This is a genomic window from Lysinibacillus sp. COL-1, from assembly GCF_059814265.1.
Window position 1 is genome coordinate 978,287 of sequence record NZ_JCAWSJ010000004.1, and the last position, 57,671, is coordinate 1,035,957.

Annotated in this window: 62 protein-coding genes and 1 riboswitch (2 of these 63 running past the window's edge); of the genes, 45 read left to right on the forward strand and 17 right to left on the reverse strand. The window is 38.3% G+C overall.

Annotated elements, in window-relative coordinates:
* Together AC6BKE_RS12935 and cobT are read left to right on the forward strand one after the other, a co-directional pair.
* Positions 1-455 carry the 3' portion of a DMT family transporter gene (locus tag AC6BKE_RS12935; RefSeq protein ID WP_499856892.1) on the forward strand. 400 nt of this gene lie to the left of the window's left edge, so only the last 455 of its 855 coding nucleotides appear in the window; its start codon lies off the left edge, out of view; the stop codon is at positions 453-455.
* 72 nt (positions 456-527) lie between these two features.
* Positions 528-703: riboswitch (cobalamin riboswitch) on the forward strand.
* Between the two features lie 94 nt (positions 704-797).
* Positions 798-1,853, forward strand: a complete 1,056-nt coding sequence (gene cobT, locus AC6BKE_RS12940; RefSeq protein ID WP_499856893.1) for a nicotinate-nucleotide--dimethylbenzimidazole phosphoribosyltransferase — start codon at positions 798-800, stop codon at positions 1,851-1,853.
* A gap of 74 nt (positions 1,854-1,927) precedes the next feature.
* Here cobT and AC6BKE_RS12945 read toward each other — a convergent pair whose 3' ends face one another.
* Complete coding sequence (locus AC6BKE_RS12945) at positions 1,928-2,533, reverse strand: trimeric intracellular cation channel family protein (RefSeq protein WP_036128179.1); 606 nt, start codon at positions 2,531-2,533, stop codon at positions 1,928-1,930.
* Between the two features lie 349 nt (positions 2,534-2,882).
* On the opposite strand from AC6BKE_RS12945, the gene AC6BKE_RS12950 reads away from it, so the two are divergent.
* The 3 genes from AC6BKE_RS12950 (at position 2,883) to glnA (ending at position 6,055) form a co-directional block, all read left to right on the forward strand.
* Positions 2,883-4,136: a methionine gamma-lyase family protein gene (locus tag AC6BKE_RS12950; protein WP_340812728.1), complete on the forward strand. Its 1,254-nt coding sequence runs from the start codon at positions 2,883-2,885 to the stop codon at positions 4,134-4,136.
* 154 nt (positions 4,137-4,290) lie between these two features.
* Positions 4,291-4,665, forward strand: a complete 375-nt coding sequence (locus AC6BKE_RS12955) for a MerR family transcriptional regulator (RefSeq protein ID WP_036128174.1) — start codon at positions 4,291-4,293, stop codon at positions 4,663-4,665.
* A gap of 55 nt (positions 4,666-4,720) precedes the next feature.
* Entirely contained in the window at positions 4,721-6,055 is a 1,335-nt protein-coding gene (gene glnA, locus AC6BKE_RS12960; RefSeq protein WP_036128172.1) for a type I glutamate--ammonia ligase, read from the forward strand.
* 107 nt (positions 6,056-6,162) lie between these two features.
* Here the strand turns inward: glnA and AC6BKE_RS12965 are convergent, their stop codons facing one another.
* Positions 6,163-6,471: a CotD family spore coat protein gene (locus AC6BKE_RS12965; protein ID WP_036128170.1), complete on the reverse strand. Its 309-nt coding sequence runs from the start codon at positions 6,469-6,471 to the stop codon at positions 6,163-6,165.
* Between the two features lie 467 nt (positions 6,472-6,938).
* Between AC6BKE_RS12965 and AC6BKE_RS12970 the strand changes: the two genes are divergently transcribed.
* The 6 genes from AC6BKE_RS12970 to AC6BKE_RS12995 all read left to right on the forward strand — a co-directional run bounded on the left by AC6BKE_RS12970 (position 6,939) and on the right by AC6BKE_RS12995 (position 14,047).
* Positions 6,939-7,946, forward strand: a complete 1,008-nt coding sequence (locus AC6BKE_RS12970) for an ABC transporter substrate-binding protein (RefSeq protein WP_036128169.1) — start codon at positions 6,939-6,941, stop codon at positions 7,944-7,946.
* A gap of 133 nt (positions 7,947-8,079) precedes the next feature.
* Positions 8,080-9,096, forward strand: coding sequence for a FecCD family ABC transporter permease (locus AC6BKE_RS12975; protein ID WP_036128167.1), 1,017 nt, complete (start codon positions 8,080-8,082; stop codon positions 9,094-9,096).
* Positions 9,089-10,129 (forward strand): FecCD family ABC transporter permease, encoded by a 1,041-nt coding sequence (locus tag AC6BKE_RS12980; protein WP_271912550.1) that lies wholly within the window; start codon positions 9,089-9,091, stop codon positions 10,127-10,129. The genes AC6BKE_RS12975 and AC6BKE_RS12980 overlap by 8 nt, the downstream gene beginning before the upstream one ends.
* Before the next feature lie 48 nt (positions 10,130-10,177).
* Positions 10,178-11,023, forward strand: a complete 846-nt coding sequence (locus AC6BKE_RS12985; RefSeq protein WP_058843946.1) for an ABC transporter ATP-binding protein — start codon at positions 10,178-10,180, stop codon at positions 11,021-11,023.
* A complete protein-coding gene (locus AC6BKE_RS12990; RefSeq protein ID WP_058843947.1) occupies positions 11,001-11,771 on the forward strand; it encodes an IucA/IucC family C-terminal-domain containing protein in 771 nt (256 codons plus the stop codon). The genes AC6BKE_RS12985 and AC6BKE_RS12990 overlap by 23 nt, the downstream gene beginning before the upstream one ends.
* A gap of 920 nt (positions 11,772-12,691) precedes the next feature.
* Positions 12,692-14,047 (forward strand): YjiH family protein, encoded by a 1,356-nt coding sequence (locus AC6BKE_RS12995; protein ID WP_499856894.1) that lies wholly within the window; start codon positions 12,692-12,694, stop codon positions 14,045-14,047.
* A 247-nt stretch (positions 14,048-14,294) separates the two neighbouring features.
* Here AC6BKE_RS12995 and AC6BKE_RS13000 read toward each other — a convergent pair whose 3' ends face one another.
* Positions 14,295-15,284: an acyltransferase family protein gene (locus AC6BKE_RS13000; RefSeq protein WP_499856895.1), complete on the reverse strand. Its 990-nt coding sequence runs from the start codon at positions 15,282-15,284 to the stop codon at positions 14,295-14,297.
* A 237-nt stretch (positions 15,285-15,521) separates the two neighbouring features.
* On the opposite strand from AC6BKE_RS13000, the gene AC6BKE_RS13005 reads away from it, so the two are divergent.
* Together AC6BKE_RS13005 and AC6BKE_RS13010 are read left to right on the forward strand one after the other, a co-directional pair.
* Positions 15,522-15,773: a phage holin gene (locus AC6BKE_RS13005; protein WP_016991985.1), complete on the forward strand. Its 252-nt coding sequence runs from the start codon at positions 15,522-15,524 to the stop codon at positions 15,771-15,773.
* Positions 15,774-15,854: 81 nt separating this feature from the next.
* Positions 15,855-17,936: a DUF2339 domain-containing protein gene (locus AC6BKE_RS13010; protein ID WP_499856896.1), complete on the forward strand. Its 2,082-nt coding sequence runs from the start codon at positions 15,855-15,857 to the stop codon at positions 17,934-17,936.
* Positions 17,937-17,974: 38 nt separating this feature from the next.
* Here AC6BKE_RS13010 and AC6BKE_RS13015 read toward each other — a convergent pair whose 3' ends face one another.
* The 3 genes from AC6BKE_RS13015 to AC6BKE_RS13025 are packed head-to-tail and all read right to left on the reverse strand — an operon-like array spanning position 17,975 to position 20,394.
* Positions 17,975-19,507 (reverse strand): DUF7305 domain-containing protein, encoded by a 1,533-nt coding sequence (locus AC6BKE_RS13015; RefSeq protein ID WP_419185198.1) that lies wholly within the window; start codon positions 19,505-19,507, stop codon positions 17,975-17,977.
* Positions 19,485-19,943, reverse strand: a complete 459-nt coding sequence (locus AC6BKE_RS13020; RefSeq protein WP_499856897.1) for a PulJ/GspJ family protein — start codon at positions 19,941-19,943, stop codon at positions 19,485-19,487. Before AC6BKE_RS13020 ends, AC6BKE_RS13015 begins: the two co-directional genes overlap by 23 nt.
* A gap of 4 nt (positions 19,944-19,947) precedes the next feature.
* Positions 19,948-20,394 (reverse strand): prepilin-type N-terminal cleavage/methylation domain-containing protein, encoded by a 447-nt coding sequence (locus AC6BKE_RS13025; RefSeq protein ID WP_058843953.1) that lies wholly within the window; start codon positions 20,392-20,394, stop codon positions 19,948-19,950.
* 311 nt (positions 20,395-20,705) lie between these two features.
* Between AC6BKE_RS13025 and AC6BKE_RS13030 the strand changes: the two genes are divergently transcribed.
* From AC6BKE_RS13030 to AC6BKE_RS13075, 10 genes are all read left to right on the forward strand, one after another.
* Positions 20,706-22,037: a G5 domain-containing protein gene (locus AC6BKE_RS13030; RefSeq protein ID WP_499856898.1), complete on the forward strand. Its 1,332-nt coding sequence runs from the start codon at positions 20,706-20,708 to the stop codon at positions 22,035-22,037.
* A 17-nt stretch (positions 22,038-22,054) separates the two neighbouring features.
* Positions 22,055-23,725 carry a GspE/PulE family protein gene (locus tag AC6BKE_RS13035; RefSeq protein ID WP_244504801.1) on the forward strand — a complete coding sequence of 557 codons (1,671 nt, stop codon included), beginning with the start codon at positions 22,055-22,057 and terminating at the stop codon, positions 23,723-23,725.
* Between the two features lie 11 nt (positions 23,726-23,736).
* Entirely contained in the window at positions 23,737-24,783 is a 1,047-nt protein-coding gene (locus tag AC6BKE_RS13040) for a type IV pilus twitching motility protein PilT (protein WP_089932048.1), read from the forward strand.
* Positions 24,780-25,985, forward strand: a complete 1,206-nt coding sequence (locus tag AC6BKE_RS13045) for a type II secretion system F family protein (protein ID WP_089932049.1) — start codon at positions 24,780-24,782, stop codon at positions 25,983-25,985. Before AC6BKE_RS13040 ends, AC6BKE_RS13045 begins: the two co-directional genes overlap by 4 nt.
* Positions 25,986-26,072: 87 nt before the next feature.
* Entirely contained in the window at positions 26,073-26,555 is a 483-nt protein-coding gene (locus tag AC6BKE_RS13050) for a prepilin-type N-terminal cleavage/methylation domain-containing protein (RefSeq protein ID WP_499856899.1), read from the forward strand.
* Positions 26,556-26,667: 112 nt separating this feature from the next.
* Complete coding sequence (pilM, locus tag AC6BKE_RS13055; RefSeq protein ID WP_499856900.1) at positions 26,668-27,642, forward strand: type IV pilus biogenesis protein PilM; 975 nt, start codon at positions 26,668-26,670, stop codon at positions 27,640-27,642.
* Positions 27,642-28,235, forward strand: a complete 594-nt coding sequence (locus AC6BKE_RS13060) for a PilN domain-containing protein (protein WP_089932053.1) — start codon at positions 27,642-27,644, stop codon at positions 28,233-28,235. Before pilM ends, AC6BKE_RS13060 begins: the two co-directional genes overlap by 1 nt.
* The gene (locus tag AC6BKE_RS13065) at positions 28,232-28,921 is read left to right on the forward strand and encodes a hypothetical protein (protein ID WP_089932054.1); all 690 of its coding nucleotides are present in this window, start codon (positions 28,232-28,234) and stop codon (positions 28,919-28,921) included. The genes AC6BKE_RS13060 and AC6BKE_RS13065 overlap by 4 nt, the downstream gene beginning before the upstream one ends.
* Before the next feature lie 67 nt (positions 28,922-28,988).
* Positions 28,989-29,741 (forward strand): prepilin peptidase, encoded by a 753-nt coding sequence (locus AC6BKE_RS13070; protein WP_036128085.1) that lies wholly within the window; start codon positions 28,989-28,991, stop codon positions 29,739-29,741.
* Between the two features lie 33 nt (positions 29,742-29,774).
* The gene (locus AC6BKE_RS13075) at positions 29,775-30,497 is read left to right on the forward strand and encodes a gamma-glutamyl-gamma-aminobutyrate hydrolase family protein (RefSeq protein ID WP_036128080.1); all 723 of its coding nucleotides are present in this window, start codon (positions 29,775-29,777) and stop codon (positions 30,495-30,497) included.
* 110 nt (positions 30,498-30,607) lie between these two features.
* Here AC6BKE_RS13075 and lexA read toward each other — a convergent pair whose 3' ends face one another.
* Positions 30,608-31,225 carry a transcriptional repressor LexA gene (lexA, locus tag AC6BKE_RS13080; RefSeq protein WP_004232118.1) on the reverse strand — a complete coding sequence of 206 codons (618 nt, stop codon included), beginning with the start codon at positions 31,223-31,225 and terminating at the stop codon, positions 30,608-30,610.
* Positions 31,226-31,391: 166 nt separating this feature from the next.
* Here lexA and yneA point away from each other — a divergent pair, with 166 nt between their 5' ends.
* Both yneA and AC6BKE_RS13090 read left to right on the forward strand, forming a co-directional pair.
* Entirely contained in the window at positions 31,392-31,706 is a 315-nt protein-coding gene (gene yneA / locus AC6BKE_RS13085; protein ID WP_036128077.1) for a cell division suppressor protein YneA, read from the forward strand.
* A complete protein-coding gene (locus tag AC6BKE_RS13090) occupies positions 31,703-32,368 on the forward strand; it encodes a YneB family resolvase-like protein (protein WP_342504041.1) in 666 nt (221 codons plus the stop codon). The genes yneA and AC6BKE_RS13090 overlap by 4 nt, the downstream gene beginning before the upstream one ends.
* A gap of 39 nt (positions 32,369-32,407) precedes the next feature.
* Here the strand turns inward: AC6BKE_RS13090 and def are convergent, their stop codons facing one another.
* Positions 32,408-32,983 carry a peptide deformylase gene (gene def / locus AC6BKE_RS13095; RefSeq protein ID WP_271912563.1) on the reverse strand — a complete coding sequence of 192 codons (576 nt, stop codon included), beginning with the start codon at positions 32,981-32,983 and terminating at the stop codon, positions 32,408-32,410.
* A gap of 268 nt (positions 32,984-33,251) precedes the next feature.
* Positions 33,252-33,773: a GNAT family N-acetyltransferase gene (locus tag AC6BKE_RS13100; protein ID WP_036128064.1), complete on the reverse strand. Its 522-nt coding sequence runs from the start codon at positions 33,771-33,773 to the stop codon at positions 33,252-33,254.
* A 186-nt stretch (positions 33,774-33,959) separates the two neighbouring features.
* Here AC6BKE_RS13100 and AC6BKE_RS13105 point away from each other — a divergent pair, with 186 nt between their 5' ends.
* The 3 genes from AC6BKE_RS13105 to AC6BKE_RS13115 all read left to right on the forward strand — a co-directional run bounded on the left by AC6BKE_RS13105 (position 33,960) and on the right by AC6BKE_RS13115 (position 36,565).
* Positions 33,960-34,193, forward strand: coding sequence for a DUF896 domain-containing protein (locus AC6BKE_RS13105; protein WP_036128062.1), 234 nt, complete (start codon positions 33,960-33,962; stop codon positions 34,191-34,193).
* 124 nt (positions 34,194-34,317) lie between these two features.
* The gene (tkt, locus tag AC6BKE_RS13110) at positions 34,318-36,312 is read left to right on the forward strand and encodes a transketolase (RefSeq protein ID WP_036128060.1); all 1,995 of its coding nucleotides are present in this window, start codon (positions 34,318-34,320) and stop codon (positions 36,310-36,312) included.
* 94 nt (positions 36,313-36,406) lie between these two features.
* Positions 36,407-36,565, forward strand: a complete 159-nt coding sequence (locus AC6BKE_RS13115) for a hypothetical protein (RefSeq protein ID WP_499856901.1) — start codon at positions 36,407-36,409, stop codon at positions 36,563-36,565.
* A gap of 39 nt (positions 36,566-36,604) precedes the next feature.
* On the opposite strand, the gene AC6BKE_RS13120 is transcribed toward AC6BKE_RS13115, so the two are convergent.
* The 5 genes from AC6BKE_RS13120 to AC6BKE_RS13140 all read right to left on the reverse strand — a co-directional run bounded on the left by AC6BKE_RS13120 (position 36,605) and on the right by AC6BKE_RS13140 (position 40,056).
* Entirely contained in the window at positions 36,605-37,237 is a 633-nt protein-coding gene (locus AC6BKE_RS13120) for a response regulator transcription factor (RefSeq protein ID WP_036128056.1), read from the reverse strand.
* Entirely contained in the window at positions 37,212-38,252 is a 1,041-nt protein-coding gene (locus tag AC6BKE_RS13125; RefSeq protein WP_036128054.1) for a sensor histidine kinase, read from the reverse strand. Before AC6BKE_RS13125 ends, AC6BKE_RS13120 begins: the two co-directional genes overlap by 26 nt.
* Positions 38,249-38,932 carry a cell wall-active antibiotics response protein LiaF gene (liaF, locus tag AC6BKE_RS13130; RefSeq protein WP_036128050.1) on the reverse strand — a complete coding sequence of 228 codons (684 nt, stop codon included), beginning with the start codon at positions 38,930-38,932 and terminating at the stop codon, positions 38,249-38,251. Before liaF ends, AC6BKE_RS13125 begins: the two co-directional genes overlap by 4 nt.
* Positions 38,933-39,044: 112 nt before the next feature.
* Positions 39,045-39,683, reverse strand: a complete 639-nt coding sequence (locus AC6BKE_RS13135; RefSeq protein ID WP_036128047.1) for a PspA/IM30 family protein — start codon at positions 39,681-39,683, stop codon at positions 39,045-39,047.
* Between the two features lie 16 nt (positions 39,684-39,699).
* Positions 39,700-40,056, reverse strand: a complete 357-nt coding sequence (locus AC6BKE_RS13140) for a lmo0954 family membrane protein (RefSeq protein ID WP_036128044.1) — start codon at positions 40,054-40,056, stop codon at positions 39,700-39,702.
* Positions 40,057-40,362: 306 nt separating this feature from the next.
* Between AC6BKE_RS13140 and sirA the strand changes: the two genes are divergently transcribed.
* The 3 genes from sirA (at position 40,363) to AC6BKE_RS13155 (ending at position 41,754) form a co-directional block, all read left to right on the forward strand.
* Positions 40,363-40,821: a sporulation inhibitor of replication protein SirA gene (gene sirA, locus AC6BKE_RS13145; protein ID WP_170829784.1), complete on the forward strand. Its 459-nt coding sequence runs from the start codon at positions 40,363-40,365 to the stop codon at positions 40,819-40,821.
* A 98-nt stretch (positions 40,822-40,919) separates the two neighbouring features.
* Complete coding sequence (locus AC6BKE_RS13150; protein WP_004232154.1) at positions 40,920-41,138, forward strand: YneF family protein; 219 nt, start codon at positions 40,920-40,922, stop codon at positions 41,136-41,138.
* Between the two features lie 145 nt (positions 41,139-41,283).
* Complete coding sequence (locus AC6BKE_RS13155) at positions 41,284-41,754, forward strand: S-ribosylhomocysteine lyase (protein WP_036128043.1); 471 nt, start codon at positions 41,284-41,286, stop codon at positions 41,752-41,754.
* Positions 41,755-42,337: 583 nt separating this feature from the next.
* Here the strand turns inward: AC6BKE_RS13155 and AC6BKE_RS13160 are convergent.
* Positions 42,338-43,309, reverse strand: coding sequence for an alpha/beta hydrolase (locus AC6BKE_RS13160; protein ID WP_036127977.1), 972 nt, complete (start codon positions 43,307-43,309; stop codon positions 42,338-42,340).
* A gap of 207 nt (positions 43,310-43,516) precedes the next feature.
* On the opposite strand from AC6BKE_RS13160, the gene AC6BKE_RS13165 reads away from it, so the two are divergent.
* The 3 genes from AC6BKE_RS13165 to AC6BKE_RS13175 all read left to right on the forward strand — a co-directional run bounded on the left by AC6BKE_RS13165 (position 43,517) and on the right by AC6BKE_RS13175 (position 45,676).
* A complete protein-coding gene (locus AC6BKE_RS13165; RefSeq protein ID WP_499856902.1) occupies positions 43,517-44,701 on the forward strand; it encodes an acetyl-CoA C-acetyltransferase in 1,185 nt (394 codons plus the stop codon).
* Between the two features lie 22 nt (positions 44,702-44,723).
* Positions 44,724-44,990: a YqkE family protein gene (locus AC6BKE_RS13170; RefSeq protein WP_036127968.1), complete on the forward strand. Its 267-nt coding sequence runs from the start codon at positions 44,724-44,726 to the stop codon at positions 44,988-44,990.
* A gap of 179 nt (positions 44,991-45,169) precedes the next feature.
* Entirely contained in the window at positions 45,170-45,676 is a 507-nt protein-coding gene (locus AC6BKE_RS13175; protein ID WP_141903549.1) for a GNAT family N-acetyltransferase, read from the forward strand.
* A 421-nt stretch (positions 45,677-46,097) separates the two neighbouring features.
* Here the strand turns inward: AC6BKE_RS13175 and AC6BKE_RS13180 are convergent, their stop codons facing one another.
* Positions 46,098-46,577, reverse strand: a complete 480-nt coding sequence (locus AC6BKE_RS13180) for a VanZ family protein (RefSeq protein ID WP_036127962.1) — start codon at positions 46,575-46,577, stop codon at positions 46,098-46,100.
* Positions 46,574-47,473, reverse strand: a complete 900-nt coding sequence (locus AC6BKE_RS13185) for an aldo/keto reductase (protein WP_330493479.1) — start codon at positions 47,471-47,473, stop codon at positions 46,574-46,576. The genes AC6BKE_RS13180 and AC6BKE_RS13185 overlap by 4 nt, the downstream gene beginning before the upstream one ends.
* A gap of 76 nt (positions 47,474-47,549) precedes the next feature.
* Here AC6BKE_RS13185 and AC6BKE_RS13190 point away from each other — a divergent pair, with 76 nt between their 5' ends.
* The 11 genes from AC6BKE_RS13190 to lysA form a co-directional block, all read left to right on the forward strand.
* Positions 47,550-48,107, forward strand: a complete 558-nt coding sequence (locus AC6BKE_RS13190) for an NUDIX domain-containing protein (RefSeq protein WP_058843269.1) — start codon at positions 47,550-47,552, stop codon at positions 48,105-48,107.
* A gap of 53 nt (positions 48,108-48,160) precedes the next feature.
* Positions 48,161-48,673 carry a hypothetical protein gene (locus tag AC6BKE_RS13195; protein WP_271912584.1) on the forward strand — a complete coding sequence of 171 codons (513 nt, stop codon included), beginning with the start codon at positions 48,161-48,163 and terminating at the stop codon, positions 48,671-48,673.
* 121 nt (positions 48,674-48,794) lie between these two features.
* Positions 48,795-49,259 carry a ferric iron uptake transcriptional regulator gene (gene fur, locus AC6BKE_RS13200; RefSeq protein WP_004232171.1) on the forward strand — a complete coding sequence of 155 codons (465 nt, stop codon included), beginning with the start codon at positions 48,795-48,797 and terminating at the stop codon, positions 49,257-49,259.
* A gap of 288 nt (positions 49,260-49,547) precedes the next feature.
* The gene (gene xerD, locus AC6BKE_RS13205) at positions 49,548-50,450 is read left to right on the forward strand and encodes a site-specific tyrosine recombinase XerD (RefSeq protein ID WP_036127949.1); all 903 of its coding nucleotides are present in this window, start codon (positions 49,548-49,550) and stop codon (positions 50,448-50,450) included.
* A gap of 99 nt (positions 50,451-50,549) precedes the next feature.
* Positions 50,550-51,731, forward strand: a complete 1,182-nt coding sequence (deoB, locus tag AC6BKE_RS13210; RefSeq protein WP_089932072.1) for a phosphopentomutase — start codon at positions 50,550-50,552, stop codon at positions 51,729-51,731.
* Between the two features lie 13 nt (positions 51,732-51,744).
* Positions 51,745-52,995 carry a thymidine phosphorylase gene (locus AC6BKE_RS13215; RefSeq protein ID WP_089932073.1) on the forward strand — a complete coding sequence of 417 codons (1,251 nt, stop codon included), beginning with the start codon at positions 51,745-51,747 and terminating at the stop codon, positions 52,993-52,995.
* A 240-nt stretch (positions 52,996-53,235) separates the two neighbouring features.
* Positions 53,236-53,589 (forward strand): anti-sigma F factor antagonist, encoded by a 354-nt coding sequence (gene spoIIAA, locus AC6BKE_RS13220; protein WP_036127938.1) that lies wholly within the window; start codon positions 53,236-53,238, stop codon positions 53,587-53,589.
* Positions 53,582-54,022 (forward strand): anti-sigma F factor, encoded by a 441-nt coding sequence (gene spoIIAB, locus AC6BKE_RS13225; protein ID WP_036127935.1) that lies wholly within the window; start codon positions 53,582-53,584, stop codon positions 54,020-54,022. The genes spoIIAA and spoIIAB overlap by 8 nt, the downstream gene beginning before the upstream one ends.
* A gap of 58 nt (positions 54,023-54,080) precedes the next feature.
* The gene (sigF, locus tag AC6BKE_RS13230; RefSeq protein ID WP_283778184.1) at positions 54,081-54,824 is read left to right on the forward strand and encodes an RNA polymerase sporulation sigma factor SigF; all 744 of its coding nucleotides are present in this window, start codon (positions 54,081-54,083) and stop codon (positions 54,822-54,824) included.
* 15 nt (positions 54,825-54,839) lie between these two features.
* Positions 54,840-56,288, forward strand: coding sequence for a spore germination protein (locus AC6BKE_RS13235; protein WP_089932075.1), 1,449 nt, complete (start codon positions 54,840-54,842; stop codon positions 56,286-56,288).
* Between the two features lie 210 nt (positions 56,289-56,498).
* Positions 56,499-57,671 carry the 5' portion of a diaminopimelate decarboxylase gene (gene lysA / locus AC6BKE_RS13240; RefSeq protein ID WP_036127923.1) on the forward strand. The gene runs 147 nt beyond the window's last position, so 1,173 of the gene's 1,320 nt are visible here — the first part of the coding sequence; the start codon lies at positions 56,499-56,501; its stop codon lies beyond the right edge, outside the window.

Genomic DNA, 57,671 nt, shown 5'->3' on the forward strand with positions numbered 1-57,671 from the left:
TCCAAAGTCAAGGCACTGGGGACAGTGAGCATTTTATAGGCATTGTCTACGGTCTTATCGCGGCATGCTTTTACACAGCGCTAACATTGACAAATAAATTTATATGCGGCTTAAAGGAACCAGAAAATACAATGATTCAACTTTCTTTAGCAGCATTTTTCCTTGGCTTCTATCTACTTGGAACTACAGGATTTCAGGTCATGAAAATCAGTTTTGAGTCAGTCCTATTCTTAATTACATTAGGCATTGTCCATGCAGGGGTTGGATTTTTATTGTTCTTTTTAGGCATGTCACAGTTAAAAGGACAAAGTATAGCCATTCTTAGCTATATTGATCCACTGACATCATTAGTAATTTCCACGATGATTATAGGTGAAAAAATGACGCTTCTACAAATAATAGGAGCGGTCCTATTATTAGGCTCAACATTGCTAAGCGAAATAGAAAAAGAATAGGTAACCGAAGAAATGGTACAAGGCGAGTATTCTAATATTGACAGAAAAAATACGCTGTCGTAGATTATAAATAGTTTAATAAAAGCATTAGGTGCCCAATAGGGAGAATAGGGAATAAAGTGAAAAACTTTAGCGGACCCGCCACTGTATAAGGGAGTGTCATCGTAAATGCCACTAGCGAATCGCTGGGAAGGCACGATGATATGTTGAGCTTGAGCCAGGAGACCTGCCTACTTGCTTCAGAAGTATATAGATGATGGAAAAGTCTGTAGTTTATTTGTCATGACAATAAACTACAGACTTTTTATTTTGTCTTCATGTAGAACGAGAGGAGAAACAATAATGCAATTATTACAAGACACGATTCAAAATATCCAAGAGGCTGATATGAATAGTATGGACCAAGCTAGAAAGCGAATTGATGCGCTTTGTAAGCCCCCAGGTAGCTTGGGTAAACTAGAATCACTTGCCGTACAGCTTTCAGGCATAACAGGACAATTATATCCAATGGTCGATAAAAAAGTGATGATTGTCTGTGCAGCAGATCATGGCGTTTGTGAGGAAGGCATAACAACGAATCCACAAGATGTTACGGTCTTTCAAACATTAAATTTTCCTAAGGGAGGTACAGGCGTTTGTGCGATTGCGGGCATTACCAATGCAAAGGTAGTAACAGTAGATGTTGGGGTAAAAGAAGATATTCCGCTTGATGCAGGTGTCATCATTCATAAAATTAAGCATGGCACAGATAACATGGCACAGGGCCCTGCTATGTCAAGAGAAGAGGCTATTCAATCCATTGAAGTGGGGATTCATGTGGCAACAGATGAAATCACAAAAGGAGCCAACCTACTTGGAACAGGTGAAATGGGCATTGGTAATACAACGCCGAGCACTGCCATATTAGCTGCTTTGACTGGCTATGACCCTATTGAAATAACAGGGTTTGGCGCAGGAGTTGGTCAAGGAGGGATTGCTCATAAAGCAGCAGTAATTGAAAAAGCAATTACTCTCAACAAACCCAATCCTAACGATATCATTGATGTTCTAGCTAAAGTTGGAGGGCTAGAGATAGGGGCTATGGCTGGTATCATGCTGGCTGCCGCAAGTCACCGAAAACCTGTTATTATTGATGGTTTTATTTCGACTATTGCTGCGCTTATTGCTTATCAAATTGAACCGAAAGTAAAAGACTTTATCATACCTTCCCATGCTTCAGAGGAACCAGGGGCTAAAATTGCCGCATCATTACTTGGTGTAGAGCCAATGCTGCATATGAACATGCGATTAGGCGAAGGCTCTGGTGCTGCTCTAGCCTTTCCTCTTTTAGATGCTGCTTGTTCTATGATGAAAAATATGGTGACATTAGAAGAAGCCATGAATCTTTTGGCTAAATAGTTACTGAATAACAAATAAGCGCAAATAGTTAATGAACTCTTTGCGCTTATTCATTTTTTTATCAATTACAGTATCTATGCCCGATTCAACCTTCGCAAAGGCAAACGCCACTTCATCATATAGGAAAGAATGCGTAATGCTGTAATCACTGCAAATAATACATAAAGGAAAATGTCTCCAGTCAAAACTTCAAATCCGATAACAAGCCCTGCGAGAGCAGCCCAAACACCATAGACTTCATCACGGAGAACTAGTGGCTTCCGTCTAGCTAATAAATCTCGCACAATACCACCACCTGAACCTGTTAAAACAGCAGCTACAACGACTGCGCTAATTGGCATATCTAGCTTCACGGCATAGAGTGCACCTTGAATAGCGAACGCGGATAAGCCAATGGCATCTGTGAAGTTGCCCCAACGATGCCAATGCTGAATCAGATGATGCGGGAAAATAAAAAATATCGTAATCGCAGCTAGTGCAATTTGAAACATCATATCCTGTCCCCATAAGGTTGTGACAGGCAGCCCGATGAGTAAATTTCGAATAGCTCCTCCACCAAAAGCAGTGACAATACCGAGTATATATACACCGAATAAATCGTATTCTTCTTCCATGGCAATGATTGCCCCAGAAATAGCAAAGGCAATTGTTCCAATAATACTAAAAACCTCCCAAGCCATCCCTTTCACCCCTTCTATCAATAAATGAACTTCTTTTTTTAAAGTTAAAAGACTTTTTTTGACGTAACAGAATCTATGAATTTAATAGCCAAAATCAGTCATTACATACGCTTCTTGAAGTAAGTCCGCACATTAGCTTAGCGTAAAATTCGCTTAGAAACAATAGGCAAGTTTTGCAGGGGTTCATACAAATTGATAAGATGTTATTGAAATAAAGAAAAACATTCGTCAAAAGCGTTGATATACCAGTAGTTATTTAGGGAATTCTAGAATGAGTGAAGTCAATTTAGAGAGTCGATAGATCTTACTGATTGAAATGCGGGACAATTGTGAAATGGAGAAGAAAAGAATGACGTTTACATCTAATTTATCAGCACAAACGCTATCCTTAGCGTCAAAAATAGAGGAGCAAGTTCGACCCTATCATGCAAAGGTAGAAGAAATGGCGTTTTATAATCAACAGAAGGTGCTAGCAGCATTTCGCAAGCATCAAGTAAGTGACTATCATTTACATCCATCCAATGGCTATGGCTATGACGATGAGGGACGCGATAATTTAGAGCGTGTTTATGCGGAAGTTTTTGGGGCGGAGGCTGCCATTGTACGACCACAAATTATTTCAGGAACACATGCAATCACGCTTAGTCTATTCGGTGTCCTTCGTCCTGGTGATGAGCTGCTTTATATTTCTGGTCAGCCATATGATACATTGCAATCCATTGTTGATGGTGGTAACAAAGATACCGGTTCACTGAAAGATTATAAAATAGGCTATCGACATGTGGATTTAGTGGAAAATAAAGCAATTGATTGGGTAGGTGTAGAAGCAGCCATTACTACGCAAACAAAAATGATTGCCATTCAACGTTCGAAAGGCTATGCGACACGTCCATCCTTTACGATTGCAGAAATTGCTGATATGTGCGTAAAGGTGCGCAAATTAGCCCCACATGCCGTTATTTTTGTAGATAACTGCTATGGTGAGTTCGTAGAGGCGAAGGAACCTACAGAGGTTGGTGCTGATTTAATGGCAGGCTCACTCATTAAAAACCCTGGTGGAGGATTGGCGAAAATTGGTGGCTATATTGCTGGCCGTGCAGATTTAGTAGAGAAATGTGCGTATCGTATGACATCTCCAGGTATTGGGGCAGAGGCAGGGGCAACATTAAATACATTAGGAGATTTTTATCAAGGATTTTTCCTAGCCCCACATGTCGTATCACAAGCCTTAAAAGGTGCGATCTTTACAGCAGCTATGCTGGAGGAAATCGGAATGAGCACTTCTCCAAGCTATGATGCAAATCGTACGGATTTAATCCAATCCGTTTCCTTCCAAACTGCACAGCAGATGATTGCCTTCTGTCGTGAAATACAAGCCAATTCTCCAATAAATGCCCATTATGCTCCAGAACCAGCTTATATGCCTGGTTATGAAGATGATGTCATTATGGCTGCGGGAACATTTATTCAAGGCTCCAGCATTGAGCTGACAGCAGATGGTCCAATCCGTCCACCATATACAGCCTTTATCCAGGGTGGACTAACATATGAACATGTTAAATTTGCTATTTGTAGTGCTGTTCAAGCCATTCAAAAAAAGTAATATGAAAATAAATAAACCTTAAATTTGAATAGTTTTTTACAATTTTCTATCGGATTGAAAAAAATAACGCCTTACATGTTAGGAAACCTCACATGGTTGGTTGACAGTGAAAAAATTTCGTTATATGATAAGCGGGTATTGGAGGAGGACTTAAATGAGTCGTGAAATTAGACGAACTATGCCGTTATTATCAATGAGTATTGTGATGCAATTAACTGAACTCTCGGCACGACAAATTCGTTATTATGAAGAACACCATTTAATTGAGCCGCACCGAACAGAAGGCAATCGTCGCATGTTTTCATTAAATGACGTCGACACATTGCTTGAAATTAAAGACTACTTAGAGCAGGGTATGAATATGGCGAAGATTAAAAAATTATTTGCTAAAAAGAAAGATCCTGTTGCTACAGATGAACAAGATTTAAGTGATTCAGAATTACGCCAAATCATGCGCGAAGAAATGCGTCAAGCTCAGCGCATGCAAAAATCATCCATCCGACGAGGGGATTTATCTCGATTCTATTAATAAATAGGGTAGGGTAAACATAAAAGCTAGACAAATTATAGGAGTGTGGAAAACTGTGGGTAAATACACAAAAGAGGACATTAAACGTCTCATCGAAGAAAAAAACGTAAGCTTTATTCGTTTACAATTTACAGATATTCTTGGCACAATCAAAAATGTTGAGATTCCTGTAAGTCAATTAGACAAAGCATTAGAAAACAAAATGATGTTTGATGGCTCATCTATTGAAGGTTTCGTTCGAATCGAAGAATCTGATATGTATTTATATCCTGATCTTGATACTTTCGTAGTATTCCCTTGGACTTCTGAAAAAGGGAAAGTGGCACGTCTCATTTGTGACGTATACACTGCGAAAGGCGAACCATTTGCTGGTGACCCACGTAACAACCTAAAACGTATTCTTAAAAAAATGGAAGATATGGGCTTCTCAAGCTTCAATTTAGGGCCTGAGCCAGAATTCTTCTTATTCAAATTAGATGCAAAAGGCGAACCAACGTTAGAAGTAAATGACCATGGTGGTTACTTCGACTTAGCTCCAACAGATCTTGGTGAAAACTGCCGCCGTGATATCGTATTAGAGCTAGAAGAAATGGGCTTTGAAATTGAAGCATCTCACCATGAAGTAGCTCCAGGACAACACGAAATTGACTTTAAATATGCCGATGCTGTTACAGCTTGTGATAACATTCAAACTTTCAAATTAGTTGTTAAAACAATTGCACGTAAACATGGCTTGCACGCTACATTTATGCCAAAACCATTATTTGGTGAAGCAGGCTCTGGTATGCACTTTAACGTGTCACTATTTAAAGGTAAAGAAAATGCATTCTATGATGAAGCTACAGAATTAGGTCTTTCTGAAACAGCTATGCAATTCATGGCGGGTGTTCTTGCACATGTACAAGGTTTCACAGCTGTAACAAATCCAACAGTAAACTCTTATAAACGTCTAGTACCTGGTTATGAAGCACCATGTTATGTAGCATGGTCTGCGCAAAACCGTTCACCACTAATTCGTATCCCATCAGCACGTGGACTTTCAACTCGTGTAGAAGTACGTTCTGTGGACCCTTCAGCAAACCCATATTTAGCAATGGCTGTTATTTTAGAGGCAGGTCTTGAAGGTATTCGTCAAAACTTAACGCCACCAGCAGCTATTAATCGCAATATCTATGTGATGTCGGAAGAAGAGCGTCAAGCTAATGGTATTGAAAACTTACCAGCAGCACTTGATGATGCTTTAACATTACTTGCTAAAGATAAAGTAGCGCAAGCAGCTTTAGGTGAGCATATTTACGCAAACTTTAAAGAAGCAAAAGAAATCGAGTTCGATATGTACCGTACAACCGTTCATCAATGGGAACGCGATCAATATTTAAAAATGTACTAAGAATTAATAAAAATAAAAAAACGAGTGCCTCTTCACTTGGAAGGTACTCGTTTTTTTGTCTATAGTTCCAGAGCATGATAGGGCAGCATGGCACCCCATCGTTATTGTTAACGGCCCATATGTTTACGATGGTGTGGCATATGACAAGGGTTAGGTGGCATACCGCACATTGTATGTGTTTCACAGCATTCATTAACAACAGACTCTGTGCATGGGAAATAGTATTGATGATCAATCATATGTTTATTTACTGTTGTGACATGTGCTGGTTGTACATGTGGAACAACCGTATGGATATAATTTGTGCGAACATATTGCTCTGGTGGTAAAAATTGTGGTGGATCAAATTGCGTTGGCATTGTTTGTGGCGGACAGCAGTGTGGACCTTTTGCCGGATGGCGTCTTCGTTGAAACATGTTATTACCTCCTGTTTTGATAAGTTGTAGTTCATTATTAAGATATGAGATATACGTCGATAGGGTCTATTTATTTGCCTATTATTGAATAGGTAAATCTAACAAGTCGCTGAAATGGTAGAAAATCTATAGCTGGTTAGATACATATTGGGTGAAAGAAGCAGCTACTGAAAGCCTCTCCCAACATCAAAATGACATTGCTTAGAGCTATTGTTTTAAATAAATGCCATGAATTTTAGTCAATTATCTATTACACCTCAGCATCATTGCGACGAAATTTTCATAATAAATACAAAAATCCTACACCTTCTAAACTATATGGGAGGGAGCTGTAGGCTAATCAAGATAAAAAATTATTAAAAAAGTATGTTTTTTGAAAAAAAAGATATTGTCAATAAAACGGTCGTACAGTATACTCTTTAATTGATAATGAATATCATTATTGATTATATTTTAGGAGGAAATGTATGTCGAAATTATCACTACGCAATAAAAATGTTTCTATTCTTTTTGCGCTATTCTTAACATTCTCACTTTTATTGGTGGGATGTGGAGATAAAGCATCGAACGGTAGTAGTTCACAAGAAAATGACAAAGCAGAAGAAAGTAACACAGAAGAATCTTCTAGCCGTGAGATTACACATGCTATGGGAACTACCACAATTGAAGGAACACCTACAAAAATCGTTACGCTATACCAAGGGGCTACAGATGTAGCAGTAGCGATGGGCATTAAGCCAGTGGGGGCAGTAGAATCTTGGGCTGAAGCACCTTTTTATAATTATTTGAAAAAAGATTTAGATGGCGTTGCGATTGTTGGACAAGAAACGCAACCTAATCTTGAAGAAATTGCAAAACTTAAACCAGATTTAATCATTGCATCGAAAGTGCGTCATGAGGAAATTTATGATCAGTTATCACAAATTGCACCGACTGTTGCTCATGAAACGGTTTTTGATTTCAAGGGAACAGCTGAAATGATGGGTCAAGCAATGGATCAGGAAGAAAAGGTGAAAGAGTTACTAGGAGATTGGGATACGCGAGTTGCTGATTTCCAAACAAAAATTCAAGAGAAGCTTGGCGATAAATGGCCATTCCATGTTTCAGTTGTTAACTTCAGAGCAGACCATGCACGTATTTATGTAACAGGATATGCAGGTTCTATATTGTCAGAGCTTGGCTTCCAAGGTCCTAAAAATTTAACAGATGACTCATTGGAAATCGTGAAACTAACGGATAAAGAAAGTATTACACAAATGAATGCCGATGTTATTTATATGTTTATGGAAAATGATGACGCAGTCAAGAAAAATTATGAAGAGTGGACAAAACATCCGCTATGGAAAGAGCTTGATGCTGTGAAGGCAAATCAAGTTTATCAAGTAGATGAAATTAATTGGAATCTAGCTGGTGGACTTATTAGTGCTAATTTAATGCTAGACGATATTTATGACAAGTTTGAATTAGAAAAATAGTAAAAGAGACTAGGGCTGTTGAAAGTGTTATAGAATACTTGAATGACAGCCCTCTCATTATAGGGATTGGACATATTAGAAACCTACAATCCCTTTCATAAGATAAATTGTGGATCAAGAAAGTTGGCGTAAAATGAGAATTATTCTTTCCAGTACCTCGATGAAACAAGTAGGCTTATTCATCAGTTGTTTGATCCTTTTGCTGGCATTTTTAATCAGCATAGCTATTGGTCAAACGTCCATACCCTTCTCGTCAATCTATGATGCCATTTTTCATTTTGATGCTGCTAATAAGGAGCATGTTATTATTCGGACATCGAGATTTACAAGAGCTGTGATCGCTACAGTAGTTGGCGCAAGTCTTGCCATCGCGGGAGCATTAATGCGGGCATTAACAAGAAATCCTTTAGCAGCTCCTGATATTTTAGGGATTAATGCAGGGGCGATATTTTTTATTGTTAGTGCCATTACTCTTTTTTCCATCAATTCTTTAATGAGCTATATGTGGATTGCCTTTTTAGGTGCAGGTGCTGCGGGAGCTATGGTATTTTTCCTAGGGTCATTAGGAAGAGATGGTTTAACACCGATTAAAATAGTATTAGCTGGTGCAGCGATTACAGCTCTATTTGTCTCGTTTACGCAGGGGCTTTTAGTGATTGATGAACAAGGCTTACAAAGTGTTCTTTTTTGGTTAGCGGGATCTGTATCAGGTCGTAGCATTGACATGCTTATACCAGTTTTACCGTTTATTTTAGTGGTCACAGTTGTGGCAATAGGTATGGGTCGTTCTATAAATATTTTACAATCAGGTGATGATATTGCAAAAGGCTTAGGACAACGAACTATGATTACGAAAATCACACTCGGTCTCATTATTATCATTCTTGCAGGTAGTTCAGTTGCTGTAGCAGGTTCAATTGGCTTTATTGGTTTGATTGTCCCTCATATTGCGATTCAGCTTGTTGGTACGGATTATCGTTGGATTATTCCGTACAGTGCAGTATTAGGAGCAATATTGCTGCTGTTAGCTGATATGGCTGCGAGATATGTGATCATGCCATTAGAAATGCCAATTGGTGTAATGACTGCCTTTATCGGAGCTCCTTTCTTTATTTATATTGCACGAAAGGGGTTAGCGAAAAATGTCTAATTATAGGACAGTTCGAACGAAATCTGAACGTATATCTTTTCAAATAGCCAAAAGAACTAGTTGGATTTTACTATTATTAAGCTTATTATTAGTCATCATAACAGTCCTTGGTTTATCTGCAGGTAGTGAATTTATCCATCCTATCACAGTGGTGAGGGAATTATTGGGCTATGGTAATGGAGAGTACGATTTTGTCTTACATACATTAAGGCTCCCACGTGTATTGATGGCATTATTAGTTGGTGCAGCGCTAGGAGTTGCTGGATTAATTTTACAAGGGATTATCCGTAATCCACTTGCTGCTCCAGATATTATTGGTGTAACGAGTGGTGCATCCATGGGGGCGATTATTTTTATCGTGTACTTTATGGGGTCAGTCAGCATTCAATTTTTACCGTTAGCTGCTATTTTAGGTGCTGGCATTGTTTCCTTTATCATTTACCTACTGTCATGGAGAAAAGGCGTCACACCTATTCGTATGGTGCTTATTGGTATTGGGATTTCAGCCTTAGCAAAGGCTGTTGTGACGATGCTGCTTGTAATCAGTAATGTAGCCGCAACAACGAAGGCCTATTTATGGCTGACAGGTAGTTTGTATGGGGCTAATATGCAGGATGTCTATTTGCTTTTACCATGGGTTGCTCTGTTATTGCCACTAACGTTTATTTTGGCAAGAACAGTAAATGTGAAGGAATTAGGAGATGAAATTGCGATAGGGCTAGGGGTAAAGGTTCAAGTGTACCGTTTACTTTTTTTACTCATTAGTGTGATGCTAGCTGGCTCTGCGGTTGCATTTGCTGGTGGAATTGCCTTTGTTGGATTAGTAGCCCCTCATATGAGTAGAATGCTTGTAGGGCGTTCCTTTGCTGGATTGATACCTGTGACTGCTATAATCGGTGGGATGATTGTTATCGTAGCCGACATCGTAGCACGCACTGCTTTTTTACCAAAGGATTTACCAACAGGTGTCTTTACGGCTGCAATTGGGGCACCATTCTTTATTTATTTACTATTTAGAACGCGCAATCAATAAAGCTACAGGAAATAACAGTTAAAAGCGTGAGAAGAAGGTGACGGGATTTTGAAAAATGTTTTAGAAGCACAAGATTTACATGTAAGTTATGGTGAAAATCTTATTTTGGAGGATTTGAATCTTCAAATACCAAAAGGGAAAATAACAGTACTAGTAGGTGCTAATGGTTGTGGAAAATCAACGCTACTACGAACGTTTGCACGATTACAAAAACCAAAGTCGGGTGAAATTTTCTTAGAAGATGATTCACTAGATACGATTTCAACGAAAGAGGTGGCTAAACGGTTAGCCATTCTCCCACAGGGACCTGTTGCGCCAGAAGGGCTAACCGTTCAACAATTGGTAAAACAAGGTCGTTATCCACATCAGAGCTGGTTAAAGCAATGGTCTACTGAAGATGAAAAAATTGTGAACAATGCGCTTGAGGTAACGCAGATGACAGAATTTGCAGATCGCCCAGTAGATGCATTATCAGGTGGTCAGCGTCAACGTGTATGGATAGCCATGACATTGGCTCAAAAAACAGATCTTATCTTACTAGATGAACCTACAACTTATTTAGATATGGCCCATCAAGTAGAAATTTTAGATTTACTATTTGATTTAAATGAAAATGAAGGGCGTACAGTCGTGATGGTCTTACACGATTTAAACTTAGCCTGCCGCTATGCCCATCACATTGTAGCTGTGCGAAATAAACAGGTGTATGCGCAAGGTAAGCCAGAGGAAGTGGTAACACCTGAGCTTGTACAAGCTGTCTTTCGTATGGACTGTACGATTATGAGAGACCCTCTATTTGGTACGCCTTTATGTGTTCCGCATGGCAAGGGACGAACAGTTCAGGTGGAGAAATTAGAGGAGGTAGGGTCAGTTGAGCTTACAACTGTCAGCTGAAGAAAAAGCAGTACTATTACGTGATTATCGATTGACAATTGAGCCAGCGGTAGATGCTGCTTACTCTCTACTAGCCCAAAATTTATTAGACACTGAACAAGCCTTAGCCTATTTACAAAAAATAGCACCTTTCTTTCATTCCACATCTACATTAGTTACAGCATCGTTATTTGCAAAGCGCTATAGCGTCTTAACAATGGCTTCAGCATTCTATGCTATGTCAAGATATGATAAGGGGCTATATGTTGGTATCGAGAATATTTGGGTGGAAGCAGAAGATCATGCGAAACCATGGCTTCCAAACATTCGCTTAATCGATGACTCAGTGTCAGTGCCAACACAAGATCGTGAAGCATGGCGTGATGAGGTTCTCCAAGGAATTTTTGTAGGTAATCTAGCGAAAGTGTGGCAGTCATTAACAAAAATAAGTAAAATCCCAAAAGCAATCTTATGGGAAAATACAGCTATTTATGTCAATTGGCTATATGAAACAAAAATAAGCGAAGGGGCCAGTGAGCAAGAAAAAGCTCGTATACAAGAAGACTATCACTATATTGTCAATCAAGCGCCAGGTTCTCTTTTTGGCGAAAGGAAAAATCCTTTGACAAATTATTGTGGTCCCAAAGTGACAATCAAGGAATCAGAGCAACCAATACGCTTGAGAAAAACATGTTGTTTCTATTATCACACCTCTGATGAAGCAAATGACTTTTGTATCTCTTGTCCCAAAATCAAAAGACTTGGCTAACCTCATGAAGCATTGACAATTCCACAAAGTGAATAAACAGTCGTGGGGTTTATTCACTTTCATGTTGGTGAAAAAAGATGATGTCAATAGCAGAAAAAGAACCTTTAGCAAGGCGAAGGGTTGATTTCCGTTCTGCCAGCGTCCCTTCTCCAGGGGGGCGGTCCGATGAGCCACTTCCAGGGTCTCAGCTGTGATGCTAAATCCCCTCCAATCAACCATATGCAAAAGTGTCTTTTCCTCTATCTTTCATACTAGTCGAAGCGATCAAAATAGCCCATTATTTGTATAATTAAAGAATAGAGGTTCTTATTTTCATTGTAGAGAAGTGATGAATGTCAACACCTCTTCATAAAGAGTAGTGAATACCCTTCACTTTATTTGAAGACCTTTGCTAAAAAGGTACCATTTTTATGGATTGGAGTGGAAAGCAAGTAGCCTGCAACGGAAATCCATTTTCACCTGTCACTATGCAAAGAGGCGGAAAAGTTATTATCTATTTTCGCTATTTTCGAAATAATCGAGTTTCTTCCCAGCCTCGTTTCCTTCCTATTAAAATTTCTGTTTATTATAATATAATATTGATATACTAGTTTTAAAGAAAAAAACTATACTAATGATGTATAAAAATTCAGAAAATTGTAGAGTTGAACCATATGTGTTGTTGCGTTTACAATAGTTTTATAACACGATTATGTTATAAAAACATGAATAGAGTCATTGTTTTTCTATTTAAAGCTCAAAACTTCATTGTTTTTGTAATAGTACTATAACAGAAAGAGGAGGGAGGTATTGAATGAACACTACATGTTTAGCTTATAAAGTATTACAGCAAACGAAGTATAGTGAAAGATAAAATAGGGGAATGCATCATACATAGTTACAAGTTTAAGCAATACTAAGAAATGAGGTTTCAGTCAAAAATGAAAAAGTATTCTGTTAGTACATATATTTATTTCATCATTCCTTCTTTAATTGGTATTTTTCTATTTATGACTCCTGTATTAACGGATGAGGGCTGGAAAGTACCGATTGCCATTTTAGCAAATATTTTAGCTGGTGTAGTGGCTCCAGTCATTAGTTATTTTACGATTATTATGTTTGCAATTTCCGCGTTTGGCGCACTTATAGCTAAATGGATTCCTCGAAGAAATATGAAAGAACCTAGTATTTTAGATACATTGTTTTATGTCAATTGGTTTTGGACGATTACTCGCTTTTTAGGTTTAACTTTTGCTTCGATGGTTGTCTTTCAATTTGGACCTTCTGCCATCAACAATGAAAATACAGGTGGGCTACTGATGGATCCAAACGGTGGACTTGTGACGTTTTTATTTACCATTTTTTTATTCGCAGGTTTCCTTTTACCATTTTTAACAAACTTCGGTTTGCTTGAGTTTTTCGGTACAATGATGGTGAGAATCATGAGACCTCTTTTTAAAAGCCCAGGGCGTTCTTCGATTGATGCTCTTACGTCATGGGTCGGTGATGGAACGATTGGAGTGTTAATGACGAGTAAGCAATACGAGATGGGGAACTATACCAAAAAAGAAGCAGCGATTATTGCTACTAGCTTCTCTGTTGTCTCCATCACCTTCTGTATCGTAGTATTGGATACCGTCCACTTGGCACGCTATTTTATTCCTTATTATTTAACAGTAGTACTTTGCGGTGTTGTACTAGCGATTATTATGCCTCGAATTTATCCTCTTGCACAAAAGGAAGATACGTATATCGATGGTACTCCAGTAGACTATTCGCGTGAGGAATTGCCAGAGGGCTATAATTCTGTGTCGCATGGCTTAGAAAATGCACTTGCTATTGCTCATGCAAATCGGGATCCGCGCCAATTTTTAAAAGATGGTTCTAGAAATGTTATTGATTTATGGGTTGGCGTTGCTCCTATTGTTATGGCTTTTGGTACAATTGCCTTAATGCTTGCTGAATTTACCAGTATCTTTGTGATTTTAGGAAAACCATTTGAGCCGATCCTAACTGTACTAGGCTTACCTGAAGCGGCAGAAGCGGCTCAAACAATGGTCGTAGGCTTTGCCGATATGTTCCTGCCTTCAATTTTAGGTGCAGGGATCGAATCAGATGTTACTAGATTTGTCATTGCTGTTGTTTCTGTATCACAGCTAATTTATATGTCTGAAGTTGGTGGACTTATTTTAGGAACAAAAATTCCATTGAAATTTTTCGATTTAGTCGTTTTATTTATATTACGTACACTTATTTCCCTACCAATCGCTGCATTGGTTGGTCACATACTCTTTTAATGAAAAAACCAAGTCTAGATCGACTTGGCATTTTTCATGAGATAATGATAACTGCCTTTTTTACGTATACATAAATAGATATAATGAGATACAAATTTGGAAAAAGTAATTTAAAACACAAGGAATAGATGCACTTCAATCAAAGAATAAGGGACAACCATTCATAAAAAGAATCAAATAAACAACAGAAACATCCTATTCCTATACAAAATAAGGTTTCTAAAAAGCCTTCTCAATTATGAGAGGGCTATTTTTGATGAGACTTTCCAATCAGATAAGCACTAAAAGGGATAAATGAAATGATTTTGATGAGCAGCATACAGACAAGTAAAGTGGATAAAAAAAGAGAAATGACTTGAAGAGCAGTAGTGGGTAGTAATGCGCTATAGGGAGCTAAATATTCTTGAATTAGCCAGTGAATTAAAAAGATCCCAAAGGAATAGCGACTTAAAATAGGGATAAAAGGGAGCTTAGGCAAAACCTGTGCAAACGCCAGTATGCAAAACGTCATCGCCAACACGAATAGCATAATATCAATTCTTCTTGATGTAATCTGTTGGGCACCTAAATAATAATTTGTATATAAAATAGCCATTGCAAGTATGACAGCTATAATTGTGAAATATTTATATTGGACGAGGTAGTGCGTGATTTTTTCATAATGACTACCGATAATATAGGCTAGTGCAAAATATGGGAGCCAGCCAACAAAGAGCAGGCGCATAAAATGTTCATTTTGTATGAAATAATCTATATTGGCATTTGCTAGTGTCATATAGAAAATGCCAAGTAAGAACATAATGGGCGTAAACCAGATGCTGGATACCTGATATTTCTTGACAATATAGAAGAGAATATAGAGTTGAAAAATAGTCATGACAAACCATCCCGAAAAATCTCCTAAAATAATATGGCGATATAATGCCTCCCAAAAGCTTTCATCATAATGAAGAGCCGCGTTGGCTGCATATAACATGCCTGCAGCTATAAACGGAATAACAATAAACTGAAAACGACGTCCTATAAAATGGGGAGGTAGCTGATGTTGGTAGCGTTTAGCTAAAATTAAAATGGATAATAAGATAAAAGTGGGTGTAGCAAAACATAATAATAATCGAAAAAACTGATAGTAGGGTTGATCCATATAGCCATTTATACTTTCAATATTGGTCGTTGCATGTAATAACACAATACTCAGGCAAGCTACTACCCTTAAGACGTTCCACTCATACACCATCTTCATCACCCTCATTTTCAGTAAATTGTTAGGCATTTCGTTACCGAATGCAACCTAACTATATATATGAACATGTCTAGCGTGATAAAACCTGCCTTACTTGCTATGGCTGAAAATAGTTTATGCCGCAAAATATTATTAAAAAATCCTAGTAACATGGCGAGAGTTCCATTTTTGCATATGTGTCACATAACCACTATGCATATACTGTGGCAAGAGGGGGGGAGGTGAGCTTTTATGAGAATTAATTGGAAGGTTCGTCTTCAACATATTCCATTTCTACTAGGGCTATTTTCATTGTTACTCTTACTCGCACAACAAGTTGCAGCGATTTTTGGCTATGATTTTACAGGGGTAATGAGTGAGCAAATGTCATCTATTTTAAATACAGTTTTATCCATTCTTGTATTAATGGGTGTTATTGTGGATCCAACGACACGAGGCACCAGTGATAGTGAGCGTGCCTTAATGTATAGGAGACCGAGATAAATTAAACAAAAAGTGTAATTTTACAATAAGGATAAATATGTTATACTGTTAGAAAATTGATAAAGTGGGGAGGATGATTGAATGTCTCTTGAATTGGAGCGAAGAATTGCTAAGCTCGAAGAGGAAATGGCAGATTTACGTCAGGAGTTGTCTTCGTTAAAAGGTACACAAAGTACCGAAAAAATAAATACTCTTGATGCCAGACAGTCGATGATCAAGCAATCAGAACCAATAAAACCAAAACCAGCACTGGAGTCGAAGCCTGTCCCGACTAAAGTAACGGAAAAAGAAGTGCAACCGCAGCCATCGATGGAGGAGCGTGTTATGTGGGCACTGCCAAAAGTATTCATGGTTATTTTAGTAATGGGCGTACTTTGGGGCCTAAAACTTGTTAGTGATTATGGTTATTTATCGAATGGCGTGAAAATCATCCTTGCCTATGCATTATCGGTAGGTTTGGCGGTTATAGCCTATGTACTAGAACGTAGAAAAGTAGGCTCATCTGCTATAACGATTTCCTTATATGGCGGGGCATTTATTGTCGGTATTTTAACAACTGCCGCGAGTGCCATTTTATATGAAATCATTGGTCTTACTCCAGCACTAGGCATTACACTTCTTTATATTGGCTATGGTATTGCCATTAGTTATTGGAAGAAAAATGAAGCACTTACCGTTTTTGTAGCCTTTACATCGTTATTGCTACCTTATTTATTAGAATATATGGATTTTAATGCGGTCATTATCTTGCTTTTTGTCGTGATATTATTTGCTTCATTGCAATGGGTCATTTATCAGCACAAGCAAAAGCTAGCTCTCTATATTGCTACATTCTTCTCGGTGCTAGCGGTGAGCGTAGTAGCGTTTATGAATATTGATAAGCAAGTTATCTTCGCATTTGGTTTATTGGTGATTCTATCAATATTTTACGTAATTTGGTGTTTAATGTATAACGCACAATCCAAATGGAAGCCTCTTCATATAGGGCTTCAATTTTCCTTAGGCTCATTTAGTTTATTGCTGATGAATCTTATTATTCGTTCACTTCCGCATGGAGAAATGCTGCTCCTTGTCCTAATGGCTTTATTTGGAGCGGTGGCGTTATATAGCTATCGCCAAAAATGGCAGGAAGTATTGGATAGCGCTGTTACACTCGCATTTATCACCCTATGTAATACGATACTTTTAATGAATATACCAAATAAAGTGGATGATTTACTTTATCCGATGATTGCTTTTGCTGGCGTGATGATGAGTTTGCGACTACGGGCAAGTATGATGAAGGTCGTTTCTTCATTTGTTCTTATCATCACATTCATTTTAAATTTCATCTTTCATGAACCAAAACCATTTTTCAGCATAGATCATTTAAGCTTGTTCATGCCAATTATTTATTTCGTTATTATTTACTTATATGCAAGACGTCCAAAAGAGACACTTACGACATTTGAAAAGGTCATGAAGGATCTGTATGTGATTGATATTTTAGCAGTGGCCACAACTGGCTATTTCTTAGCCTATATTGGCAAACTAGATACCGTTTATTTTGCAGCAACAAATGGCATTCCATATATGATGTGTATCGTATTAGCTGCCTTATTTACTGGCTCTCTATTTGTAGAGGAAACCTATAAAGGTCGTGCTTTAACACCAGTTCTCGGCTCATTTTTCCTATTATTCTTCTTGATGATCAGCACCAAGCCGACCATGATGGAAAGCTTAAATATTATAACTAGATTCGTATATATGGCAGTCATTGTCGCCATCATCGTAGATATTCTAGTAAAAGGGTTTATTTATCGATTGTATGAGGTGCGTCTGGGGAAATATGTAGATGCTATTGTAAGCACTGGTATTGTGCTCACGATGATTTCAATATGGGGGCTGATCCATCAATTTACGTTTAACAACGTCCTTGATTGGAAGCTAAGCATCGCGCTGACAACCATTACATTATTTTTGACGGCAAGCGTTTCCCTATGGCTAAGCTCCATACATCAATTAAAAACACTGCGCTCAACAGGTTTTATTCTGTTAGTCATGGCGTTTATTAAGCTAATTTTCTTTGATTTATCTGCCCTTGATTTATTAATTAGAGCTATTCTATTTATAACGATTGGTGGTATTGGCATGCTGCTATCGGGTAGGTTGTTGAAGAAATAAAGAAGAAGAGATTCCAATGCATTTTGGAATCTCTTTTTCTATTGTTCTACTAATTCATTTTCTTTTATTAAAGTGATAGGATCGCCAATTTCTGTATGTCCTGAAGAGGGTGGTTGGATTGTGCCTTCTGTAAATGTAACGGAGGTACCTCCATTAGCTAGTAAATTATCAGAAATAATAGCTCCTTTAATGTGAGCGCCGCCTTCTAAAATGACAGAAGCATTTGGTGCAATAATATGTTGACCATTTGAGTTTGAACCACCATTAAAAGTAACCTTAGTTGCTCCTGCATATATATTCCCCGTTAATCCTATCCCCCCTGTGAATGTTAAATTGGCTTGCTTAGAATAAAGAGAGGCAGCGCTTTGTGTTTCTCCTGCAATTGTGATAGCTGATGCTCCGTTATAATATAAATTTATTTGATTAGCATTACCGTTCCTGTTTAAAGATCCTTTTAGATTAAAAGTATTATTAATATATACATTTAACTTTCCTGTTCCTACAATTTTAATATGCCCCTGTAGTATATTAAAATCTTCGATATATAAATTTTTATCTGTATCTCCTACATTTATAGTCAACGTATTATTTTGATCCACTTTGAACTGTTTGAAATGTGTATCACCATTTAACTGTAAAGTATAGTTATTAGTCATCCAATTATCAGCTAAAAAATGTCCATTATTAATAATGAAGGTTTTGTTGTGTGGATCTTTGATGACTTCTTGATTTGGAGGAACAGGTAATTTTGATAATTGTTGCATTTTCTCTAATGGAAATAAAGGCAGGATACTTGAACCAGGATATTTCCTACTTTGCGTAAGTTTGCTTGATAAATCCCCCATCCAAGATGGATATTGGAAATGATCACTTGAAGCACCTACAGTACCAGAAATAGATGAACCACCATCCAATGAAATTATACCGATGTCAGTAGCTACATCTCCCTTTATGGATGCCCCACCTGTTAGCTTAATATTGCCTTTAGTTTGTACTGCAAATTCAGGGGTAGCAGTATTTAAATTTTCCTCATCATCCCCACCGTTATTATTAGTTGTTTCGGCATCAAGAACAAAGTCTACACTTTGCTGTAGTTCTCTTTTTTGTGAAGGCGATTCTCCATATGTACCGATAGAAGTTATCCAATATCGAAGATTCGTATCTAAATCCTGTTTTAGGGTAATCCTGGCAATAGGTTGCATTCCTAGTTGTTCTTCAAAATTATTTATAATGTTTTCGTTATTTAATAGTGGTTCTATTATGCTTTTAATATTCTCTTCATATAATTCTACAAATTTTTCATACTTTTTCTGTTGAATTGGTAAACGATCGTATTCTGCTTTTGCACTTTGATAAGCTTCATTCGCTTTTTCTAATAAAATTGCTTTTTCATAATTTACACCTGCCTCAGCAATGTAATAAATGGATTGATCTTCTCGCTCATGTTTAGAGAGTTTTAAGGAATTTGAAGATACAGCAAGTAAACCTAGACCTAAAATCGTCACTAATACAATGGTTAAAAAAACTAATAAAAATGAAAAGCCTTCATCATTTAGTAGATTTTTTTTCATCTTTTGCACCGTCACCACTCCTAAAAGATAGTTGTGTAGAGATTGTGTGTTCGTTAATACTTTCAATATTAATGGAAATAGAGTCGCCAATACTTGTTAAGGAAAATGAGTGTATATGAGTTGCAATAACCTCGTTGTTACGAGTAATCGTATTTTTTTCAGCATCAAAGATATATGTGTATTGAATAGAACCATCTCTGTTTTTTAATGTTGAATTATTAGGATCATACGTAATGGTTTTTCTCATATCTTTCGTAATGAGCTTTAAAACATAAGACAACTCGGATAGCTGTTCATTATTTTCAAGTTGTTTTTTATTAGTTTCTTTGCTAGACGAAAGTATACTAAAAAGAATTGTTGAAACAATGCTTAAAATTAAGATAACAGCAAGTACTTCCACGAGTGTAAAACCTCTGTTATTTTTTATGAACCTCATGTATTCACTTCCTACTATATATATTTTCCATCTTGCTTTTGAGTACATCGTTCTCATAAACTTCGATAACAATAGTATCTAGATATTCATATTGACAATGGCGCTTAATGGTTAGAATAAACCGTCTATCTTCCATCTGTTTTTCATAGCTCCAAATAGTTGAAAATTTACTATTTTTACTACAACTAATATATTGAGGATTTTCTGTACTTGTATAGAGTAATTGTCTAGCTAGTTGTTCTTCTGTTCTGCCTTTGATTTCTCTAAATATATTTTCCATTTCATTTTGAGCAAGATAGGTAGAATCTACGATTGTGCTAGAAGTTTTGGAAGTTTTGTTAGATTGAATAAATAATCCGAAAAATGAAAGCAATATTATTGTAATTAGAATTAAAGAAGCAACGACTTCAATTAATGAAAAGCCACCTTCATTTTTAAAATTTTTTTGCAATAATATCGCCCCTTATAAGTTTTTTGTGTCAAAAGAACCAAATGGTTATTTAGTGAATTATGTATTATGAAAAGAGTAGTTCAAAAAGCGTGATTCTAATCGACTAGTAATAAAGTATTCATAACGATAATATAACATTATATAAGAGATAAACTAGTCTAAATCGTGAAATTTTTATATATTTTGAAGGGGTTATTTAAAATAAATTAGGTTTTTAGTAGTGTAATGTAGTAGTAAATATAGTATTCTAGTATCTGGATGAGCATAAAGTTGCAAACCAATAAATTACGATGGTTAAGGGGGATTGACAGATGAAAAAAATTATAACCATTACTGTATTATTGATTGGAATATTTATACTAGCTGTAGTCTGTCTACCTAATTTTATAATAAATGGGAAAGTTTTTGCTAGTGATGAGACAAAAAGTTCAACAATTGGAGGTATAAAAGTCGGGGGTGTTAATAGTGCAAATTTATTACCAACTGTGGAAAAAGCAATTAAAGACTGGCAGCAAACAGAAATAAATGTTAAAAGTGCTAATATCTCTAAGACCATTGACCCGAAACAATTAATTTTTGATACTACTACAGCCATATCACAGTTTGAACTGCTGACAAAAAAACCATGGTATGCCTTTTGGAAAAATGAAAAAATTGTACATATCCCCATTCCTGTAACTGCCAGCGACACTGTTATTCAGGAACTAGATGAAATGGGCATTTTGGATACTGATAAAACGCTTCAAAAAATAATAGTACAAGCAAGTTATTTGAAAGAACATGAGGTTGAAGCAGTAATCAATGCTGCTGCTTTGCAAATGCAAGAAAGGATTGCCTTTCAAATTGCGGATGTACCGACAGATAGTCAAGGGGTTGCAAAACTAATCCCTTTATTAAATGACGTCACACTTGTACCGAACCAGTCATTCTCCTTGCTTTCACTTTTAGGGGAACAGGCTGGAGCTGCGAATGATACAGGTTTAGATTTTGTAGCTTCCATCCTCTATAGTGTAATTCTTCAGACAGAGTATGAAGTTCTAGAAAGACATTCTCAACAAACAAAGCCCAACTATTTACAACTGGGGATTGAAGCGGATGTCAATGCTGCATTAGCGAAAGACTTACAATTTATTAATCGTTCTAATCAGCTTGGCAAAATGCAAGCTACAATTGAGGGCAATCAATTAAAAATAGAAATATTTACAGCAGTAAAAGACAAAGATATAACGGTTCGTATCAGTAAAGATAAAATCGTTAAGCCACGAACTATTTACCGTTATTCAGAAGATTTAAAGGCTGGTCAAGAGCGTGTGGAACAAGAGGGGAAAGAAGGGGTGAGAGTTGAAGTTTATCGTTCCATTGTAGAGAACGGTGCAATGGAAGAACAGTTTATTAGCAGAGATTACTATGCGCCTCAAAATCGGATTGTGACACGTTCATCGCAGGAGCCTATTACAGTCACTCCACCAACAAAAAACGCAGGGCAAAGTATAGCAGATCCTGATTTAGAGATAGATTTAGATGGCAACGGCTTACCTGATATAAAACCTTCAACACCTGAAGAATCTGAGCAAGAAGATGGACCAGAAATTGTCTATGGTTATTATGACAAGGGCGGTAATTTTGTACAAACAAGTCCATAATGATTGGAGGTATTTTTATGGCGATGAAGCCAGGTCGTAAACGTTTAGGGGATTTACTTGTTGAATCAGGCGTTATTACAGCAGAACAGCTAGAGTATGCACTGACTACTAAGTTGAAAAATGAGAAACTAGGTGATTTTCTCATTAAAGAAAACGTCTTAACGGAGCAACAACTCATTGAAGTTTTAGAATTTCAGCTTGGTATCCCTCATATTAGCTTAAATCAATTTTCAATCAGCCCTGAATTATTGCAATTAATTCCTGCTGAGTTGGCAAAGCGGACAAATATTATGCCTATCCGCAAAGAGAAAAATAAATTGTTTATTGCGATGGAAGACCCGATGGATTATTTTGCTATCGAAGAAGTCCGTATGACGACAGGCTGTCAGATTGAAACAAGCATTGCTGCAAAAGATGATCTATATCGTACAATTACCAAATATTATGATTTGCAGGAGTCGATGGATGCTGCAATGTTAGATTTAGCGGCAACTAGTACTGAAACGCAAGACGAGATTGAGAATGAAGATTCACCCATTGTTCGTTTAGTAAATCAAATTATTGCCAATGGTGTAGCACAAAGAGCCAGTGATATTCATTTTGATCCACAAGAAACAGAGCTACGTGTGCGCTACAGAGTAGATGGAGTACTTCGTACAGAGAGGTCATTGCCCAAGCATATGCAAAACGTAGTATTGGCTCGGATTAAAATAATGGGCAATTTAAATATTACAGAAAATCGTATTCCACAAGATGGGCGTATAAAAACGAATGTCAATTTTAGGCCAGTTGATATACGATTAGCCACATTACCGACTGTCTTTGGAGAAAAAGTTGTTATGCGTATTTTAGATTTAACCAATTCGTCCAATGATATTGAGAAATTAGGCTTTAGTGCTACGAATGAAGTACTATTCAGGAAAATGATAAGCCGTCCCAACGGCATGATGCTTATTACTGGACCTACGGGTTCTGGTAAATCCTCTACGTTATATGCAGCTCTTTCGCATTTAAATGAGGAAGGCGTCAACATTATTACGGTTGAGGATCCTGTGGAATACCAATTAGATGGCATCAATCAGATCCAAGTAAAGGAAGAGGTTGGCTTAACGTTTGCGGTAGGGTTACGTTCGATTTTACGACAGGACCCTGACATTGTGATGGTAGGGGAAGTTCGTGATCTTGAAACAGCGCAAATTGCTATACGTGCTTCACTTACAGGACATTTAGTGTTAAGTACGCTGCATACTAATAGTGCAGTAGAATCCATCTCACGTTTACATGATATGGGCATTGAACCATTTCTACTATCTTCCTCACTTGTAGGCATTATGGCTCAACGACTTGTACGTAAAGTTTGTCGTGATTGTGCTGAACCATATGTATTCACCTCACGTGAATTAGAAATACTAGAGGAAAATGGGCTGGAAGGTGTTACCCAAGGTAAAAGGGGGCGTGGTTGTCCTGCATGTAATCATACAGGCTATCGAGGACGTATGGCGATTCATGAAATCCTTCCAGTGGATCGAAAAGTGAAGGACATGATTTTAAATCGAGAAGGTGATTTGGTTCTTCGGGATTATATGAATGACAAAGGCTATCACACCCTATTAGTAGATGGACTATTAAAGGTTGTAGCAGGTCAAACAACAACATCAGAAATTTTACGTGTTGCAAGTGTAGATTAGGGGTGATAAAAATGACATCTTATTCAATCGTTGAATTATTAACACGTGCGTTTGAAGAAAAAGCATCGGATCTTCATTTAACAAAAGGTATTCCGCCAGTATATCGTATTCATGGGCAGTTGGAACATTACGGTGCAGATCCATTAGATTCTGAAGAATTAAAGGGAATGGTAAATGCCATTCTTCCTGTACATAAACAACAGGAGTTTGAGGAAAAGGGAGAAACTGACTTTAACTTTTCATTGCCTGGGAAATGTCGATTCCGTGTAAATGCCTATCATCAGCGAAATGAAGTGACAATAGCGGCTCGTTTAATTGAAGCTAAAATTCCTTCTATTGAAGCACTTAATATGCCACAAGTGTTATATAAGCTTGCGGAAAAACCACAAGGTTTAATTTTAGTAACTGGTCCAACAGGCTCAGGTAAATCAACTACATTAGCAGCAATGATTGATTATATCAACGAGACAAGATCAAAACATATTATTACGTTAGAGGATCCAATTGAATACTTGCATACTCATAAAAAGTCTATCATCAATCAGCGTGAGGTTGGTGTCGATACAATGAGTTTTGCGAATGGTTTACGAGCATCATTGCGTCAAGACCCAGATATTATTTTAGTTGGGGAGATGCGAGATTATGAAACGATTTCAACGGCTATCACGGCTGCTGAAACAGGGCATTTAGTAATGGCAACACTTCATACAAGTAGTGCACCAACTACAATCGACCGTATTATTGATGTATTTCCACCGCATCAGCAAAGTCAAATTCGAGTACAGCTTGCGAATGTACTGCAAGGTATTGTTTCACAGCGTTTATTTATTCGTAAAGATGTAAAAGGGCGCATTGCTGCGACAGAAATTTTAGTACAAGCTCCTGCCATTTCGAATTTAATTCGCAATGAAAAAATTCACCAAATTCCAAGCGTAATGCAGACAAGTAAAGCATTGGGCATGCACACATTAGAATCTTCGATGCAGCACCTGATTACCACAGGTAAGATCTCGCTAGAAGATGCACGGCCATACATGAACGCTGGTGATTATAGTTGACTGTATTTCGTTATAGTGGTCGCACCAAAACAGGAGCACCTAAAAAGGGCATTATTGAAGCCCCAAATAAAAAAATTGCTATGGAGAAGCTTCGTGCACAAGGAATAAATGCGCGAGAGCTTCAAGAATCAAATAGCATTTTACATAAGGACATTGCCATTGGTACAAAAGTGAAGCACCAAGAGTTTGTTATTTATTGTCGGCAGTATGCGACATTAATTCGTGCTGGTGTCCCTGTCGTTGAAGCGACGCGTATTTTGGGTGAGCAAACACGGAATAAACCACTAAAGCGAGCATTGATGCAAGTTGAAGAGGATATTCGGAGTGGGATGGCATTTTCAGATGCAGCAGGCAAACATACCAAAGTGTTTCCCTTGCTTTTTGTCAATATGATGCGTGCTGGAGAGGCTACTGGTAACGTTGACGACACATTAGATCGTCTGGCAAGCACACTAGAAAAGCAATATAACATCAAGAAAAAAATTCAATCGGCAATGACCTATCCAGCAATATTATCCCTTTTAACGCTGGTGGTTGGCATGTTTTTAATGGTTTTTATTGTGCCTACCTTTATGGATGCATTTAAAGATATGGACTTAGAAATGCCGCTAATTACAGTTATTGTTGTTGGTATAAGTGATTGGCTGATTCAGTTTTGGTATCTCGTGATTTTAGGGCTATTAGTGTTAGTAGTGGGATCACGTTATTTTTATAAAAATAATAAAGAGTTTCATTATACGGTTAATGTTTTGTTACTCCGCATGCCTATCTTTGGCCAACTTTTACAAAAAGATATTATAGCGAGAATGACGAGAACTCTATCTACTCTTTTTAGTAGCTCGGTGCCGATTTTACAAGCCCTAACGATTGTTGAAAAAGTCGGAGGTAATCCAGTTATGGGAAAAGTAGTGCTGGAGGCCCGCGATAATTTAGAAAAGGGTGGCACATTATCAGAGCCACTTGAAAAAAGCTGGCTATTTCCACCTCTTGTTACACAAATGACAGCAATTGGTGAGAAAACAGGCTCCTTGGATTACATGCTTGAAAAAATTGCTGATTTTTACGAGGAAGAAGTAAACCGTGCCGTCGATACAATGAAGTCACTTATCGAACCTTTAATGATTATAGTACTTGCTCTTGTTGTAGGAGTAATTGTTGCGGCTATATTCTTACCAATGTTCCAACTATATGAAAATATGTAATTTTTAATTATATAAAACTTATTTAGAAATTGAATTAGAAGACCGTGTTTTCACACTTCATATAAAACTACTAAGGAGGAATTCTCTATGTTTAAAAAATGGAAAAATAAAAAACTATTGAAAAATGAGAAGGGTTTAACATTAGTTGAACTTTTAGCTGTAATTGTTATTTTAGCAATTATCGCAGCAATCGCTGTGCCTGCAATTGGTAATATTATTGATAACTCACGTTACAAAGCAGCAAAATCTGATGCAATTATGGCATTAAATGCTGCAAATATCTATTTTACTGATACACCAACAGAAGGTACAAATGAAATAACTGAAGTTGAGTTAGGCACGTTAACTAAAGAAGGTTATCTCGATAACGTGGGAACATTACAAAGCGATATTAAAATCAATAAGCAAAATAGTACTATCAGTGGTACTGCTAAAGCAGGTAAATTTACAATTACATTTACTAATGCAAAATTAGATGAAATTACAAAGGATAATCAAAAGGTTAAAAGTGATGCTAGTGATGGTAAAATAGATATTCCCAAAAAATCCACTACACCTACTAATCCATAATCAGTCCTCCCAACCCATTCAGAAACGATAATTTTCTTGCGTTTCTGGCTGGGGAATGGATGACTAATTGATAAAATCATTTATACTGAATAGGAAAAGGAGGTCTTTTCACATGTTTAAGAGAAAGAGAAAGTCGCATGTATCGATTGAACTGAAGGATTATGTGCTACGTGCGATTGTGGCGAAAGGACCTGAGCCTAGTCAATGGCATGGCTATGAATATCCTTTACCAGTTGATATCGTTGAAAATGGAGCAATCATAGATGAGGTGGCTCTTTTTGAAATTATTAAAGAACAGGTTGTGAAGTGGACAGGAAAAAAACAGGCTGTTCGTATGTTTGTGCCTGATACAACTGTTTTATTAAAAAGTTTCGAGCATCCTAAAGATGTTAAACCTCAGGAATTACGAGGATATGCTGAAATGGAGTTGGGCCATTCTATTCATTTACCTTTTCAGGACCCGTTAATTGATGTTTATGATCCCGATGCGGAGGACGGCAAGGCGATATTATTTGCAGCACCTTCAGAGGAAATTACGAAAATAGTAGGAATGCTGTTAGATGTCTCCTTGGACCCTGAAGCGGCCGATATTCGTGCCTTATGCAATATACGTTTGTTAGAACATATGTCAATGTTAGTGCCTAATAAAACATATTTAATTGCTGATTGGTCTATCAATGAACTTTCCATTAGTATCTTTTCAAACGGACAGGTTGAGTTTTTACGTTATCAATCGATTGAAACAGATATGGCACAATGGCAGGGCAAAAAAGTCGATGAATTTAGCTACCAATTTCTCTACAATGGTGAAACCGAAGATTACCAGATGGTCGTCATGGATCAGGTTTTAGAAATTGATCGGATGATGAATTTCTTTAAGTTTTCTTTACATAAAGGGGAAAAAACAGTAGATGAAATCATAATGCTTGGTGATAACCCGTTACTCAAATCAATAGGAACCTTATTATCTTCTAATTTAGAGACACCTTTGATGATTGTTGATGGAGCAAAAATTGAAAAGTTCTTTCCTTATTTTAAAAAAGAATTTTCAACATTGCTAGGCTTAGCTTTGAAGGAGGTTCATTAATGGTTCCAGATATAAACCTCTTACCACAGCTTGAAAAACGGTCTACTTCACCAAAGCTTTTTTATAGCTTGATAATTGTCATAGTGGGTCTAATAGTAGCTTATTTACTATTTATATTTTTTACAGCTAAAAGTGATTTGTCACGTTTATCTGCTGAGGAAAAGACATTAACGACACAGCTTGAACAATTACAGCAAGAGTTAGATGTAAGACAAAGTGTTGATCAGGGATCATTGGAGGAATCTGTTGCCTATATTCAAGGTGTTTCTTATCCTGTAACCCCATTAATTGATGAAACGAAAACTTTACTACCAACTCAAACGTACTTGCGTAGCTACGTTTTTGGGGAAAATACAGTTAATATTGAAGTGGATTTTGAAACGATGACCGATATATCGAAATATGTAGAGCGACTTTTAATGAGTAGTTTTTTTACAGACGCACAAATTAATACAGTGTCAAACTTTGATATAGAGCTTGGCGAACAGAAGGAATTAACGCCTGAACAAAAATTTAAAGAAGTACCACGTTATTCAGTGTCCATTACGGCGACAATCGACTTTATGTATTTAGCTGGAGGACGACGCTCATGAATAAATTAACGAGTAGTAAAAATTCATCTATTATCTTGTTATTGACTTTAATCGTTTCTATTTTATTTGCGCTTTATTATTATTTATTATTACCAAGATTAAATGAAGTAGAAGCAAAAGAGAGTCATGTATCACAGATACAGCAAGAGATTTCTAGTGTAAAAGAACAATTAGCTCAATTAGACAAGGAGCAGGGTCAGCCGACTATCAATGTTTTAGCGTTAAGACAGAAGCTACCTACAACAAGAGCTGTTGAAAAGATCATACTAGATTTAGCTGAGATTGAGGAAGTGACAGGAACACGCATAAAGTCATTAACAGTTCAAAATGATGATGCGGCTGTTTCGCAATCAGATGTATCGCAAGACCTTAATCTGTTGGAGCAAGCTGAAGAAGAGGTTAATGGTGAGCAGGATAACAAGATTACGAGTTCACCGATTTCATCTATTTCAAAGGATTCCTTACCATCGAATTTAAAGTTGATTACTTTTATATTAGAGGTTGGGGCGCTTGATTTTAATTCTCTAGAGAGCTTTTTACAGGAAATTGAACAATTACAGCGTGTGATGAAAACGGATACTATCGAATTCAAATTGCCTGGAGAGCAGGATCAATTAGAAAAAGATACGGATCTTACTTTACAAGCTACCGTCCAGGTGACGACGTTCTATTACGAAGGAGAGTAATAATTGCATTGATAGGCGTTCCATACTGCATCTGTATGGGCGCCTATTAGTTTAGGAGGACAGAAAATTGGAAATGGCTTATACAATCTTTCTATTTTTATTTGGGCTTGTCTTTGGCTCTTTTTATAATGTGGTAGGCTTACGTGTGCCACAGAAGGAGTCGATTGTACAACCTCCTTCACATTGTACTAAATGTCAAAGGCAACTGACGGCGCTTGATTTAGTGCCAGTTTTATCTTATGTGTTTTTTGGGGGGAAATGTCGGAGCTGTGGTAATAAAATAGCTTGGATTTATCCAGTAATGGAATTATTAACAGGATTATTGTTTGCCTTTGCATATTGGCAGCTTGGTTGGAGCATAGAGTTTATAGTAGCCCTATTTTTTATTTCATTATTAGTCATCATTGTTGTTTCTGATATAGCCTATATGCTGATTCCGAATAAGGTGCTTTTATTCTTTTTACCCTTCCTTATTATTGGACGAGTATTGTCGCCATTAACACCCTGGTGGGACTGTGCTGTAGGTGCAGTCGTTGGTTTCGGCATATTATATAGTATTGCTGTGATATCAAACGGGGGCATGGGTGGAGGCGATATTAAATTATTCTTTTTAATTGGACTTGTTCTTGGTACAATGCATACACTGTTAACATTATTTATAGCTGCAGTTATCGGCATGATTGTCGGGCTTGTCGTGTTAACGAAGAACAAGCAGGGGAGAAAAACACCTATTCCTTTTGGACCTTCTATTGCATTAGCCGCTATCATTGTCTATTTTTATGGGGATTCATTAATCGATTGGTATTTAGGTTTTTGGTAATTGTTCAATCTTCAAGCATATGGAGGGAAGCAAGTGAAACCGATTATTGGCATTACAGCCTTTGTGGAAGATGATTTATCCTCTCGATTAAATGCTGCTTACAGTAAAAGTATCATTGATGCAGGTGGGATTCCGCTTATTATTCCACTTGGCGTAGAGGAGGATGCCACACAAATTCTATCCCTTACAGATGGTTTATTGTTATCTGGAGGCTATGACGTGCATCCATTTCTGTATGGGGCAGAGCCTGCACCAAAACTAGGGAAAATTCATCCAGCAAGAGATACGGTAGAGTTAGCATTAATTGAAGCGGCATTCACACGAAAGATGCCTATTTTGGGTATTTGCCGAGGCATTCAAATACTAAATGTAGCACTAGGTGGTACTTTATTTCAGGATATTGATAGTGACCATTTTAGTACTAAGCTGCTCAAGCATGTACAGCAATCTGCTCGAGCTGTAGCTACTCATTATGTACAAATTATGGAGGAGAATTTATTAGCGACCATTTTACAACAAGAGAAAATAGCGGTAAATTCATTTCATCATCAGGCAGTTAATGTATTAGCAGAGAAATTAAAAGTAGCAGCAAAATCGAGTGATGGCATTATCGAAGCAGTTGTTCATGAAGAGTTGCCATTTTGCTTGGCTGTTCAGTGGCATCCCGAGGAACTAGCTATAGCAGGAGATGAGCCTGCACAAAAATTATTTTCAGCCTTTGTTGAAGCTAGCTTAAAATTCAAAAAGGAAGCGTAGCAGGGGGACTGTACAAAGAATCCAACCATATATGGATTCTTTTTTTGCGTAAAAAAGAGGATACATGCTCTTAGAAGGAACACATAATCCTCAAAACCTACTTTAAATGATTAATGTACACGACGATATAGTCCTACAACTTGTCCTAAAATAGAAACTTGATCGACGATAATAGGCTCCATAGATGAGTTTTCAGGCTGTAAACGGAAATGATTTTTTTCCTTGAAGAAACGTTTGACCGTTGCTTCATCCTCTGCTGTCATGGCTACAACAATATCTCCGTTATTAGCTGTTGCCTTTTGCTTCACAATAACTAAATCGCCGTCTAAAATTCCTGCTTCAATCATAGATTCCCCCATAATCTCTAGCATGAATAACTGATCCTCGCTTGTGCCATACGTATCTGGTAATGGGAAATATTCTTCAATGTTTTCAATAGCAGTAATTGGGGAACCAGCAGTTACCTTCCCCACAAGTGGTACATGAATGACTTGCTGCTTTTGAATAGACTCTTCAGGCTCTAAAATTTCAATTGCACGTGGCTTTGTTGGATCTCGACGAATAAAGCCCTTTTGTTCTAATCGAGCTAAATGACCATGAACAGTTGAACTTGAAGCAAGTCCGACTGCTTCCCCGATTTCACGTACTGATGGTGGATATCCCTTAGCTCGTACCTCTTCTTTAATAAAAGCCAAAATGTCCTCTTGTCTTTTCGAAACTTTTTTCATGAGTGCTCACCTCTTTTTTCTAATATCATTCTTCTTATTTGATAGTATAACAGAATGCGAACATGTATGCAAACATAGGTTCGAAAAGTGTTTGACAAAAACGTTTGTTCGCTTTATTATGAGAACATACATTCCGAACAAACATTCTAGAAAAGGAGTTGTAACTATGACATGGTTAAAGAAAAATACACATATCTCCATTTTATTAGGAGCTTGTCTATTATTTGCAGGATACCTTTACATCACTGATCCAGGAGATGTTAATTACGCAGAAATTCAAATTGAACATGGGGATAGCTTGTGGTCGTTAGCAGAGCAATACCGTGGTAAGATGAGTACAGATGATTGGATTAAGCTGGTCAAAACAGAAAATGAATTAGCAGATATTAAAATTGTGGCAGGAAAGTCTCTAGTTATTCCTGTATTGGGTGATCAAGCCAATCCCATCCATACTATCGAAATTGCGAGAACTGAACAATGATGAATAAACAAATGTCGGCTGTTGTCTATTGCCGTGTAAGTACTGAAAAAGAAACACAAAGCTCCTCATTAGAGCGCCAACAGGAAGAGTTGCTGCGCTACGCTAGAGAGCAAGGCTATGAGGTAAAGGGTGTATTTAAGGATAAGCATAGCGGCTATGATGTGGAACGCGATGGCTTGCTTGAAATGCTTGATTTCATTAAAGAAAAGGGAATTAATGCCCTTTTTGTACAAGATGAAACACGATTAGGACGTGGGAACGCAAGGATGGCTGTGTTGCATTTATTGCAAAAATCAGCAACAGATGTTTTTTCCATGCGCGATGCAGGACCCGTTCAACTAAATGAAATGGACACGATGCTGCTTGAGATTTTAGCAATCGTGGAGGAGTATCAACGAAGAATCCATAATGCTAAAATACGTCGAGGCATGCGACGCGCTGTAGAAAATGGCTATCGTCCTGAAAATAATTTATCGAACCGAGGGAATCCCCATGGGCAGGAGCGAAAGGATCTACCTGTAGATGAAATTGTCAAGCTACGCAAACGTGGATTTACCTTTGAGGAAATTTCGATCACGCTTCGAGGGTTGGGCTTTGAAGTAAGTAAAGCGACTGTTCATCGTCGCTTCCAAGAACATCAAGAAAGATTAGCAGGCAAATAATATCGCCTGCTAATCTTTTTTTATTCACAGTAAAAAATGCTATTGATAGGAAGCCAAACTGTCGATGATGATGTTAGTAGGTAGTTGAAAAGGATACTCTTTATTTATTCGATCATAAAACATTATGCCATTTAAATGATCGATTTCATGTTGGACAACGATCGCCCCATAGCCCTGAAACGGCAGGATGAATTCTTGACCATCAATGTCATATGCTCTGACCTTAATACGCTCGTATCTTGGCACAAAACCATGGACAGGTCGATTAACCGACAGGCAGCCTTCTCCATCAGGTAAATAAATCATATTGAGGGAATGACTTATGATTTTGGGATTGATAAACACCATTTCATTATGATCAAATAGTACAGCAAACATTCGTTTGTCTACACCTATTTGATTTGCAGACAACCCAGTTCCAGGGCGAAGCTTATATTTTTTTGCTAGCGTTGGATCTTGGCTGTTTTTGAGATATTGCAGCATAGCTAATAAAGTATTTCGATCCTCTTGGTTTAAGGGTGTCGTCACTTCTTCGGTTTGTTTTCGTAATAATACCGAGTCTTCTTTCACAAAATCTTTCATGGTAATGATCGAATCAGGAAGAAATTTAGTCATACATAAACACCTCATCAATACGGCTATTGAGGACTTTAGCCATCTTCAAAGCTAATGGCTCGTACTTATCATTTTCAATACAATTAATTGTCTGTCTAACAACACCGCATTCTTTCGTAAGTATAGCTTTGGTTATCCCTAATTTGTTTCTCAACATTTTGATCATACTCCTCAGGTTTATCCCTCCGTTTTGTCTGAAGTGTTAGCCATTTATTTTATACTCTTTTTACTGAATGACCAAATGTTGTTACTATGTAACACGGTCATTTTATAGAGTTTTATGCCATTCTTCTTGCAAGATTGCGTAATAGTATTCATCCCACCAATTGTCACCATGCGGTATACATTTTTTAAAAAATCCTTCACGCCGCATACCGATCTTTTCCATCACTCGGTAAGAAGCTATATTTTCGGGTTGGCATGTTGCTATTATTCTATGAAGCTTCAATTTGGAAAATCCATAATCTAATAGGGCTTGAGCAGCTTCTGATGCATAGCCATGTTGCTGATAAGCAGGATTCAATACCCATCCAATTTCATAGGTATGTTCGCCAAAGCATCGATGAAAAACTAAATGACCAATAACTTCTGGTTGATCGCGTAAAGTAATGGCAAAATGCTTAGCTTGATCCGCGCTATTTTCTGTTATAAATTTTTGGACTTGTTCTTCCGTTAAAACTCCTTCAGGCATATAATGCATCACCGTTTCATCAGACATATAGCTATAAACAGCCTGCCAATCTTGGGCTTCAAATTTTCGGATAAGTAATCGCTGTGTTGTGATGTTCATCTAATTTCCTCCAATAAATATAAATTTTTTCCTTTTATTATTAGTTATACACGACTAACATCTGGAAGTCATGTAAATTATGGCTAAGAAGTGTTATTAAGGGTTGGTATAACTGCATTTTAAGGGAAAGCATGCTATACTTTGCATACTGAAGTCATTAAGCTAGGTATTGAAAGGTGTGTAACAATGTTATCAAAGGAAAAAATTAACCGAATTAATGAACTTTCTGCTAAGGCCAAAAGTGGTCAATTAACAGAAGCAGAGGCTAAGGAGCGAACAGCGCTTCGCAAGGAGTACTTAGATACGTTTAGAGCGACTATGCGAGATACGATTGAAAATGTAAAAGTGGTAGATGCAGAAGGTAATGATGTGACACCAGAGAAAGTAAGACAAGCTAAAAAAAATAAATTTCTAAATTAATGTGACACAATTCAATAAAGTATGTATGAAAACGCAATTAGTATAACAAAAGCATTGTTTTCTAAAGCAATGTTGACTAAACTGTAAAAGAACAATATAGGACGAGAAAGGATGTCACAATATAATGACTCAACACGCGGATCTTTTAGCAATTAATGCTATTCGAACTTTGTCAATCGACGCTATCGAAAAAGCAAATTCTGGTCACCCAGGTTTACCAATGGGGGCGGCGCCAATGGCTTATACGCTATGGACAAAACAATTACGCCATAATCCAGCAAATCCAAAATGGTATAACCGTGATCGTTTTGTACTATCAGCTGGTCATGGTTCTATGCTTCTGTACAGCTTACTTCATCTTGGAGGCTATGGTTTACCAATGGAAGAAATTCAAAACTTCCGCCAATGGGATTCATTAACACCAGGACATCCTGAATACGGTCATACAGTAGGTGTAGAGGCAACAACTGGTCCGCTTGGTCAAGGGATTGCTATGACAGTTGGTATGGCAATGGCTGAGCGTCATTTAGCGGCTACTTACAATAAACCTGGTCATGATATCGTTGACCACTACACATTTGCCCTTTGTGGTGATGGTGACTTAATGGAAGGTGTAGCAGCTGAAGCTATTTCATTAGCTGGTCACTTAAAGCTTGAAAAATTAATCGTACTTTACGATTCTAATGATATTTCTTTAGACGGTGACTTAGAAAAGTCATTCTCAGAAAACGTACAAAAACGCTTTGAATCTTATGGCTGGAATTACTTAAAAGTGGCTGATGGTACAGATGTAGATGCCATTAATGCCACAATTGAAGAAGCGAAAAAATCAACTGGCAAACCAACATTAATTGAAGTAAAAACAGTGATTGGTTTTGGTTCTCCAAATAAATCTGGTAAAGCAGATTCACATGGTGCGCCACTTGGTACAGATGAAGTTGTCTTAACGAAAGCTGCGTATGAATGGGCACACGAGCCATTCCAAATTCCTGCTGAAGTGTATGATACATTTAATGCTGCTGCTGAAATACAAGGTGCACAATCTGAGGAAGCTTGGAATGCTAAATTTGCTGCATATAAAGAAGAGTTCCCAGAGTTAGCGGCTCAATTTGAAAAAGCGATGAATGGTGAATTACCAGAGGACTTTGCGTCAGAGCTACCAGTATATGAGGCAGGTAAATCTGTAGCAACACGTTCTTCTTCTGGTGACGCGATTAATGCCATTGCGAAGAAAACTCCTTCATTCTTTGGTGGTTCCGCTGACCTTGCTGGCTCCAATAAAACAACGATGAAGGGTGCAGGCGATTTCTCTGCAGACGATTATGCTGGTCGCAACATCTGGTTTGGTGTTCGTGAATTTGCAATGGGTGCTGCAATGAACGGTATGGCTCTTCATGGTGGTTTAAATGTATTTGGCGGTACGTTCTTCGTATTCTCTGATTATGTTCGTCCAGCAGTTCGTCTTTCTGCATTAATGGGGCTTCCTGTAACATATGTATTTACACATGACTCTATTGCAGTAGGGGAAGATGGTCCGACACATGAACCAATCGAACACCTTGCATCACTACGTGCGATGCCAAATCTCTCTGTTATTCGTCCTGCGGATGCAAATGAATCAGCAGTAGCTTGGGAGCTTGCCGTAGCATCAGAAAAAACGCCAACCGTTTTAGTATTATCTCGTCAAAACTTACCTGTCCTTGACGCTTCTATTGAAACAGTTCGTGAGGGTGTTACGAAGGGTGCTTACACAGTATCTCCTGCTACAAAAGAAGTAGCAGATGCTATTTTAATCGCAACAGGCTCTGAGGTTTCACTTGCTGTTGAAGCACAGAAAGCGTTAAAAGCAGAAGGTGTGGATGTGGCAGTTGTTTCCATGCCGTCTATGGATCGCTTTGAAAAACAAGACGCAGCTTATAAAGAATCTGTCCTACCAAAAGCTGTGACAAAACGTCTTGCGATTGAAATGGGTGCATCATTTGGCTGGCATAAATATACTGGCTTTGAAGGTGACGTTCTTGCAATCGACAAGTTCGGTGCATCAGCTCCTGGTGAATTAGTAATGGAAAAATACGGATTCACTGTAGAAAATGTCGTAGCGAAAGTAAAAGCACTATAATTTATATTAAAATACCGCAACACTCAGCGAACTTAAACATCGACTGAGTGTTGCGGTACTTTTTTATTATGATAAAAATGAGATTATTGCAGAGGTGCTGCATCATTTTGCCAAGTATCCAAAGGAACAATTTATCATGATCGGGGCTCGTGAAAATGATTTTGATGCTATCGGCGTGACATATGGTTATGGATCACGACAAGAATTAGAAAAGGTATATTGTGGATCTAATCAAGTACCTCTAAATACATGAAAAAACTGCATGCTGACATGCAGTTTTTTATGTAGGTGTTTATTTAGCAAGGCCATTTTGAAAAGCATAGACAACAGCCTGTGTACGATCTTGCACTTCGAGCTTTGCTAAAATATTGCTAACATGTGTTTTTACGGTCTTTAAGGCAATGTATAGTTCGTCAGCGATTTCCTGATTGGCTTTACCCTTTGCCATGAGCAATAATACTTCCATTTCACGGTCAGTGAGCTGTTCGTAAAGGGGCGTATTATTACCGTGGCGCATACGGTGCATCATTTTGGATGTGACTTCTGGCTCTAATACTGTTTCGCCACCTATGGTTTTACGAATAGCATCGGCAATTTGTTTAGCATTAGAAGTTTTTAAAATATAGCTTACCGCACCAGCCTCTAAAGCAGGGTAGACTTTATCGTCATCTAAAAAACTAGTCACCATCATGATTTTTGCCTCTGGCCATGCCGTTAAAATTTCCGCTGTTGCCTCTGCTCCTGTCATGATGGGCATGACATTATCCATTAAAATAATATCAGGTCTTAGGGCAAGGGCACGCTCCACAGCCTCTTTGCCGTTTTCAGCCTCACCTACAACTGTAATATCTGGTTGTGCTGAAAGATAGGCTGAAACGCCAATCCGTACCATTTCATGATCATCCACTATGAGCACTTGTATCATCGACATGAACCTCCTCCTTCTGTAGCGGAATTTTAACCTCCACAATCGTTCCTTCTTCAGGCACGGACACAATTTTGTATGTGCAGCCAATTTCAACAGCTCGTTCAGCTATATTTTGTAAGCCGTACGAAGTTGATTTATCGGCCTCCACATCAAAGCCTAACCCATTATCCTGAATTCGTAAAATGGCTAAGTCATCTCGTGCAACAAGCAGTAACTCCACTTCACTTGCTTTGGCATGACGGAGCGTGTTAGAGAGGGCTTCCTGTGCAATACGGAATAAATGGTCTTCTTCTGCTTTTGTTAAGGCCATTTCCTCTAGCTCATATTCAATATGGAAATAAACTTTTTGTTGAAGTTCAATAATCAATTCCTCTAAGCCTTGTGCTAGCGTTTTATTGTGTAGAGCTACAGGTCGTAAGTGGAGCAGCAATGCGCGCATTTCTAGCTGTGCCTGCTGAACAATCTTTTCCACCTGTTTTAAGCTAGTAGCATTTTCGTCATTTTCAGTTAATGCTGAGAGTAACATAGAAGCCGCAAATAATTGCTGTGATACGGAATCATGCAATTCCCTAGCAAGTCGTTGGCGTTCAGCAATAATACGCTCCTGAATAATTTTATCATTTGCTTCTGCCCGTTCATTGGAGAGTCGCTGTAAGCTTTTTCGCTGTGTATCGATTAATTCACTTGTTTGAACTATTGCCTTTTTTAATGATTTCGGAAGTGCTTGTTTTTTAGGGAAAATAAAATCAGGCTCGATTAATTGCTTCACAATGCGTGTTGCTTGAGCTTCTCGTGCCCGAGCAGTCATGCTGATCCAGCTAGCAAACAGGAAGCTAAGTACAAACAGGCTAACTACGATGATGCCTCCTAGCGGAATATTATCGTAAGTCTGCTGCCACAATGGCTCCCATGTTTTTTCATCCGGATTGCCCCATACCGCCACAAGCAGACCGAAAACAGCACTCATTAAAATGAAAAATAGCGTAAACAATCTTGAGATAAAGGCAATCATTTTCGTAGCACCTCCAAATCTCCCAGCCAGGTTGCGACATGAATAATTAAAACGCGTTTAGCATCCTCAGGGTTGCCGTCAGCGAAAGTAATACTTTCATTTAAGATGCGTTGTGGCCCCTTATGTAAGCAGATAAGCTCACCAAATAACGTCGTATACTGTAAACGGAAAGGGATTTCATAGGGAATATAGATTTGAACTTTCCCGATCCCTTGGCGAATTGTAATGAGACTAGTGCCAGCAGGTAAGATTGTTTGTGTTGTATCAATCGTAATATCTCCTGCAAGGCGTTGAATTTGTACATCTTGCCATTTGTACGCTTCTGTAGGTGCTGGCATTGTGCCAATCAAGTCATTTTTAGTTGTAGGAAGCTTTTCAAAAAGCTCTGCACCGACTACCTTTGGTTCGTTTTCTCGTTGTAGGTATTGATAAAGCATATATAAGAGCATGATGACGACGAATAAACGTAGGCTCCACATGGTAAACAAAGCAATAGCAATGAAGAAAATTCCTGTCCATTTAAAAAAACGAACTTTTTTGGAAAAACTTAAATAAAGAAGTACTGCCCCAATCAATAAACAGAAGGCTCCGCCATTATTAAAAATAGTAAGCTCTACAAAGACGAGTAAAAAGAAGCATAGTACCCAAAACGTGAGCTTATTTGTTGTGAAATTTTGCAAGAGGGTCACCCTTCCTTCTACTAATAGTATAAGAGAGGGAATGGGACCCTCTATTTTTAAACGTGAAAGAATGCGCCTTATAAAGTTGGCGCATTGCTTTCATTATAACATGTTATTTATTTTCAATTAGCAGTGGTGAGTGATCTTCTGCTGCTTTTTTTTCTAATTCTGCCAGTCTTGCCTCGAAAGTTGTTACCTCATGATCTTTATCGATTTGGTAAGCTAATTTATCGATATAGGCTTCTAAATCTTCAAAATTTGTTTTATTGTTTTTGGCAATCATGCCGTCCATTTGATGGTGAGCACGTGTTACATTTTCTTTTCCCATCAGCTGTAATTGACGTACTTTCATATCTTTAATTTTATGCTTCATTGTTTCGAATTTACGCTCTAGCTCGAAGTATTCACGTGTACTCGATTCAATGCTCGCTTGTAGTGTATGATTACGAGCTGTGTAAGCCGTTACTTCATCTGTAGCGAAATCAATTAAATCCTGTTCACCACTAGTTGTTGCCAATGTTAGTTGGGCTTCACGTTTAGCTAGTAATTCAGCATTTTGCTTATATTCTTGCTCTAGCTTTTCTTTTAATTGCCCTTGTCGTTCTAATAATTTACCTGTTTGTTCTGTTTGTTTTTCTGCCTCGCGAATGTATTGATTTAACATTGCAATCGGATTTTTTTGTTCCTTTTTATCAAATATTTGATGTAAGTCTGCCTCTACTGTATATCTAAAACGTTGAAATAAATTCATTTAATTTCGCTCCTTTTTATTTTGTTAAGTTTGACCATTCTTTTTCAAAGTTTGTAAACGGATCTTCTTCTTTTTTCCCTTCGATTGTAGGGATTTTTACATCTTCGCCATTCCATTTTTTATAGATGACATAGATAATAGCGATAGCTGCAAGACCGATCATTGCTGGAATGTTAGACACTGCTGATAGAACACCGATTAGACCAACTGTAAACCAGAAAATTTTACCGAATGTTGATTTGCTTGCCATGTAGAAATGCATGCCTAGTGCTACAAATAATCCGGAGAATAGTAAACCTGCCAGTGGTCCTATTAAGGCAAGTGCAACACATGCTGCGATGACGCCTCCAGTTAATAAAAGAAATTTTTTCATTTGTTTTAGCTCCTTTCGTTTGTACCTTTATGTTACCTCTATACAAGATTGTCTAAAACGGACTCGAAATTGATTTTGATCTAGGTCTTGAGGCTGAGAACCATCTAAGCTGTAACGAAAGTGGGTTTTTGGCGTATAAAACGAGCTGTTTTTTCTTGTTTTTGGAAAATAACTATTTTGTTTTATCAAAAAATACCATTTGTCATAAAGTCATTTATAGATGCGAAACTAGAATTTTTTCGACAAAAATAGAAGATAGATCCTTCCTTCGTTTGACAAATTAACAAGGTTGGATGAGCTATACTTATGGAAAAGAAACTGAGCGAAGGAGGATTTCTGGTGAGAACCTATTCTATATATAAGATAAAAGAAGAGCATTTAACATTTATTTTTGGCAGAGAGCGTAAGTTGTTAGAGATGATGCAAGGCTGTGAAGACGCCAACGAGAAATCCTTAAAAGAGCTTGCATATATATGTGAATCTGTTCGTTTTGAAGAAATTGCAGCGATGTTGGAACATCAACTTGATTCCAAATATGCACATTTAGAAAGAGCCCGCAATGCTTTGTTTTTAGAACATCCGATAAAAGGCAAAATGGCTATTTATTTGGTCGATCGTAAAATTTGTGTTTATTGTGAAGGTTCGCGAATGCTAGATTTAGATTTATTTCAAATGCTTGCCAAAATGAGTGAACGGTTTATTGCTTTTAATAAACAGGATAATGAGTGTGGGTGGTTAAAGCCGATGAAGTATACAATGCACTAGGAAAATTCACTACAATATATAGTAACACGCTATCATTTGGTGTATAATGGTGCGTGGAGAGTTTTTCTCGGTATATTGTAGTGGAGGAGGTTGGTTGTATGCCTACATGGGGCTGGATTATTATCGTAATTATCGCATTAGCAGCGGGAGCGGCACTTGGTTTCTATTTCGCTCGTCAAGCTATGATGAAATATTTAAAAGAAAACCCACCTATTAATGAGCAAATGATTCGTATGATGATGGCACAAATGGGTCGTACGCCGTCTGAAAAGCAAGTACGTCAAATGATGGCACAAATGAATAAATTCCAAAAGTAATCGGAATGATGAGAGCAACTAGTTCAAACTTAACTAGTTGTTTTTTTTATATTTTTTACAGTATTTAAAAAATTCTTGAAAATCATATAATTCTATCGGGAAACTATGTATAATAGAATTACCATACGGAAAGGGGTTATGTATTATGCAAAAAGAAAAGACAAATGTAGAAAGCTTTGATCTGGATCATACAAAAGTAAAGGCACCTTATGTTCGTTTAGCTGGTATTAAAACGGGCCAAAATGGCGACGAAGTGTACAAATATGATATTCGCTTTAAACAGCCAAATAAAGAGCATATGGATATGCCTGCCTTACATTCTTTAGAGCATTTATCTGCTGACATTATTCGTAACTACTCTGATCACATTGTTGATTTTAGTCCAATGGGTTGCCAAACAGGCTTCTATGTATCACTGATTAATCATAATGATTATGAGGAATTATTAACTATTTTAGAGAAAACATTTATTGATGTGACAAAAGCAACAGCTGTTCCTGCATGCAATGAGGTGCAGTGTGGCTGGGCTGCTAGCCATAGCTTGGAAGGTGCACAATCATTAGCTGAAGAATTTTTAGCAAAACGAGATGAATGGCATATCGTTTTTGGAGAATAATCATTTATAAAACCTTGCGGAGATAATTCCGCAAGGTTTTCTTAGTGTTGAAAAACAAAACAGTCAATTGGAAGGTAGAAATGGATTTCCCTTGCAGGCTACTTGCTTTCCTGTGGGCGAGCGTCCCGAGCCGCTTCCTCCGCTATCGCTCCGTTTAGAGGCTCGCCTGTCTCGTTATCCCACGGGAGTCAAGTAGCCTTCCACTCCAACCTACAAAAGTATTACCTTTTTAGCAAAGGTTTTCAAATAAGGCGAAGGTCTTCACTACTCTTTATGGAGAGGTGTTGTCACACATCACTTCCCCACATTGAAAATAAGAGCTTATTCCCTCTAAAAATAATGGGCTATTTAATCGCTATATTACTATGAAAAAAAGTAAAGACACTTTGCAGAATGGTTGATTGGAGTGGAGCCAGCGTCACTCCTAGGGGATTAGCGTCACAGATGAGACCCTGGAGCGAGCGTAAGTGAGTGAAGCGGCTCATCGGACGCCCCCTGGAAAGGGCGCTGGCGGAACGGAAATCAACCTCTCACCTTGCAAAGTTGCTTTTTCTGCCTTTGACATGATCTTTTTTCATGTGTGCTAAAAATGGAATGGAATGACATTGGAGGAGGAAGACTCGGGATTGATTTTTTGGTAAATAAAACTTTCTAAAAAATCATGAATTAAATCCTCATATTCATCCATATTTTCATTAAAGGACTGTGCATGTGCCCCAGTGTCAAAAAGTTTTAATTTTTTGGGACCTGCTTTTTTATTGTAGAGATCTAGTGACATCGACGCTGGAATAAATGTATCAGGAATACTGTGAATAAAGAGTACTGGTTTTTCAATATGTGTCACGGCTTCAGCAGGTGTTACACTTTTGAAGGAGTAACCATCTCTGAGGCGAACAAAGAAATCGGCAAAGCGAATGGGAATAATGGAGCCATATTTAAATTCGGTTTTGGCGATTTGCTTCAACAACATGGAAAAATCGGAGAACGCACAGTCTGAAATATAGAAATCAGCACCATCTTCCACTGTTCCAGCATAAAGTAGCATAGTTGCTGCCCCCATGGATTCACCGTGAATCCCAAGGATAGCGTCTTCACCAATCATGGCTTTCACTGTCTTTACTACTGCATCAAGATCATTTTTTTCATAGTAGCCATAACTCGTTGTTTTGCCCCCAGATTCACCATGACGACGATGGTCAAAAATAACTGAATTATAGCCAAGTCTTTCAAATAATCGAGCATATTTTACGGAATTTATTTTATTTTCAGTGACACCGTGACAAATGATGATGGTGTTATTAGTTTGCAAAGGCTGAAACATAATGCCTCGAATTGAGTAGCCATTAGGAGAATCAATATTGAGTTCACATTTCAAGTTATTATTGTACCAAGCTTCATCAAAGCGCTTGGCAGTCGTTTCTCGTTCTCGAACAAACTCCGGGTCTTTTTGTTGGATATACATTAATTTATTGGAAAGCGCGAAGCCGAACAGACCTGTTGCAGCTGCGGCTAGCGTTGTTGTAATACCAGAGAATAAAAGCATCTTCTTTTTCATCATAAAACACCTCCACATGCTGTTTCTTATTTGTAATGTTCCCAACTAAGATTGTTTAAAACACGTCAACATTTTACAATATCTTTGGCAAAACTGCGATTATTTCTATTATCGAAAATCGTCAAAATATTTGTTAAAATATACATATCTGCTAGTAGCATATGCATGCAGTGTTGATTTTTGAACGGGGAAAAGGGGAGAATGATTATGACAAACGAGGTAGTAATCGTGAGTGCTGTGCGTACAGCGATAGGCTCATTTCAGGGGACATTAAAAGACGTACCAGCGACAACGTTAGGTAGCATTGTCATTAAAGAGGCGTTAGCACGTGCAGGTGTAGCAGGAGAACAAGTAGATGAGGTCATTATGGGGAATGTCTTAGCGGCAGGGCTTGGACAAAACCCAGCTCGTCAAGCGGCAATTAAAGCGGGGTTACCTCACGAGGTATCAGCATTAACAATTAATAAAGTATGTGGATCGGGTTTAAAGGCTGTTCATTTAGCCACACAGGCGATTATAGCGGGAGATGCTGAGATTGTTGTTGCGGGGGGCTTTGAAAATATGAGCCAAGCACCTTACGTCTTAAAAAATGCACGAGAAGGCTTCCGAATGGGCGATCAAAAGGTAGTAGATACAATGATTCAAGATGGCCTATGGTGTGCTTTTAATGATTATCATATGGGGATTACCGCTGAAAATTTATGTGATATGTATCAAATTTCTCGAGAAGAGCAGGATGCTTTTGCGGCTCGTTCTCAGCAACGTGCAGAGGCAGCGATTGCAGTTGGCAAGTTTGAAAATGAAATCGTGGCTGTCCAGATTCCACAGCGTAAGGGAGAGCCACTTCTTTTCAATAAAGATGAATTTCCACGAGCAGGTGTGACAGCGGAGTCCTTAGCTAAGCTACGACCAGCATTTAAAAAGGATGGCTCCGTTACCGCAGCGAACGCATCGGGTATTAATGATGGTGCAGCAGCAGTTGTGGTGATGTCAAAGGAAAAAGCACAAAAGTTAGGCATTCAACCAATGGCGATTATTACAGCGAATGCCAGCGCAGGTGTCGATCCAGCTATTATGGGGACAGGTCCTGTAAAAGCTGTCCAAAAAGCACTAACAAAAGCAGAGACAACTTTAGACGATATCGATTTAATTGAAGCAAATGAAGCATTTGCAGCACAATCAATTGCTGTAGATCGTGAATTAAGCTTTAATCATGATAAACTAAATGTTAACGGGGGTGCTATTGCTCTTGGTCATCCAATCGGTGCAAGTGGTGCTCGTATTTTAGTGACGCTATTGCATGAAATGGAAAAGCGTGACGCAAAAACGGGCTTAGCCACATTATGTATCGGTGGGGGACAAGGCGTAGCAACTGTTGTAAAGCGCCCTTGATATCAATAAGAAGGTGAATGTAATGGGAAAGAAACGAAAACAGCAGCAACGCACTGACAATAGCATGACAGCTAGCCTACCTAAGCAAGAGGCGGTCACATTAGCGGATCAGCTTGGCGGCGATGTGCTCGCAAAATTAAAAGCGGCGAAGCAAGATTTAACTGCTAAAGAGCAGGCGGCAGAGGAAGAACGTCAAGCAAAATTAGCGTTTGAACGCAAACAACGTGAAAAAAATAAATCGTTTGAAGAATTACTAAACGAATACGGCGATAAAGGCTCTAAATTTTAAAAATAAAGCAGTGAATTCACACAGGTGGGTTCACTGTTTTGTCTTTTACAGCATTTAAATTATGTCGTTATAGTCGATATACAAAGAGAGATTTTTGAATTTAATGGAACGGGAGACGCTGCCAATAACATATACCTAATTGTAGTTTAGTATCAATTAAATTATGTTAGGAGAACAACATGGTAGAATTACAGACAGAAAGAATAAGATTAATTCCTTTAAACGCCAAGTATCTAAAATTACTAATAGAGCATGAGAAACAAATGGCCAAGCAGTTGTCATTAAGTATGGGTGAGGGGCGTTTAGATTGCGAGCTTAAACAAGCATTGTATTTTAGACTTTCCAAAGTCGTAGAAGATGAGCAAAACTATCTTTGGCATACGAACTGGTTACTTGTGTTAAAAGAGAAAAATTGTGCTGTTGGTGGCATAATGCTAAAAGGTATGCCAAATGACCAAGAGGAAGTTGTGATTGGGTATTATACTTTTCCTCCTTATCAGGGGCAGGGCTATATGACAGAATCAATCATAGCTCTTCAAAACTGGTTACTTCATCAACTAAATGTAAAATACGTTATTGCAGATACCGAAAAAGATAATGTGGCATCCCATCGAGTTTTAGAAAAAGCAGGAGCTGCCTTGTATAAAGAAACAAACTCCCTCTATTTTTGGAGATTCCAACTTTAAAAAAATGGCTAAGACAAAAGACTATGATTGTGCCTTTTGTCTTTATTTTGGTTAAAAATGGTAATGTCACAAAAAAGATTTTTTAGCAAGGCGAGTAGTTCCGTTCCGCCAGCGTCCTTTTCAGGGGGCGTCCGATGATCTGCTTCCCTCACTTACGTTCGCTCCAGGGTCTTCTCTGTGACGCTGGCTCCACTCCACATTAACCATTCTGTAAAAGTGTCAGTAGCAGTAGTGAATAAAATATTTCTATTTTTAGAGAGTGGGACGCGATTAATCACCACTACCATCAATAAAGTAGTGAACACCTTCATTTTATTTGTGAAACCTTTGTAAAAAAGAGAACTCTTTTGTAGAGCGGCAAACCTTTTTTTACTTTAAATTCTATGGATATTTTGTTATTCAACACAATGAAGACAAAAGGCTACGGTAATGCCTTTTGTCTTTTATTTTTAAGTATTTTTCTCAGTGCAACAACGATACTCACAAAAACAATGGCTCCAGCTGTATCGACCAAGACATCTTGGAAGCTCATTGTGCGACCTGGTGTAAAGCTTTGACGAAATTCGTCAATGATAGCAATTGTAGCTGTTCCTGCAATGGCAATACTTGCTGCAAAATGTCTTTTTCCCCAAGCAAAATACAGACCAAGTGCAATGCATCCAAACCCAATAAAATGTGTCAATTTACGAATTAAAAACTCTACAAATGGAAAATAACCACGTTCTTCAACGGAAACGATGGTTCCCCAATAGGGAATTTTTAAAACAGATAGTTGTTTTTCAAAAGGTTTATTGGCAAGTAGATCTTCTAATTCTGGTAGGATACTCTGTTGCTCATAGGTCATACTAGAGGAGATTACTAATATGACAAGACAGATGATGAAGACCAGCCATTTTTTCATCGGTGTTCTTGATACTGCTCATTTTTAGTCAGTTTATTGGCTGCATTAAAATCTGTGATTACGTTGATTTTTTCATAGGCAGCTAGCGTTTGAGCTAGCTGTTGTTGTGAGCTTGCCCCAATTACCGTTGAAGCGATCGTAGGCTCTTTCAAATTAAAGGCGATGGCCAGCGCATGTAAATCATCATATTGTAAAGCTAAGTCTGTTAACGATGCTGTTAATTCCTCTGCCGTATAGCCGTTAAAACCATTGACCTGTTGTAGACGTTGTTGCCAGCTATTTGTTAATAAGCCTTTTGCCACTGTGCCACGTGTTACAACAGATGCACCTTGATTTGCAATAAACTCAAACCATTCTTCAGGGCGACGATCTAGAGCACTATATTGCATCATAACGCTTTTAGCTGAGCTTGCAGGTAAAAATCGCTGCAATACATTTGGACGAATAGAAGAAATGCCATATTCACGAATGAGCCCTTCTTTTTTAAGTCCTTCAAATGTGTCAATAATTCCATCCCAATCATCTTCCATTGTGCCGCCATGTAATTGATAGACATCAATATAGTCTGTACCTAGTCGTCGTAAGCTAGCATAGGCAGCTTCTTTAATATAGTCTGGGGATGCGTCCCAATGCCAACCATCGACGCCTTCTGTCCAACGGTTTCCTACCTTTGTTGCTAGGATGACATCATGACGACGTTTACCTAACGTTGTACCAATGATTTCTTCGTTTGCACCAAAATCATATAAATCCGCTGTGTCGATATAATTAATCCCGGCATCTAATGCCATATCGACAATGGCAGCTGCTTGCTTTTTATCTGTCGAAAGAGACATGCCTCCTAAACTAATCTCTGAAATAAACAATTCACTTATGCCAAGCTGTCTTTTTTTCATATGATCGTCCTCCTTCGATTTCTCTACTTGTAATGGTACAATGAACATATCTGAAGAACAAGCGAGGTTATCGTCAGTGAAAAAGTTTGAGGAAAAAACAACGACAACAACACCAATCTATGATGGAAGAATAATAAAACTACAAATTGATGAGGTAACTTTACCAAATGGACAGGTTGCGAAACGTGAAATCATAAAGCATCCCGGTGCCGTAGCAGTTATTGCCGTTACGGACGAGGGGAAACTAGTGTTGGTAGAACAATATCGTAAAGCGCTTGAACGTTCAATCGTTGAAATTCCGGCAGGGAAGCTGGAACCTGGTGAGGAGCCAGTGGTGACAGCACGTCGTGAATTAGAGGAAGAGACAGGCTATGGAGCGCATAAACTGACTTTTTTACAAACATTTGCAACATCACCAGGCTTTGCGGATGAAGTTATTCATTTGTTTGTAGCGAGGGAATTATATACAATAGATAATAAAGCAGATTTAGATGAGGATGAATTTGTCGAATTATTAGAAGTTTCGTTGGAAGAAGCACAAATAATGGTGGCAGATCAGCGTATATATGATGCTAAAACGGCATTTGCAGTACTCTGGCTGGCTGCGAATTTAGAAAATAATCTTTTAGCATAATAGAGACGGACGAGCATAAGCTGTACAAACCTTGATAGAAAAGGAGCATGTTTATGTCTCGTACGGTGTCTATTTTTTATCACGCTTCCATCATTGCAGTAAGTTTTGTTTGCGGCGTTATTTTCTTTCATATTATTGGTGGACCGAAAGCGGAACCATTTATATTATTTATAGAGCCTCGTTTAGCAGATGGGGACAGGCACTCCATTTTTCGTTTAGTACTGCCTGTCACTATTTCTATAGGTCTTGTATTATTACTAGCAACACATAGCGTATTAAAAGTTTTAGTGCGTGTGACAGTAGCCATACGTGCCACTTTTTTTGGCTTTAGTTCTGTTTTTTTATTACAAAAACTTGAAGCTTTTTGGCTTTATACGATTTGGTGGTTTCCATTTCAGCTCATCTATTGTATATTGTTGCTAGTCCTATGCAATTTACTTGTACCCGCTTGGTCCAAGCGAAAAATCGGGAAACAAGTATCTGGTCGAACAATTTTGTTGAATTTTATCGCATTTTTCATCATAATAGTTGCTGAGTTTATTATTATTGCTTATGTGTTAAAATGAAGGATTGAATGGACAGAAATTGTGATCAGATAAAAAATAGAAGCATGTTAGAAATCTATTCACTATCTTGTAATAGGATTTACTCCTTTGGTATAATGGAAAGAGTTTAGGGGGGCGTCACATGGAGAGCCGAATTGATCGTATAAAAAAACAGCTGCATAGTGCTAGTTACAAGCTGACGCCGCAGCGAGAAGCGACAGTTGCTGTCTTGCTTGAGCACGAAGAGGACCACCTAAGTGCTGAGGATGTTTATCTTTTAGTAAAAGAAAAAGCACCAGAGATTGGTCTAGCTACTGTTTATAGAACGTTAGAATTATTAACTGAGCTCAAAATTGTCGACAAAATCAACTTTGGCGATGGCGTATCGCGCTATGACCTACGCCAAGAGGGAGCTGCCCATTTCCACCATCATCTTGTTTGTATCGAATGTGGTGCTGTTGATGAAATTCAAGAAGATTTACTTGAAGATGTGGAAGCCGTTGTTGAAAAACGTTGGAACTTTATTATAAAAGATCACCGACTAACTTTCCACGGCATATGCTGGCGCTGTCATGATAAAAACGACGAATCGAATGAAGAAAAATAACAAAAAGCTGTCTGTTTTAATCTTAAGTATAGATTGAATCGGGCAGTTTTTTGTTTTTTTGAGGCATCAAATGTTTTTGTTCCGAAAGCGAAGTGTAAGAACAGAAGTCTCCTCGGACGAGCTTAATGAAAGAGTTATTAATAACTTGGACACATTTAAGTAGGGTGGCCTTGGATTAATTATAATGTAACGATAATATGGTTGGATTATGTCGAATAGAGGGGGCTTTAGCACATTTCTTAAGGCCATGATAAAATAGAGAATAATTGACAGTGAGGGGGCGTTATGATGAATGAATTTCAATATGCAGTAGAGGACTATATCCATTTTATTCAGGTGGAAAGGCAGTTATCTGTTAATACATTAGCATCCTATCGCCGTGATTTAGAAAGCTATGTGCATTTTTTGCAGGAAGCAGAGGGGATGGCTGATTTTAGCCGTGTGGAACGAACAACTATTTTGCGGCATTTGGAGCAATTGCGAGCACAGGGGAAGACAAGCCGTACCGTTGCCCGTCATATTTCTTCTATCCGGAGCTTCCATCAATTTTTACTGCGAGAAAAGCGTGCAGAAACAGATCCGACTGTTCATTTAGAAATGCCAACTATTGAGCAAAAGCTACCGAATATCCTATCTATCGAAGAAATCGAAGCGTTACTAACAGCTCCGAATCGAAGTAAGCCACAAGGTATACGTGATCTTGCCATGCTAGAGTTACTATATGGATCTGGCATGCGCATCAGTGAGCTCATTGCACTGGATTTAGCCGATATTCATTTAACGATGGGCTTTGTCCGTGTCTTTGGGAAGGGTGGGAAGGAACGAATTATTCCACTTGGCAAAAATGCCCTTTCGGCGATTAATGCCTATTTAAACGGTGCTCGTGGTCAGTTGCAAGGAAAGCACCCAAAAACAGATGCGTTTTTTATTAATCAAAGAGGGAAACGTTTAACAAGGCAGGGTTGTTGGAAATTAATGAAGGAGCATGCTTTAAAGGCAGGCATCCAACATGAATTAACCCCACATACATTGCGTCATTCCTTTGCAACTCATTTGGTCGAAAATGGCGCTGATTTACGAGCGGTGCAGGAGATGCTTGGTCATGCAGATATTTCTACAACGCAGATTTATACACATATTAGTAAAACAAGATTATCTGAGGTCTATAAGCAATTCCATCCACGTGCTTAAAACTCTTCAATAAGTAAAAAATATTTTAGTCGGATGTCTGACCTTTATTTTTCGCATTTTTTTGGTAAAATAGAGTCATGAGATTAGGAGGCAACCATTATGAATAAACCGTTTAACAAAATCCATGTTGTTGTCATGGACTCAGTAGGTATAGGTGAAGCGCCAGACGCAGCAAATTTTGGTGATGTTGGTGCACATACATTAGGACATATCGCTGAAAAAATGAATGGGCTTACAATGCCAGTGATGGAGTCCTTTGGTTTAGCAAATATTGAATCATTGCAAGGTATGCACGCGGCTACAGAGCCAAAAGCATACTACGGTAAAATGCAAGAAGCATCTGTCGGCAAAGACACGATGACAGGCCATTGGGAAATCATGGGGTTAAATATCGATAAACCATTTAAGGTTTATCCAGAAGGATTTCCAGCGGAGCTTATTGCTGAGTTAGAGCAACGTACAGGTCGTAAAGTACTGTGCAATCAACCAGCAAGCGGTACACAAGTGATTGAAGATTTCGGTAAGGAACATATGGAAACAGGTGCGATTATTGTTTATACATCAGCCGATCCTGTTTTACAGATTGCTGCTCACGAGGAAATCATTCCATTAGAAGAATTATATAAAATTTGCGAAATGGCGCGTGAATTAACATTACAGCCTGAATATTTAGTAGGACGTGTCATTGCAAGACCATTTGTTGGTACGCCAGGCAACTTCACACGTACTGCCAATCGACATGACTACGCATTGAAGCCATTTGGTCGTACAACAATGAATGTTTTAAAGGACGCAGGATTAGATGTCATTGCCATTGGAAAAATCTCAGATATATTCAATGGTGAAGGTGTCACTGATTCGGTACGCACAAAAAATAATATGGATGGTATGGATCAATTTGCAGAGGTTGTCCGCCGTGATTTTCGTGGGATGAGCTTCTTAAATTTAGTGGACTTTGACGCCAACTTTGGTCATCGTCGTGATCCATTAGGCTATGGACAGGCACTACAAGAATTTGATGCACGCCTACCAGAAATTACAGAAGCTATGTCAGAGGATGATTTATTAATCATTACTGCCGATCACGGAAATGATCCAACCTTCCATGGAACAGATCATACACGTGAATATGTACCGTTAATTGTCTATTCACCACGTTTCAATGGTGGAACAGAACTAGCTTTGCGTGAAACTTTTGCGGATATTGCAGCAACAGTTGCTGAAAACTTTAGTGTAGAAGCACCACCATTCGGCAAAAGTTTCTTACATGATTTGAAATAAGGGGGTTTTTCGTATGAATATGGTTCAATTGTTTGAAAAGAAAAAACAAGGAATAGAGCTATCTCAAGCTGAAATTCAGTATTTTGTTGAAGGCTATACGACGGGTTCCATTCCAGATTATCAAGCAAGTTCACTTTTAATGGCTATACGCTTACTAGGTATGTCTGATGATGAAACATTTTATTTAACAAAGGCCATGATCGAATCAGGGGATGTTATTGATTTAACGTCTATTGATGGCTTTAAAATCGATAAACACTCTACAGGAGGAGTTGGTGACAAGGTCACACTTGTTGTCACACCAATTATCGCTTCTTTAGGAATCCCTGTGGCGAAATTTAGCGGTAAGGGTTTAGGCATTACAGGTGGAACAATCGATAAACTTGAATCCATTGAAGGCTTCAAAACAGAGCTTTCATCACAGGAGTTTATTGACAATGTCAATCAGCATAAAATTGCAGTTGCCGGACAAACAGGGAATCTTGTACCAGCCGACAAAAAATTATATGCATTACGTGATGTGACAGGTACTGTCGATTCTATTCCATTAATCGCTGCGTCGATTATGAGTAAAAAAATTGCAAGTGGTGCAGATGGTATTGTACTTGACGTAAAATGCGGCTCAGGTGCGTTTATGAAGACGCAAGAAGAAGCACAGATTTTAGCGGATACAATGACGGCCATTGGAGAAAAACTTGGGCGTAAAGTTGTCGCACATATTAGTGATATGGATAATCCTTTAGGAAAAATGATTGGCAATAAACTTGAAGTTGTAGAGGCGTATGCCTTATTAAGTGGACGCTTGGAAGAAACGCATGAAGATTTGTTGGATGAATGTATTGTTATTTCTTCCTTAATGTACCAAGTTGCCGCTGGCGTGAATGAAGCGGAAGCGACCGCTGAGGTTAAGCGCGTGCTTGCTGATGGTTCTGCTGCTGCAAAATTTGAGGAGTTCATTGTTGCACAAGGTGGTGTAGTTTCTGATATTGTCCAAAATGAAACCGCTCATAAAGTAGCAGTGACAGCTGTTGCAGAGGGCACTGTGGAAACGATTAATGCCTTATTAGTAGGTGAAGCGAGTGTCAGTCTAGGTGCTGGACGATTAACGAAGGAATCGGTACTTGATTATGATGCAGGCATCCAGCTGATTGCTAAAAAAGGTGACCATGTCAATCATGGCGACACGATTGCTTATTTATATGCCAATCAACCAATTGTTGAAGAGACAATCAATAAAATACAGCAAGCATATACAATTGCATAAAGATTCGTTAGCGAGGGCTCTCACTTTAAGTGAGCTCTCGCTTTTTTTACGTTCTAAGGATCGTTAAACTTTAGCTAGCAATGGCGTTTAGAAAATGTAGATTTATCCCATACTGCACTTAACCTAAAAAGCTATAAGTATGTCGATTAGACACTATTTCGGAAGACTTTGCACTAGTTCTGTCAGCCGCAAGGATTCATTGCATTGAATGTGGAATTGCACGAGGAGGAGGCGATGTTCATGCATTATCAATTAGAAATGGTCACAAGAGAGACTGTCGTTATACGTTTGTTTGGGGAGCTCGATCACCATGCAGTAGAACAAATTCGAGCGAAAATTTCTACAGCAATTTTTCAAGGCACTGTGACGACCATCATTTGGAACTTAGAAGGGCTTTCCTTTATGGATAGTTCAGGCGTTGGCTTAGTGCTTGGTCGAATGCGTGAGTTAGAAGCAGTTGCTGGGCGAACTATTTTATTGAATCCATCGCCAACAATGCGAAAAGTATTTCAATTTTCAGGATTAGGGCCATGGATGATGGATGCAACAGAGGAACAAGCGATTGATCGCGTAAGGGGGATTGTAAATGGATAACGAAATGACATTAACATTTTTAGCACTTAGTGAAAATGAAGCCTTAGCCCGTGTGGCTGTTACAGGTTTTATTGCACAATTAGACCCAACTATTGATGAGCTATCAGAGTTTAAAACAGTTGTCTCTGAAGCGGTTTCCAATGCCATTATTCATGGCTATGAAGAAAATGGTAAGGGTGTTGTTACAGTTCATGCAAAACGTGAGGATGACATTGTAACGGTATCTGTCATGGATAAAGGAATAGGAATTGAGGACGTTAGTCGAGCGATGGAGCCATTATTTACAACGAAAAGTGCGATGGAGCGTTCGGGTATGGGCTTCACCATTATGGATAGCTTTTCAGATCAGCTAACAGTAATGTCTAAATGGCAAGAAGGAACAACTGTAACGTTTACGAAGAAATTTTACACAGTTCGCACAGCGGTAATGTGAGGTTGAGACAGTGAAGCCGCTAGAACAGTCGTCCGATAAGCTATTGTCTCAGGAGGAAATGCGTGATTTAATTGCACGCGCACAGCAGGGCGATCATGAGGCTCGTAAACGAATGGTAGAAGGCAATACGAGACTTGTGTGGTCCATTGTTCAACGTTTTACAACGAGAGGTGTTGAGCTTGAGGATTTATTCCAGATTGGCTGCATAGGGCTGATGAAATCTGTAGATAAATTCGATTTAACCTATGATGTGAAGTTTTCAACCTATGCAGTCCCTATGATCATTGGTGAAATTCAACGCTTTTTAAGGGATGATGGCATGGTGAAGGTGAGTCGCTCTATTCGTGAGCTAAATTTTAAAATTCGTCATGCTACAGATGAATTTATTAAGAAAAATGAACATCCACCAACCATTCAAGAACTTGCTCAGGTACTTGGTGTGACAACGGAGGAAATTGTCACAGCATCCGATGCGCTGAGAGATCCAGCATCTCTTCATGAGCAATTGTATGAAAGTGAAGGGGATTCCATTACATTGATGGACCAAATGAAAGATGAAAAATCTGAGCAACCATTTGATTATATCCCATTGAAGGAAGTACTCACGAGACTTGAACCGAGAGAGCAGTCTATTATTTATTTACGCTATTTTTCAGATTGCACGCAAACAGAAATTGCGAATAGGTTAGGGATATCACAAGTACAAGTGTCTCGTTTAGAGAAAAAAATCCTTGCCCAGCTGAAAAGTTGGATGGCTACAAGCGCTACCGTGGAGCAGGAAGCTATAAAAAAAGACATCTAAGAAAATGGTGACAGCATGACAAATAAATTATTTAACAGCTTAGAAGAAGCCGAAGATTTTCTTATTGAACATTTTGGTGACGGCGAATCATTTGACGTTGGTATTAAACACTTATTTGTCAAGGATTTGCCGGTCCTTTGTGCATATATTAGCGGGCTTGTGGACGGAGAAGCTTTAACACAGTTACTCTCTAGCATGCTTCCAAATGAAGACATTGACATTGATGTGGAGGATGAGAAGGAATATTTTGAGTCCTATTTTAATTTCCATGGGCGTTCAGAGGAAACAGAGCGAAAAGCCTATTTATTAGCCATTTTAAGTGGACAAGTCACCTTTATTACTAAAAGTGGCTATTGCTACGTTGCAGAGCTGAGGAATTATCCAGGACGTTCTCCAGAAGAGCCAGATAATGAAAAGGTAATTCGTGGTTCGCGGGATGGCTTTACAGAAGGAATTTCTCAAAATACGGCTTTAATACGTAGGCGAATTCGCAATAGTAATTTACGTTTCGAGCTACATAAAATATCCAAAATCGGCCAAACCGACGTGGCGATCGCGTTTATGAAGGATATTGCCAATGAAGATATGCTCGAAAATTTACGACAGCGCCTTGGACAAATTAATCACGATGGCTTGACGATGGCCGATAAATCATTAGAAGAATGGCTTTTTAAGCAAAAATTCCATCCAGTGCCATTTGTACGCTATACGGAACGACCTGATATTGCAGCAGCGCATCTGCTTGAAGGGCATATAGCGATATTGGTCGATACCTCTCCATCCGTGATTTTAGTACCTGTTACTATATTTCATTTATTACAGCATGCGGAGGAATATCGACAGGCACCAACAGTTGGTACGTTTGTGCGATTTATGAGGTATTTTGGTTCTGTCATGGGTTTACTTTTATTACCATTGTGGTATGTGTTTGCTACAAATGAATCCTTACTGCCGGATGCCTTATCCTTTTTAGGCACCGAAGAGAAATCGCATGTACCATTATTATTGCAAATATTGATTGCAGATATAGGTATTGAATTTTTAAGGATGGCCGCCATTCATACTCCGTCACCATTATCGACTGCGATGGGATTGGTTGCGGGGGTAATCATTGGTCAAATTGCTATTGATGTAGGATTATTTTCTGCGGAGGTAGTTCTTTATACAGCAGTAGCAGCTATTCTTATTTTTATCATTCCATCATATGAACTCAGTATCTCGATCAAAATTTTTAGGTTGCTGTTATTAATTATAACGGGTCTCTGGGGTGTCAATGGCTTATTTATTGGCTTATTTTTATTGTTTACGTATTTATGTTCATTACGACCTATGCAGGCACCTTATTTATGGCCGCTTGTTCCATTCTTCCCAACGGCAATGCTTCGTGTCATCATTCGTTTCCCAATGACTTCGGATGCATTAAGACCTTATGTAGTCGCTTCCAAACAGCGAAAAAGATCATAGGAGCCGTTGCACTCGTTTTTTTCATGTGATAAAGTTCACATATAGTATTTTGTGATTTTTGCAAAAATTATTTTCATTCAAGAAAAAGTAGGGTATATACATTTTTCTTTTAATATTTTTATGGAAATAATTACTTGATGGGATGCCACGAAAGTCCCTACAAAGTGTGAAAATAACAAGATGGAACGATGTGAAAAGGGAGAGATGCACATGCATTTATATGGAACACAAGCGATTTCTGAAGATGGTCATTTAACAATTGGACAGGTAGACACACTAGAGCTAGCAAAAGAGTATGGTACACCACTTTTCGTGTATGATACTGCACTTATTCGTAAGCGTGCACGCGGCTTTATCGATACGTTTAAAAAATTAGGCGTAAAAGCAGAAGTAGCTTATGCTTCAAAAGCATTTGCATGTGTAGCGGTGTATCAATTAGCAGCAGAAGAAAATTTATCCTTGGATGTTGTATCTGGTGGGGAGTTATTTACTGCCTTAAAGGCAGGCTTCCCAGCAGAGCGCATTCATTTCCATGGTAATAATAAAAGCATTGCTGAAATAGAGCTAGCTTTTGACTCCAAGATTGGATGTATGGTTGTAGATAATTTCTATGAAATACAGCTTTTAAAAGAAATTTCGGAGCGCCGTCAGCAAAAAATGCGTATTTTATTACGTGTTACACCAGGTGTGGAAGCACATACGCATGATTTCATCACGACAGGTCAAGCAGATTCAAAATTCGGCTTTGACTTAAACAATGGTCAAGCGGATGAAGCATTCCAACAAACATTTAACCATGAATTCCTAGAGCTACTTGGCTTACATTGTCATATTGGCTCACAAATTTTTGATACTGCTGGCTTTGGCTTAGCTGGAGAAAAATTGATTGACAAAATTTCTGATTGGAACAAGACTCACGAATTTACGTGTACTGTGTTAAACTTAGGTGGGGGCTTTGGTATTCGTTATACTGAAGAAGATGCACCGCTGGAACCACAAGTTTATGTAGAGGATATGATAACAGTTGTGAAAAATAAAGCAACTGTGCTTGGACTGAAGATGCCAGAAATTTGGATTGAACCAGGTCGATCACTTGTAGGTGATGCAGGAACATCTCTTTATACAATCGGTTCACAAAAAACAGTGCCAGATGTGCGCAAATATATTGCGGTTGATGGTGGGATGAGTGATAACATCCGCCCAGCATTATACGATGCTAAGTATGAGGCAGTCATTGCAAGTAAAGCGAATGAGCCGAAAAATGAACTCTATACAGTGGCTGGTAAATTATGTGAATCTGGCGATAAATTAATTATTGATGCGAAACTACAAGATGCTGCTTCAGGCGATGTGTTAGCCATATTCTGTACAGGTGCGTATGGT

Coding starts and splice junctions, on each gene's coding strand:
- cobT (WP_499856893.1), top strand. CDS start 798: ATGCAATTATTACAAGACACGATTCAAAATATCCAAGAGGCTGATATG.
- AC6BKE_RS12945 (WP_036128179.1), bottom strand. CDS start 2,533: ATGGCTTGGGAGGTTTTTAGTATTATTGGAACAATTGCCTTTGCTATT.
- AC6BKE_RS12950 (WP_340812728.1), top strand. CDS start 2,883: ATGACGTTTACATCTAATTTATCAGCACAAACGCTATCCTTAGCGTCA.
- AC6BKE_RS12955 (WP_036128174.1), top strand. CDS start 4,291: ATGAGTCGTGAAATTAGACGAACTATGCCGTTATTATCAATGAGTATT.
- AC6BKE_RS12965 (WP_036128170.1), bottom strand. CDS start 6,471: ATGTTTCAACGAAGACGCCATCCGGCAAAAGGTCCACACTGCTGTCCG.
- AC6BKE_RS12970 (WP_036128169.1), top strand. CDS start 6,939: ATGTCGAAATTATCACTACGCAATAAAAATGTTTCTATTCTTTTTGCG.
- AC6BKE_RS12975 (WP_036128167.1), top strand. CDS start 8,080: ATGAGAATTATTCTTTCCAGTACCTCGATGAAACAAGTAGGCTTATTC.
- AC6BKE_RS12980 (WP_271912550.1), top strand. CDS start 9,089: ATGTCTAATTATAGGACAGTTCGAACGAAATCTGAACGTATATCTTTT.
- AC6BKE_RS12995 (WP_499856894.1), top strand. CDS start 12,692: ATGAAAAAGTATTCTGTTAGTACATATATTTATTTCATCATTCCTTCT.
- AC6BKE_RS13000 (WP_499856895.1), bottom strand. CDS start 15,284: ATGGTGTATGAGTGGAACGTCTTAAGGGTAGTAGCTTGCCTGAGTATT.
- AC6BKE_RS13005 (WP_016991985.1), top strand. CDS start 15,522: ATGAGAATTAATTGGAAGGTTCGTCTTCAACATATTCCATTTCTACTA.
- AC6BKE_RS13010 (WP_499856896.1), top strand. CDS start 15,855: ATGTCTCTTGAATTGGAGCGAAGAATTGCTAAGCTCGAAGAGGAAATG.
- AC6BKE_RS13015 (WP_419185198.1), bottom strand. CDS start 19,507: ATGAAAAAAAATCTACTAAATGATGAAGGCTTTTCATTTTTATTAGTT.
- AC6BKE_RS13020 (WP_499856897.1), bottom strand. CDS start 19,943: ATGAGGTTCATAAAAAATAACAGAGGTTTTACACTCGTGGAAGTACTT.
- AC6BKE_RS13030 (WP_499856898.1), top strand. CDS start 20,706: ATGAAAAAAATTATAACCATTACTGTATTATTGATTGGAATATTTATA.
- AC6BKE_RS13035 (WP_244504801.1), top strand. CDS start 22,055: ATGGCGATGAAGCCAGGTCGTAAACGTTTAGGGGATTTACTTGTTGAA.
- AC6BKE_RS13040 (WP_089932048.1), top strand. CDS start 23,737: ATGACATCTTATTCAATCGTTGAATTATTAACACGTGCGTTTGAAGAA.
- AC6BKE_RS13050 (WP_499856899.1), top strand. CDS start 26,073: ATGTTTAAAAAATGGAAAAATAAAAAACTATTGAAAAATGAGAAGGGT.
- pilM (WP_499856900.1), top strand. CDS start 26,668: ATGTTTAAGAGAAAGAGAAAGTCGCATGTATCGATTGAACTGAAGGAT.
- AC6BKE_RS13060 (WP_089932053.1), top strand. CDS start 27,642: ATGGTTCCAGATATAAACCTCTTACCACAGCTTGAAAAACGGTCTACT.
- AC6BKE_RS13065 (WP_089932054.1), top strand. CDS start 28,232: ATGAATAAATTAACGAGTAGTAAAAATTCATCTATTATCTTGTTATTG.
- lexA (WP_004232118.1), bottom strand. CDS start 31,225: ATGAAAAAAGTTTCGAAAAGACAAGAGGACATTTTGGCTTTTATTAAA.
- yneA (WP_036128077.1), top strand. CDS start 31,392: ATGACATGGTTAAAGAAAAATACACATATCTCCATTTTATTAGGAGCT.
- AC6BKE_RS13090 (WP_342504041.1), top strand. CDS start 31,703: ATGATGAATAAACAAATGTCGGCTGTTGTCTATTGCCGTGTAAGTACT.
- def (WP_271912563.1), bottom strand. CDS start 32,983: ATGACTAAATTTCTTCCTGATTCGATCATTACCATGAAAGATTTTGTG.
- AC6BKE_RS13100 (WP_036128064.1), bottom strand. CDS start 33,773: ATGAACATCACAACACAGCGATTACTTATCCGAAAATTTGAAGCCCAA.
- AC6BKE_RS13105 (WP_036128062.1), top strand. CDS start 33,960: ATGTTATCAAAGGAAAAAATTAACCGAATTAATGAACTTTCTGCTAAG.
- tkt (WP_036128060.1), top strand. CDS start 34,318: ATGACTCAACACGCGGATCTTTTAGCAATTAATGCTATTCGAACTTTG.
- AC6BKE_RS13120 (WP_036128056.1), bottom strand. CDS start 37,237: ATGATACAAGTGCTCATAGTGGATGATCATGAAATGGTACGGATTGGC.
- AC6BKE_RS13125 (WP_036128054.1), bottom strand. CDS start 38,252: ATGATTGCCTTTATCTCAAGATTGTTTACGCTATTTTTCATTTTAATG.
- AC6BKE_RS13135 (WP_036128047.1), bottom strand. CDS start 39,683: ATGAATTTATTTCAACGTTTTAGATATACAGTAGAGGCAGACTTACAT.
- AC6BKE_RS13140 (WP_036128044.1), bottom strand. CDS start 40,056: ATGAAAAAATTTCTTTTATTAACTGGAGGCGTCATCGCAGCATGTGTT.
- sirA (WP_170829784.1), top strand. CDS start 40,363: ATGGAAAAGAAACTGAGCGAAGGAGGATTTCTGGTGAGAACCTATTCT.
- AC6BKE_RS13150 (WP_004232154.1), top strand. CDS start 40,920: ATGCCTACATGGGGCTGGATTATTATCGTAATTATCGCATTAGCAGCG.
- AC6BKE_RS13155 (WP_036128043.1), top strand. CDS start 41,284: ATGCAAAAAGAAAAGACAAATGTAGAAAGCTTTGATCTGGATCATACA.
- AC6BKE_RS13160 (WP_036127977.1), bottom strand. CDS start 43,309: ATGAAAAAGAAGATGCTTTTATTCTCTGGTATTACAACAACGCTAGCC.
- AC6BKE_RS13165 (WP_499856902.1), top strand. CDS start 43,517: ATGACAAACGAGGTAGTAATCGTGAGTGCTGTGCGTACAGCGATAGGC.
- AC6BKE_RS13170 (WP_036127968.1), top strand. CDS start 44,724: ATGGGAAAGAAACGAAAACAGCAGCAACGCACTGACAATAGCATGACA.
- AC6BKE_RS13175 (WP_141903549.1), top strand. CDS start 45,170: ATGGTAGAATTACAGACAGAAAGAATAAGATTAATTCCTTTAAACGCC.
- AC6BKE_RS13180 (WP_036127962.1), bottom strand. CDS start 46,577: ATGAAAAAATGGCTGGTCTTCATCATCTGTCTTGTCATATTAGTAATC.
- AC6BKE_RS13185 (WP_330493479.1), bottom strand. CDS start 47,473: ATGAAAAAAAGACAGCTTGGCATAAGTGAATTGTTTATTTCAGAGATT.
- AC6BKE_RS13195 (WP_271912584.1), top strand. CDS start 48,161: ATGTCTCGTACGGTGTCTATTTTTTATCACGCTTCCATCATTGCAGTA.
- fur (WP_004232171.1), top strand. CDS start 48,795: ATGGAGAGCCGAATTGATCGTATAAAAAAACAGCTGCATAGTGCTAGT.
- xerD (WP_036127949.1), top strand. CDS start 49,548: ATGAATGAATTTCAATATGCAGTAGAGGACTATATCCATTTTATTCAG.
- deoB (WP_089932072.1), top strand. CDS start 50,550: ATGAATAAACCGTTTAACAAAATCCATGTTGTTGTCATGGACTCAGTA.
- AC6BKE_RS13215 (WP_089932073.1), top strand. CDS start 51,745: ATGAATATGGTTCAATTGTTTGAAAAGAAAAAACAAGGAATAGAGCTA.
- spoIIAA (WP_036127938.1), top strand. CDS start 53,236: ATGCATTATCAATTAGAAATGGTCACAAGAGAGACTGTCGTTATACGT.
- spoIIAB (WP_036127935.1), top strand. CDS start 53,582: ATGGATAACGAAATGACATTAACATTTTTAGCACTTAGTGAAAATGAA.
- sigF (WP_283778184.1), top strand. CDS start 54,081: ATGCGTGATTTAATTGCACGCGCACAGCAGGGCGATCATGAGGCTCGT.
- AC6BKE_RS13235 (WP_089932075.1), top strand. CDS start 54,840: ATGACAAATAAATTATTTAACAGCTTAGAAGAAGCCGAAGATTTTCTT.